General features: G+C 71.0%; 47 protein-coding genes (1 of these 47 running past the window's edge). 17 read left to right on the top strand and 30 right to left on the bottom strand.

The window, feature by feature from the left end; all coding sequences use genetic code 11:
• Window positions 1-491: 491 nt before the first annotated feature.
• On the bottom strand, window positions 492-1,670 hold the full coding sequence (locus tag AB0B55_RS10345) for an alcohol dehydrogenase catalytic domain-containing protein (RefSeq protein WP_357171509.1): 1,179 nt from the start codon (window positions 1,668-1,670) through the stop codon (window positions 492-494).
• A gap of 157 nt (window positions 1,671-1,827) precedes the next feature.
• Here AB0B55_RS10345 and AB0B55_RS10340 point away from each other — a divergent pair, with 157 nt between their 5' ends.
• Both AB0B55_RS10340 and AB0B55_RS10335 read left to right on the top strand, forming a co-directional pair.
• Window positions 1,828-3,507 carry an ATP-binding cassette domain-containing protein gene (locus AB0B55_RS10340; RefSeq protein ID WP_357171508.1) on the top strand — a complete coding sequence of 560 codons (1,680 nt, stop codon included), beginning with the start codon at window positions 1,828-1,830 and terminating at the stop codon, window positions 3,505-3,507.
• Window positions 3,497-4,945: an aminotransferase class V-fold PLP-dependent enzyme gene (locus AB0B55_RS10335; protein ID WP_357171507.1), complete on the top strand. Its 1,449-nt coding sequence runs from the start codon at window positions 3,497-3,499 to the stop codon at window positions 4,943-4,945. The genes AB0B55_RS10340 and AB0B55_RS10335 overlap by 11 nt, the downstream gene beginning before the upstream one ends.
• 14 nt (window positions 4,946-4,959) lie before the next feature.
• On the opposite strand, the gene AB0B55_RS10330 is transcribed toward AB0B55_RS10335, so the two are convergent.
• Window positions 4,960-5,358, bottom strand: coding sequence for a hypothetical protein (locus AB0B55_RS10330; protein ID WP_357120335.1), 399 nt, complete (start codon window positions 5,356-5,358; stop codon window positions 4,960-4,962).
• A 291-nt stretch (window positions 5,359-5,649) separates the two neighbouring features.
• Here AB0B55_RS10330 and AB0B55_RS10325 point away from each other — a divergent pair, with 291 nt between their 5' ends.
• From AB0B55_RS10325 to AB0B55_RS10310, 4 genes are all read left to right on the top strand, one after another.
• Window positions 5,650-6,906: a family 16 glycosylhydrolase gene (locus AB0B55_RS10325; RefSeq protein WP_357171506.1), complete on the top strand. Its 1,257-nt coding sequence runs from the start codon at window positions 5,650-5,652 to the stop codon at window positions 6,904-6,906.
• Window positions 6,907-7,059: 153 nt separating this feature from the next.
• Entirely contained in the window at window positions 7,060-8,082 is a 1,023-nt protein-coding gene (locus AB0B55_RS10320) for a DUF4331 family protein (protein WP_357120341.1), read from the top strand.
• Between the two features lie 121 nt (window positions 8,083-8,203).
• The gene (locus AB0B55_RS10315; RefSeq protein WP_357120344.1) at window positions 8,204-8,749 is read left to right on the top strand and encodes a hypothetical protein; all 546 of its coding nucleotides are present in this window, start codon (window positions 8,204-8,206) and stop codon (window positions 8,747-8,749) included.
• A gap of 16 nt (window positions 8,750-8,765) precedes the next feature.
• The gene (locus AB0B55_RS10310; protein WP_357120347.1) at window positions 8,766-9,749 is read left to right on the top strand and encodes a hypothetical protein; all 984 of its coding nucleotides are present in this window, start codon (window positions 8,766-8,768) and stop codon (window positions 9,747-9,749) included.
• A gap of 345 nt (window positions 9,750-10,094) precedes the next feature.
• Here AB0B55_RS10310 and AB0B55_RS10305 read toward each other — a convergent pair whose 3' ends face one another.
• The 3 genes from AB0B55_RS10305 to AB0B55_RS10295 form a co-directional block, all read right to left on the bottom strand.
• Window positions 10,095-13,058 (bottom strand): fibronectin type III domain-containing protein, encoded by a 2,964-nt coding sequence (locus tag AB0B55_RS10305; protein ID WP_357171505.1) that lies wholly within the window; start codon window positions 13,056-13,058, stop codon window positions 10,095-10,097.
• Window positions 13,059-13,258: 200 nt separating this feature from the next.
• Window positions 13,259-13,489: a DUF2188 domain-containing protein gene (locus AB0B55_RS10300; RefSeq protein WP_355050424.1), complete on the bottom strand. Its 231-nt coding sequence runs from the start codon at window positions 13,487-13,489 to the stop codon at window positions 13,259-13,261.
• Between the two features lie 73 nt (window positions 13,490-13,562).
• On the bottom strand, window positions 13,563-14,222 hold the full coding sequence (locus tag AB0B55_RS10295; RefSeq protein ID WP_357171589.1) for a M23 family metallopeptidase: 660 nt from the start codon (window positions 14,220-14,222) through the stop codon (window positions 13,563-13,565).
• Window positions 14,223-14,305: 83 nt separating this feature from the next.
• On the opposite strand from AB0B55_RS10295, the gene AB0B55_RS10290 reads away from it, so the two are divergent.
• The 3 genes from AB0B55_RS10290 to AB0B55_RS10280 are packed head-to-tail and all read left to right on the top strand — an operon-like array spanning window position 14,306 to window position 18,040.
• Window positions 14,306-16,720 (top strand): PEP/pyruvate-binding domain-containing protein, encoded by a 2,415-nt coding sequence (locus tag AB0B55_RS10290; protein WP_357120356.1) that lies wholly within the window; start codon window positions 14,306-14,308, stop codon window positions 16,718-16,720.
• Window positions 16,721-16,746: 26 nt separating this feature from the next.
• Window positions 16,747-17,439 carry a hypothetical protein gene (locus AB0B55_RS10285; protein ID WP_357120359.1) on the top strand — a complete coding sequence of 231 codons (693 nt, stop codon included), beginning with the start codon at window positions 16,747-16,749 and terminating at the stop codon, window positions 17,437-17,439.
• A 13-nt stretch (window positions 17,440-17,452) separates the two neighbouring features.
• Window positions 17,453-18,040 (top strand): TetR family transcriptional regulator, encoded by a 588-nt coding sequence (locus AB0B55_RS10280; RefSeq protein ID WP_357120362.1) that lies wholly within the window; start codon window positions 17,453-17,455, stop codon window positions 18,038-18,040.
• Window positions 18,041-18,077: 37 nt separating this feature from the next.
• Here AB0B55_RS10280 and AB0B55_RS10275 read toward each other — a convergent pair whose 3' ends face one another.
• The 4 genes from AB0B55_RS10275 to AB0B55_RS10260 all read right to left on the bottom strand — a co-directional run bounded on the left by AB0B55_RS10275 (window position 18,078) and on the right by AB0B55_RS10260 (window position 23,305).
• Entirely contained in the window at window positions 18,078-19,394 is a 1,317-nt protein-coding gene (locus AB0B55_RS10275) for a hypothetical protein (RefSeq protein ID WP_357120365.1), read from the bottom strand.
• Between the two features lie 13 nt (window positions 19,395-19,407).
• A complete protein-coding gene (locus tag AB0B55_RS10270) occupies window positions 19,408-20,934 on the bottom strand; it encodes an alkaline phosphatase D family protein (protein WP_357171504.1) in 1,527 nt (508 codons plus the stop codon).
• Between the two features lie 113 nt (window positions 20,935-21,047).
• Window positions 21,048-22,025 carry a hypothetical protein gene (locus AB0B55_RS10265; protein ID WP_357120809.1) on the bottom strand — a complete coding sequence of 326 codons (978 nt, stop codon included), beginning with the start codon at window positions 22,023-22,025 and terminating at the stop codon, window positions 21,048-21,050.
• A gap of 5 nt (window positions 22,026-22,030) precedes the next feature.
• Window positions 22,031-23,305 carry an MFS transporter gene (locus AB0B55_RS10260; protein WP_357120371.1) on the bottom strand — a complete coding sequence of 425 codons (1,275 nt, stop codon included), beginning with the start codon at window positions 23,303-23,305 and terminating at the stop codon, window positions 22,031-22,033.
• A gap of 224 nt (window positions 23,306-23,529) precedes the next feature.
• On the opposite strand from AB0B55_RS10260, the gene AB0B55_RS10255 reads away from it, so the two are divergent.
• Window positions 23,530-24,906 (top strand): DNRLRE domain-containing protein, encoded by a 1,377-nt coding sequence (locus tag AB0B55_RS10255; protein WP_357120374.1) that lies wholly within the window; start codon window positions 23,530-23,532, stop codon window positions 24,904-24,906.
• Window positions 24,907-25,102: 196 nt separating this feature from the next.
• Entirely contained in the window at window positions 25,103-26,146 is a 1,044-nt protein-coding gene (locus AB0B55_RS10250) for a hypothetical protein (protein WP_357120377.1), read from the top strand.
• 108 nt (window positions 26,147-26,254) lie between these two features.
• Here the strand turns inward: AB0B55_RS10250 and mmsB are convergent, their stop codons facing one another.
• The 18 genes from mmsB to AB0B55_RS10160 all read right to left on the bottom strand — a co-directional run bounded on the left by mmsB (window position 26,255) and on the right by AB0B55_RS10160 (window position 49,267).
• Entirely contained in the window at window positions 26,255-27,505 is a 1,251-nt protein-coding gene (gene mmsB, locus AB0B55_RS10245; protein ID WP_357120380.1) for a multiple monosaccharide ABC transporter permease, read from the bottom strand.
• The gene (gene mmsA, locus AB0B55_RS10240; protein ID WP_357120383.1) at window positions 27,502-29,040 is read right to left on the bottom strand and encodes a multiple monosaccharide ABC transporter ATP-binding protein; all 1,539 of its coding nucleotides are present in this window, start codon (window positions 29,038-29,040) and stop codon (window positions 27,502-27,504) included. Before mmsA ends, mmsB begins: the two co-directional genes overlap by 4 nt.
• 82 nt (window positions 29,041-29,122) lie before the next feature.
• Window positions 29,123-30,268, bottom strand: a complete 1,146-nt coding sequence (gene chvE / locus AB0B55_RS10235; protein ID WP_357120386.1) for a multiple monosaccharide ABC transporter substrate-binding protein — start codon at window positions 30,266-30,268, stop codon at window positions 29,123-29,125.
• Window positions 30,269-30,477: 209 nt separating this feature from the next.
• On the bottom strand, window positions 30,478-31,473 hold the full coding sequence (locus AB0B55_RS10230; RefSeq protein WP_357120389.1) for a LacI family DNA-binding transcriptional regulator: 996 nt from the start codon (window positions 31,471-31,473) through the stop codon (window positions 30,478-30,480).
• 400 nt (window positions 31,474-31,873) lie between these two features.
• On the bottom strand, window positions 31,874-34,009 hold the full coding sequence (locus AB0B55_RS10225; RefSeq protein ID WP_357120392.1) for an RICIN domain-containing protein: 2,136 nt from the start codon (window positions 34,007-34,009) through the stop codon (window positions 31,874-31,876).
• A gap of 354 nt (window positions 34,010-34,363) precedes the next feature.
• The gene (gene araA, locus AB0B55_RS10220; RefSeq protein WP_357171503.1) at window positions 34,364-35,866 is read right to left on the bottom strand and encodes an L-arabinose isomerase; all 1,503 of its coding nucleotides are present in this window, start codon (window positions 35,864-35,866) and stop codon (window positions 34,364-34,366) included.
• A gap of 26 nt (window positions 35,867-35,892) precedes the next feature.
• Complete coding sequence (gene yjfF, locus AB0B55_RS10215) at window positions 35,893-36,885, bottom strand: galactofuranose ABC transporter, permease protein YjfF (RefSeq protein ID WP_357120398.1); 993 nt, start codon at window positions 36,883-36,885, stop codon at window positions 35,893-35,895.
• The gene (locus tag AB0B55_RS10210) at window positions 36,882-37,952 is read right to left on the bottom strand and encodes an ABC transporter permease (RefSeq protein WP_357120401.1); all 1,071 of its coding nucleotides are present in this window, start codon (window positions 37,950-37,952) and stop codon (window positions 36,882-36,884) included. Before AB0B55_RS10210 ends, yjfF begins: the two co-directional genes overlap by 4 nt.
• Entirely contained in the window at window positions 37,949-39,490 is a 1,542-nt protein-coding gene (locus AB0B55_RS10205; RefSeq protein ID WP_355050441.1) for a sugar ABC transporter ATP-binding protein, read from the bottom strand. Before AB0B55_RS10205 ends, AB0B55_RS10210 begins: the two co-directional genes overlap by 4 nt.
• Before the next feature lie 188 nt (window positions 39,491-39,678).
• Window positions 39,679-40,671, bottom strand: coding sequence for an ABC transporter substrate-binding protein (locus AB0B55_RS10200; protein ID WP_357120405.1), 993 nt, complete (start codon window positions 40,669-40,671; stop codon window positions 39,679-39,681).
• A 120-nt stretch (window positions 40,672-40,791) separates the two neighbouring features.
• Complete coding sequence (locus AB0B55_RS10195) at window positions 40,792-41,484, bottom strand: L-ribulose-5-phosphate 4-epimerase (protein ID WP_357120408.1); 693 nt, start codon at window positions 41,482-41,484, stop codon at window positions 40,792-40,794.
• The gene (gene araB / locus AB0B55_RS10190) at window positions 41,481-43,163 is read right to left on the bottom strand and encodes a ribulokinase (protein WP_357120411.1); all 1,683 of its coding nucleotides are present in this window, start codon (window positions 43,161-43,163) and stop codon (window positions 41,481-41,483) included. Before araB ends, AB0B55_RS10195 begins: the two co-directional genes overlap by 4 nt.
• Window positions 43,164-43,707: 544 nt before the next feature.
• Window positions 43,708-44,496 carry an ABC transporter permease gene (locus AB0B55_RS10185; protein ID WP_357120414.1) on the bottom strand — a complete coding sequence of 263 codons (789 nt, stop codon included), beginning with the start codon at window positions 44,494-44,496 and terminating at the stop codon, window positions 43,708-43,710.
• Complete coding sequence (locus AB0B55_RS10180) at window positions 44,493-45,461, bottom strand: ATP-binding cassette domain-containing protein (protein WP_357171502.1); 969 nt, start codon at window positions 45,459-45,461, stop codon at window positions 44,493-44,495. Before AB0B55_RS10180 ends, AB0B55_RS10185 begins: the two co-directional genes overlap by 4 nt.
• Before the next feature lie 32 nt (window positions 45,462-45,493).
• Entirely contained in the window at window positions 45,494-46,336 is an 843-nt protein-coding gene (locus AB0B55_RS10175; protein WP_357120420.1) for a DUF4097 family beta strand repeat-containing protein, read from the bottom strand.
• A 61-nt stretch (window positions 46,337-46,397) separates the two neighbouring features.
• Window positions 46,398-46,925, bottom strand: coding sequence for a hypothetical protein (locus tag AB0B55_RS10170; protein ID WP_357120423.1), 528 nt, complete (start codon window positions 46,923-46,925; stop codon window positions 46,398-46,400).
• A gap of 66 nt (window positions 46,926-46,991) precedes the next feature.
• Window positions 46,992-48,203, bottom strand: coding sequence for an FUSC family protein (locus tag AB0B55_RS10165; RefSeq protein ID WP_357120426.1), 1,212 nt, complete (start codon window positions 48,201-48,203; stop codon window positions 46,992-46,994).
• Between the two features lie 95 nt (window positions 48,204-48,298).
• A complete protein-coding gene (locus AB0B55_RS10160; RefSeq protein ID WP_357120429.1) occupies window positions 48,299-49,267 on the bottom strand; it encodes an SDR family NAD(P)-dependent oxidoreductase in 969 nt (322 codons plus the stop codon).
• A gap of 83 nt (window positions 49,268-49,350) precedes the next feature.
• On the opposite strand from AB0B55_RS10160, the gene AB0B55_RS10155 reads away from it, so the two are divergent.
• A complete protein-coding gene (locus tag AB0B55_RS10155; RefSeq protein ID WP_357120432.1) occupies window positions 49,351-50,277 on the top strand; it encodes an AraC family transcriptional regulator in 927 nt (308 codons plus the stop codon).
• 162 nt (window positions 50,278-50,439) lie between these two features.
• Window positions 50,440-52,635 carry a hypothetical protein gene (locus AB0B55_RS10150; protein ID WP_357171501.1) on the top strand — a complete coding sequence of 732 codons (2,196 nt, stop codon included), beginning with the start codon at window positions 50,440-50,442 and terminating at the stop codon, window positions 52,633-52,635.
• An 8-nt stretch (window positions 52,636-52,643) separates the two neighbouring features.
• Here AB0B55_RS10150 and AB0B55_RS10145 read toward each other — a convergent pair whose 3' ends face one another.
• The gene (locus AB0B55_RS10145) at window positions 52,644-53,393 is read right to left on the bottom strand and encodes an SDR family oxidoreductase (protein ID WP_357171500.1); all 750 of its coding nucleotides are present in this window, start codon (window positions 53,391-53,393) and stop codon (window positions 52,644-52,646) included.
• A gap of 85 nt (window positions 53,394-53,478) precedes the next feature.
• On the opposite strand from AB0B55_RS10145, the gene AB0B55_RS10140 reads away from it, so the two are divergent.
• Window positions 53,479-54,168: a class I SAM-dependent methyltransferase gene (locus tag AB0B55_RS10140; RefSeq protein ID WP_357171499.1), complete on the top strand. Its 690-nt coding sequence runs from the start codon at window positions 53,479-53,481 to the stop codon at window positions 54,166-54,168.
• 6 nt (window positions 54,169-54,174) lie between these two features.
• On the opposite strand, the gene AB0B55_RS10135 is transcribed toward AB0B55_RS10140, so the two are convergent.
• A complete protein-coding gene (locus AB0B55_RS10135; RefSeq protein WP_357120444.1) occupies window positions 54,175-54,705 on the bottom strand; it encodes an adenylate kinase in 531 nt (176 codons plus the stop codon).
• Window positions 54,706-54,805: 100 nt separating this feature from the next.
• Here AB0B55_RS10135 and AB0B55_RS10130 point away from each other — a divergent pair, with 100 nt between their 5' ends.
• Genes AB0B55_RS10130 through AB0B55_RS10120 form a run of 3 tightly spaced genes read left to right on the top strand, consistent with a single transcriptional unit; the run spans window position 54,806 to window position 57,364 of the window.
• The gene (locus tag AB0B55_RS10130; RefSeq protein ID WP_357120447.1) at window positions 54,806-56,149 is read left to right on the top strand and encodes a hypothetical protein; all 1,344 of its coding nucleotides are present in this window, start codon (window positions 54,806-54,808) and stop codon (window positions 56,147-56,149) included.
• A complete protein-coding gene (locus tag AB0B55_RS10125) occupies window positions 56,146-56,754 on the top strand; it encodes a hypothetical protein (protein WP_355050456.1) in 609 nt (202 codons plus the stop codon). The genes AB0B55_RS10130 and AB0B55_RS10125 overlap by 4 nt, the downstream gene beginning before the upstream one ends.
• A gap of 4 nt (window positions 56,755-56,758) precedes the next feature.
• On the top strand, window positions 56,759-57,364 hold the full coding sequence (locus AB0B55_RS10120; RefSeq protein ID WP_357120450.1) for a hypothetical protein: 606 nt from the start codon (window positions 56,759-56,761) through the stop codon (window positions 57,362-57,364).
• 47 nt (window positions 57,365-57,411) lie between these two features.
• On the opposite strand, the gene AB0B55_RS10115 is transcribed toward AB0B55_RS10120, so the two are convergent.
• On the bottom strand, window positions 57,412-57,671 hold the end of the coding sequence (locus AB0B55_RS10115) for a LuxR C-terminal-related transcriptional regulator (RefSeq protein WP_357171498.1). Its footprint extends 2,341 nt past the window's final position; only the last 260 of its 2,601 coding nucleotides appear in the window; its start codon lies beyond the right edge, outside the window; it ends in the stop codon at window positions 57,412-57,414.

Below are 57,671 nucleotides of genomic sequence, written 5' to 3'. Positions count from 1 at the left end.
GCCCCAGCAGGCGCGGACACCCGTGCGCCGCGGCCGAACTGCCATCGAACGGTGGTGATCGAGCCATGAGGCCGGCGACCCGTCCAGCATGCCTCGGCCGACCGCGGCCTGCGATGTGACCCACGCCTCCCCCGAGCGAAGGGATCGACGGCCGCCACCCCCGCACGCCCCGCCCCCGCCCCGCCCCGCCCCGCCCCGCCCCGTCGATCATGGAGTTGTGGTGGGTGACAAAGCGCGCGTCAATCTCCAAACCCGGCACCACAACTCCATGATCGACGGGGCGGGCGGTGATCACGCGCGATCTTGCACTCGCTGTGGCGGCATAGCGGGCATTCCGCTCATGTCGACGACCGAAAGTGCAAGATCGGCGGGGCGAGGCGAGGCGAGGCGAGGCGGGGCGGGGCGAGGCGGGGCGGGGCGAGGCGGGGCGGGGCGAGGCGGGGCGGGGCGGGGCGGGGCGGGGGCGGGGGCGGGCGGTGGAGGTCGACCGGTCAGCTGGGGTGCAGCACCGCCTTGATCACCGCGTCCTCGCGGCGGTCGAAGCTGCGGTACAGCCCCGGCGCGTCGTCGAGAACGCCGTGGTGGGTAACGATCACACCGGGCCGGGCCCGGCCGGCGACGACCATGTCCCGCAGCAGCACCGTGTAGCGACGATCGTGCGTGCGTCCGAACCGCACGGCGACGCCCTTGGTGAACAGCGTCCCCCAGGGCGCGACGAGATCCTCGCGGGCGCTCGCGCCCGGCCGCGGGTGTAGGTCCTTCTCGGGGTAGACGCCCGCCACGGCGATCGAACCCGCGGGATTGACCAGCCGGGCGGCGTCGGCGATCACCTGGTCCGGGCGCTCCTGGTCGGGGTGCTCCCGGTCGCGCGCCTGGAAACCGACCGCGTCGATGACCCGGTCGATCCCGCCCAACTTCTCCTCGCCCAGCGGCAGACCGGCCCGCGCGCGGTCGGCGCGGATCTGCTCCACCGGGTCACCGAGGCGGAAGTCGACCGGAACCGCGCCGAGCTCACCGGCCTTGTCGAGCCGGGCGTCCACCCCGTCGACGCAGTAGACGACCCGGGCGCCCCGCAGCAGCGCCGAGTACGCGCCGAGCAGACCGATGGTGCCGGCGCCGAACACGGCCACGGTGTCGCCGGCCTGCACCTCGGCGAGGGTCGCCGCGGCGTGCCACCCGGTCACGAACGCGTCGGCGAGCAGCACGAAGTCGTCCTCGTACGCGTCGCCCGGCTCTCCCGGCACGGGCACGCAGTTCGCGTCGGCCCACGGCACCCGCAGCAGGTCGGCCTGGGCACCCCGGTACGGACCCATCCCGGCGTAGCCGTAGGCGGCGCCCGGCCCCTCGGCCCGTGCCCGCAGGCAGGCCGCCGAGAGCCCGCGCGAGCACATCACGCAGGTGCCGCAGAACAGGTGCGTGGGGATCACCACCCGGGTGCCGGGTCGCACGGTCTGCACCGCCGAGCCGACCTCCTGCACCACACCCAGCGGCTCGTGGCCGAACACCAACCCCGGTTCGGCGCTGGTGCGCCCGTCGTACATGTGCAGGTCCGTGCCGCACAGGGCGGTGGACGTGATCCGCACGAGCGCGTCCGTCGACGCCTCGATCCTCGCGTCGGGCACCTCCCGTACCGCGACGTCCCGAACGTCTACGTAGACGACGGCTCTCATACCGGCTCCCCCTCAGGTGGTGGAGCGTCGGTCTTCCCCCGGTTGGCCGATTCATGCCGGGGCGATCGACGGGCAGGACGGTCCGCCGCGCGACGTAGCATCGGCGAAGCACGATGTCAGGGGCACCACCTCGCCGACCGGATCGGGCACCTTCGACATGACGACCGAACAGACCACGTCCCCACCGCGCACCGGCGTCGGCATCGTGGCCCGTGACCTGGGGGCGACCGTCCGAGGTGGACGTCGCGTCCTCGACGACATCTCGCTGACCGTCGCGCCGGGCGAGCTGGTCGCGATCATCGGGGTCAGCGGCGCGGGCAAGACCACCCTGCTGGAGACGCTGGCCGGGGTCCGCCGACCGGCGGCCGGCACCGTGGGGTACGACGATGACGGTGTCCCGGGCTCGGTCGGCTTCGTCCCGCAGGACGACATCATCCACCGCGAGCTACCGCTGGCCCGCACCCTGCGGTACGCGGCCCAGCTGCGCCTGCCACCGGGGACCGGCCCCGCCGAGGTGTCGCGCCGGGTGGCCGAGGTGCTCGCCGAGCTGCGGCTCACCGAGCGGGCCGACGTGCCGGTGGGTCGCCTCAGCGGCGGTGAACGCAAGCGCGCCAGCATCGCCGTCGAGCTGCTGACCCGACCCGGCGTGTTCTTCCTCGACGAGCCCACCTCCGGGTTGGATCCGGCGATCGCCGTGGACCTCCTGCGGGCGCTGCGGACGCTCGCCGACGCCGGTGCGACCGTCGTGCTCACCACCCACCAGGTCACTGACGTGGACCGTTGCGACCGGGTGGTCGTGCTGACCCGCGAGGGGCGGTTGGCGTACGCCGGCACGCCCGACGCCGCCCGGGAGTTCTTCGGCCTGCGGTCCCTCGCGGAGGTCCACCTGCTGCTCGATGAGGAGTCCGACCAGACCGTCTGGCCCGAGCGCTTCGCCGCGTCGCGCGCCGTTGGACCGACCGCCACCACGGGCGACCCAGGCGGCAGGGGTCCGGGACGGCCGGTCGGCCGGCTGCGCCAGTGGTGGGTCCTCGCGGCGCGCAACGCGGAGATCGTCGCCCGCAACCGACTGACGCTGGCGATCCTGCTCGGCTCACCACTGATGGTGCTGGGGATGTTCGCGCTGCTGTTCCGCCCCGGCGCGTTCGACCCGGCGAGCCCGAGCCCGACCGTCACCGTGATGATCCTCTTTTGGATCGCGTTCGGCGGCTTCTTCTTCGGCCTGACCTACGGTCTGCTCCAGATCTGCACGGAGCTGCCGATCCTGCGCCGGGAGCGCCTGGCGGGTGTCCGGCTGCTGCCGTACCTGATGGCGAAGGTCGCGGTGTTGCTGCCGCTGCTCGCCCTGGTGGACCTGGCCCCGCTCGGGGTGCTGCGCGGCATGGACCGACTGCCGCCGGTCGGCGGCGGCGACTTCGCGGCCCTGTACGCGACCCTGCTGCTCTCCTCGGCGGCCGCGCTCGCGCTCGGCCTGCTCTGCTCCGCGGCCGTCTCGGACGCGGCCCAGGCGACCCTCATGCTGCCGATGCTGTGCTTCCCGCAGGTGCTGTTCGTCGGGGCGATCCTGCCGGTGCCGGCCATGGCGGACGGCGGCCGGTGGCTCAGCTACGCGATGTCGAACCGCTGGGCGTTCGAGGGGTTGGGGCACACCGCCGGGGTGGAACGGCTGTGGCGCGACGGCGGCTCACCGCTCGGCCCGCCGCTGTCGCAGACGTACGGCGACACCTTCGCGCGAGCGGTCTGGGTCGACTGGCTGGTACTCGGCGGGTTTGTGCTGCTCTCGCTCGCGGCGACCTGGGCGGTGCTGGTACGGCGGGAGGCCCGCCGTGCGGCCTGAGCGCGCCCCTGCCCTCTCGCCGACAGACCTGCCCGGGTACGCCGACACCGCGCGGATCGACGAGTTACGCGCCACCGAGTACCCGCACCTCGACCGGCACGGCCAGGTCTACCTCGACTACGCCGGGGCCGGGGTGACCGCACGGGCCCAGGTGCGGGCGCACCACGACCGGCTGCTAACGGGGCCGTACGGCAACCCGCACTCGGAGAGCCCGACCAGCGCGGCGGCCGGCTCGCTGGTGGAGTCGGCCCGGCGGGCGGTGCTCGACTTCTTCTCCGCCGACCCCGCCGAGTACGCGGTGGTCTTCACCCCCAACGCCAGCGGCGCCTGCCGTCTGGTCGGCGAGGCGTACCCCTTCGGACCGACCGCACCCTTCGCGCTGACCTGGGACAACCACAACTCGGTCAACGGCATCCGCGAGTACGCCCGGGCGGCCGGCGCGGCGGTGCGGTACGTGCCGTTGAGCGGCCCGGAGCTGCGGGTCGCCGAGGCCGACCTGGTCTCGGTGCTCGACGCCGGCAGCGGGGTTCGGTCCGGCCGCCGTGGGCTGTTCGGGTACCCGGCGCAGAGCAACTTCTCCGGCGTGCAGCATCCCCTTGGCTGGGTCGAGCTGGCCCACCGGCACGGCTACGACGTGCTGTTGGACGCCGCCGCGTTCACCGCCACGAACCGCTTGGACCTGCGCGCCGTCCGACCCGACTTCGTCTGCCTGAGCTGGTACAAGCTGTTCGGTTATCCGACTGGCGTCGGCGCGCTGCTGGCGCGTCGTGACGCGCTGGCCCGGCTGCGCCGTCCGTGGTTCGCCGGGGGCACCATCAGGGCGGTCAGCGTGCAGGGTGACTGGCACCGCTCGATGGACGACGAGTCGGCGTTCGAGGACGGCACGCTCAACTTCCTGAGCATTCCGGACGTGGAGTTCGGGCTGCGGTGGCTCGACTCGATCGGCGTGGATCTCGTGCACAGCCGGGTCGGCCTGCTCACCGCCTGGTTGCTGGACCGCCTGACCGCGCTGCGGCACCGCACCGGCCAACCGCTGGTGCGGGTGTACGGGCCGGCCACGGGCGAGGGCCGGGGCGCGACCGTGACGTTCAACGTGCTGCGGCCGGACGGCACGCCGGTCGACGAGCGACTCGTCGCCCGGGAGGCCGCCGCGGCGGGCTTCTCCCTGCGGACCGGATGCTTCTGCAATCCGGGTGCGGGCGAGGGGGCGTTCGGGATCACCCGGCAGACGCTGCGGCGACGCCTGCTCGCCCAGATCGGCACGATCGACGAGTACCTGGACGCGCTGGCGCTACCGACCGGCGGCGCGGTCCGGGTGTCGTTCGGGCTGGCGTCCACCGCGGCCGACGCCGAACGCTTCGTCGCCTTCGTGGAGTCGTCCTACCTGGACCGGGACGGTGAGGCCGGGCCGCCGTTGCCGCCCCGGCTCCGGTGCTGACGTGCCCTCCGGGGCTAGCCGACCTGGGCCACCGGCGCCGGGCGGTGCGTGATCTCCTCCATGAACGCGAACCGGGCGGCCAGCTCGGCGAGGGTCGCCCCCTCCCGCCAGGCCGAGGCAACCTGGGCGACCTGGACCAGGTCCATGCAGTCGCCGCGGGCCAGCACCTCGCCCGCGGAGCGGACGTCGATCATGAAGTACCGGGCCTGCGAGCCCAGCCCGACACAGACCACGCCCTGGTCGGAGTGCAGCTCGGCGCAGGTGAACCGGGCCCGCCCCTGCTCGGGTGCGGTCACCCGGCCGATGTCGAGCCGGTGGCGGTCGGCGGTCTCGATGAGCGCGGGGGCCAGGCCACCCCGCTCGACCAGATCCGGGTAGAGGCGCACACCCAGCGCCGTCGACGCGTCGCTCATGACTGACTCCCACTTCCTTGTGACAGAGACCAGCAGCACGCAGGTTACGGGGAGGTTTCCTGCGGACCTCGTCATCCTGTCCCGGGTGGACGCTCCACGGCAATAGGAAGTGTCGATTCGACCGCTATCGAGGGGTGCGATCGGGCGGTAACGGACCGTCGCGGCATTGGAAACACTCTTGACAGAAAGGTCACCATATCGACATGCTTCGCTTGGAGAGCGCTCTCCAAGATTCTCTGCCGCGCCGTCTCCGACGCGCCGCCTCCCCTTCACCTCGCTGAGGAGCCTCCCGTGTTCACAGCCCGCCCCACCTCCCGCAGCCGCCCCCTCGTCCTCGCGGCGGTCGCCCTCGTCACCACCCTCGCCACCCTCACCCTCCCGGGTCAGTCCGACCGCGCCGAGGCCGCCATCGGCGGACTCACCTGGCAGGACGAGTTCAACGCCCCGGCCGGTACGCCCGTCGACGCGAACAAGTGGCGCTTCGACATCGGCGGCGGGGGCTGGGGCAACAACGAGCGGCAGTACTACACCAACAGCACCAGCAACGCCGTACACGACGGCCAGGGCAACCTCGTCATCACCGCCCGTCGGGAGAACCCCGCCAACTACCAGTGCCACTACGGCCGTTGTGAGTACACCTCGGCCCGGCTGCTGACGGCGGCGACCTTCACCCAGACGTACGGTCGCTTCGAAGCCCGCATCAAGATCCCGCGCGGTCAGGGCATCTGGCCGGCGTTCTGGATGCTCGGCACCGGCGGCGGGTGGCCCGACGCCGGCGAGATCGACGTCATGGAGAACATCGGCCGGGAGCCCAACACCGTCTACGGCACCGTGCACGGCCCCGGCTACTCCGGCAGTGGCGGCATCACCGGCAGCCGTACCATCGGCGGCCCGCTCGCCGACGGTTTCCACGACTACCGGGTGGACTGGGAGCCGGGCGCGATCACCTGGTACCTGGACGGGGTGCAGTACCACCGGGTCGACCCGGCCCGCCTCGGCGGCAACCGCTGGGTGTTCGACCACCCGTTCTTCATGATTCTCAACGTGGCGGTCGGGGGAAACTGGCCCGGCTACCCGGACGGCTCCACCCAGTTCCCGCAGCAGATGCTCGTCGACTACGTCCGGGTGTCGAGCTACACCTCCGACGGCGGCAACCCGCCGTCCGGCACCACGCGGCTCCGGGGAGCGCAGAGCGGGCGCTGCATCGACATCCCGAGCGCCAACCCCGTCGAGGGCGCCAAGCTGCAGATCTGGGACTGCAACACGACCGCGGCGCAGGCGTGGACCTTCGCCTCCGACGGGACCGTCCGGGCGATGGGCAAGTGCATGGACCCGGCCTGGGCCGGCACGGCCAACGGCACCGAGGTCAACCTGGTCAACTGCAACGGCAACCCGGCCCAGCGCTTCACGCTCAACAGCGCGGGCGACCTGGTCAACCTCAGCGCCAACAAGTGCGTCGACGTACGGGAGGCCAACCCCAACAACGGCGGCAAGCTGCACCTGTGGGACTGCCTCGGCGCGTCCAACCAGAAGTGGTCCCGCTTCTGAGCAGACCGGCATGAGCGAACGGGCCGTCCGAGCGCAGCCTCGGACGGCCCGTTCGCGTGCGCGACAGTGCCCCGAACCCGATTCGGTCGGGCGACCACCCAGCGACCGCTATGTTCGGTTTAGTCCGTATATAGCCATCACGGGAGTGAGCCCATGTCGCACCACCTCGACACCCCCCTCGCGGCCCAGGGAGGTCAGCTCTACATCGACGACCTCTACGTCTTCGACGGCGACCACGCCACGGTGTTCGTCATGGACGTCAACAGCTCGGTGACCAGGGCCGACATCAAGCGTGGCTTCCACGCCGAGGCCCGCTACGAGTTCAAGATTCACTTCAACGGGGCGGACACCGAGGAGCTGACCTACCGGTTCGCGTTCGGCGAGCCGGACGGCAACGCCACGCAGACCCTCCAACTGTACGAACTCACCGGCGCCGACGCCCGGGACGACGCCGCCATGGGCACTCCGATCGCCGAGGGCCGGACCGGCGAGGTGACGACCGGGCAGCGTGTCCGGGTCTGGGCGGGCCGGATCACCGACCCGTTCTACATCGATCTCGGCGAACTCGCCACCATCAACGGCGCGGTCAAGAACGGGGCGAAGGTGGACCGCTCGACGTGGCGGGCCGATCAGGCGACGAACAGCTTCGCCGGCACCACGGTCGAGTCGATCGTCCTGGAGGTCTCCCACGACGAGCCGCTGCTGCGCGAGGGCACCGAGATCGGCGTCTGGTGCCGGACCCTGCTCGCCACCGACGCGGGCGGATGGCGGCAGATCAACCGCGCCGGCCACCCCATGATGTGGCCCGTGTTCTGGCCGCACGACACCGACTTCTCGGATCCGGCGAACTTCCGGCACCCCAAGCAGGACCTGCCCGAGGACGGAGAGGAGATCGCCAAGGCGGTCGCCGGGGTCGTCGCGGCGAACGGCACCGCGCCGGACCCCCAGGCGTACGGCTGGAGCGTCGCCCGCGCGCTCTACCCCGACGTGCTGTCGTACACGGTGGGCACGGCCGCGAACTACGGCTTCGCGGTCCGCAACGGTCGCACCATGGCCGACAACGCGCCCGAGGTGATGTTCTCCCTGGTCCTGAACACCGGCACCACCTCCGGACTCACCCCCGACGTCACGAAGGCCGCCCGCGCCGACGCGTTCCCGTACGTGGTGCCGGCCTGACCGCCGCACGGGCCTGGCGGCGACCCAGCCGGATGACGGTGGTGTCGTTTGACCGTTTTGGGAGACTCTGCGTGGTTAATCTCTGAATCACATCCGTTGGGCGATTCAGATAGGAGATTTGATGCGCAGGAAACTTCTCGCGGGCGTGGCCGGCCTCGCCGCCGCCCTCGCTCTCGCCGGGCCGGCAGCCGCCGACACGACGGGCGACACCATCGTGACCCTGACCGTCGATGCCGCCGGTGGTCTCTCGATCACCGTACCGGCGACGGCGAACATCGGGCACGGCGTCGAGGGCTCGTCCGTCACCGGCCTGCTCGGCCCGGTCACCGTGCTCGACCAGCGCGGCTCGCTCACCCCGAACTGGACCGCCAACGTCATCTCCACCGACTTCACCACCGGCGGCGGCAGCTCCGGGGAGACGATCCCGAACATCAACGTCCTGTACTGGTCCGGTCCCGCCACGGCGACCGCCGGTGGGGGCACCTTCACTCCGGGGCAGCCCACCTCGGCCCAGCAGGTGATCATCAACGTGCCCCGCACCGCGATGAGCCACACCGGCGGTACGGGCAACAACTTCGCCACCTGGAACCCGACGCTGGTGGTGGACATTCCGGTCGGCACCGTCCAGGGTGTCTACACCGGGACGGTGACACATTCGGTGTTCTGAACCGCTCGGCCGGCTGGTGTTGCTGGCCTCGGTCGCCCTCGTGGCGCTCGGGGTGTCGGCGGCACCAGCCGTTGCCGCGCGGGAGCAGCGACAGGAACCCGCCGACGATGCCGCGATCAGCATCCGCATGCTGGACATTCCCGCGAGTCGGGTGCAGGACCCCCGCGCGCAGGTCTACATCGTGGACCACCTGAAGCCGGGCACGACGATCCACCGTCGGGTCGAGGTGCAGAACACCTCGGACGAGACGCAGAAGATCGACTTTTACTCCGGGGCGGCGTCGGTGGAGAAGAACGCCTTCGCCGTGCCCGAGGGGCGTACGGGCAACGAGCTCAGCGGATGGATCCGGCTCAAGACCGCCAGGCTGGAGTTGGACCCGGGCGAGCGGCGACCGGTCGAGGTCGAGATCGCCGTCCCGAGCAAGGCGTCCAAGGGTGAGCGGTACGCCGCGATCTGGGCACAGGTCACCAGCTCGAAGGAGCGCGGCGGCAACGTCACGCAGATCCACCGGGTCGGCATCCGGGTCTACCTGGACGTCGGCCCCGGCGGTGAGCCACCGACGGACTTCCGCATCGACGGACTGACCGCGGAGCCCGGAACCGGCGAGTTTCCCGTGGTGTCCGCCAAAATCACGAACACCGGCCAGCGCGCCCTGGACATGACCGGCACGCTGTCGCTGCGCAAGGCGGCGGTGCAGGCCGGACCGTTCAAGGTGACGAACGGCGTGACGATCCTGCCCGGCCAGAGCGGCCAGGTCCGCGTCGAGGTCAACCAGTCGTTGCCCGCGGGCACCTGGGAGGTGCACGCGACATTCGCCAGCGGCACCGTCGAGCGCACCGCGACGGGCACGATCGTCCTGCCCGTCGCCGCGCCGATGGCGGTCACGACGGCCACCGGGCCAGGCTGGCTGGTCTACGCCGTCGGCGGGCTCGCCGCGCTGGTCCTGGTCAGCCTCGGTGGCTGGCACCTCGTCCGCCGGCAACGGACCCGGCTGGCCTGACCGCCAACGCTCGACGTCGCCCGGCCGTTCCCGTACTGGAACGGCCGGGCGACGTCCTCTCGGAGCAGCCTCAGACCGGCCACCGGCCGGCACGCGGCAGGTCACCGGCCGGCACGCGGCAGGCCACCGGCCGGCACGCGGCAGGTCACGGCCGACGATCTCACGCCGCTATCTGACGAGGCGTCACCCGGAGGCACGTGTGGCGCGTCGTGCCGACCCGCGCGTGTCCCAGCGCTTCTCGGCGAACGCGTCGGACAGGTCGGTCACCCGACCCGGCATGGTGTCGTGAGAACGTCTCGTCGGCGCCGTCGACCGCCGCGTCCCCAACCTCTCTGGACAGAACACCTAGATGACCGAGTGCGTCACGACCGCCACATAGTCTCCGACCACCAGCCCGTTCGAAAGCCGCACCACAAGCGTCGGATTCCAGGTGGCGGAGTTCGCGCCGCCGGTCTGGCCGGACCAGCCGGCGGCCGTGCGCGGCGTGTCCAGTACGGCGCCGGGCTGCGGGAGGAACGTCCCGTCACCGGTGGTGGCGAGGGCTGGCCCGGAGGCGTACGTGATGTTGCTGTTCGGAATGGTCTCGTCCGACGTGCCGGAACCGGTGGTGAAGTTCGTGGTCGAGACGACGCTGACCCACCGTCCGGAGAAGGGGCCACGGTCGTCGGTGACGGTGACCGGGCCGAGTTGACCCGAGACACCTGTCGCATCCGAGGTGACGGTGCCGAGTGGGGAGATCGTCGGGACGCTGATGGAGAGCCCGCCGAGCGGACTGATGACCAGTTGCGCAGCCCTCGTGTCGGACTGGTTGAACGAGTCGGTCACCCGCACGGTGGACGGGAACGTGCCGGACGCCGTCGGTGTGCCGGCGAGCAGGCCGGTGGCCGGGTCGAGGCTCAGGCCGGGGGGCAGGCTTCCGGAGCTGACCGACCAGACGAAGGGACTCGTGCCGCCGGTCACCGTGAGCTGGTACTGGTACGGCACGTACGCCTTGCCCGGCGGCGGCGGCGCGAAGTTCAGGGTCGGCGGCGGGTTGACCGCCACCGGCGCGGAGGGGGCCGACTGGGGGCCGGTACCGGCCGCGTTGATCGCGGCCACCCGGAAGGTGTAGGTGGCGCCGCCGGTCAGTCCGGTGACGACCTGGATCGTGGCGGTCCCGCTGAAGGTCTGGGGGGCCTGCGCCACTCCGTTGAGGTAGGGCGTCACCGTGTAACCGGTGATGGGCGAACTGCCGTTGGCCGGGGTCGTCCAGCTCAGCCTGGCGGCGGTCGTCCCCCCGGTGACCGAAGTGATCGCCGGTGCGCCCGGCAGGGTGTACGGCACCACCGCCGCCGACACCGGGCTGGCCGCGCTGGTGCCGTACGCGTTCACCGCGGCGACCCGGAAGGCGTACGAGGAGCCGGCGGTCAGCCCGGTCAGTGTGCGGCTTGTGGTGGAGGCGTCGAAGGAGAGGGTCGGTTGCGTGACGCCGTCCCGGATCGGGGTGACGAGGTACGCCGTGATCGGGCTGCCGTTGCTCGCCGGCGCGGTCCAGCTCACGGTGGCGCTGGTGACACCCGCGACGGCGGTCGGCGTGGCCGGCGTGGCGGGCGCCGAGGCGTAGACGTAGTTCGCCGACCCGGCGGCGCCTCGGGTGACGACGCTGACCGTGACCGTCGCCGCGCTGGAGCGGGCGGGCATCGAGGAGATGCCGAGGGTGCCGTCGGGGTTGACGGTGAAGCAGCCGGCCGCCGGGCCGGAGGTGCAGGGCAGCAGCAGCACCGACGTGCCGGCCTGCGGTTCGGCGGGCGTACCGATGGTGATCGCGGTCGCACCGGTGAGGTTGCTGCCGCCGACGGTGACGGCGATGCCCCCGGCGATCGAGCTCTGCGCGGGGGTGACGGTCACACCGCTCGGTGCGGTGGCTGGCGCGACGCCGGTGGCGATGCCGGAGTAGCCCGGGTTCGCGTCGACCGACGACGAGGTCGCCACCGTGGCGGTCTGGATCAGTGCCGGTGTCACCCCGGTTCCGGTCACGGTGGCGACGACGGTGATGGGCGGCAGGAAGGTGCCGCCGGGGAACGGACCGTTGCTGTTGGTGCAGGTGATGGTCTGGCCTGAGGGTGGGCCGCAGACCCAGCCGGTGCCGACCGCGCCGCGCGGCGTGACGCCGGTCGGCACGGTCTGGGTGACCGAGATGGGCGACGTCTCCGTGGCGCCGGCGTCGACCCCCGCGATGATCGAGTAGGTGACCGGGTCACCGGGCTGCGGGGTGGGGCCGACCGCGCTGGTCTGCGCGACGTTGAGGTCCGGCACCTGGTTGAAGCTGACCGCCCGAGCCTCGTCGACCTCGTGGAAGTCGGTGACCGATCCGGTCGAGCCCACCCAGCCGAAGGCGAGTTGCCGGGGGTAGCCGTCGGCGTTCAGCCAGGTCGGCGACGGGTACAGGGTCGGCGACACGACCGGCAGCGCGCCCTGAAGGGTCTGCGCGGAACCGCCGACCGGGGTGAAGCGGATCCGGTACTGACCGGCGGGAGTGGTGATCCCGCTGTCGGTCATGTACGGCGAGCCGGTGGTGTTGATGACGACCTCGACCGGCACCACGGACGCGGCCCGGGTGCTGGCCCGCAACGCCAGGGCGGGGGCCGAGGTGCTGCCGGCGCTGCTGTTGATCGCGCAGTAGCCGACGCCGTTGCGGCCCGGACCACGGACGACGACCTGCCCGGGTACGCGCCCCCCGGTGGTGTTGATGTACGGCGGGTTCGTGCAGCCGGTGCCCTGGTAGGTGCTGCTGCTGAAGTTGCCGAAGACGTCCAGCCCGATGCCCAGGTAGCCGTTGGACAGACCCGCCGACACGCCGTTGAACGCCGCCGAGTAGCCCAGCGAACCGCCCGTCTGACCGAGGGTCGCCGGGGACCTCGGGTTGGCGGGGTCGACAGCGGCCAGCGCGAAGGCGAGGCCGTCCGCGCCCGGGTTGGAGCCGCCGTACTGGTAGGTGTTGAAGGTGAGGTGCAGACCCTGCGAGGTGGGAACGCTGACCGCGCCGAACACCCCGCCCTGGCGGTTGATCGTGGCGGGGGTGAGGCGCAGTTTGCCCGCGCCCTGCGGGTCGGTGGAGGTGGTGCAGCTCAGTAGCGGGCCGGTGGTCGTGTTGCCGGCCGCGCTGAGGCAGGCGGCATTGGTCCCGCCGGCGGTGGGCACGCCCGGCACCGTCACCGGGCCGATGCCGTTCGCGGTGTTGTTGTGAAAGGGCTGGTCGAACAGGACGGACCCGACGGCCGACGCCGGTAGCGGTGTGAGCGTCAGCGCCCCCGCGGTCACGGCGGCCACGAGAGCCAGGGTGCCCATCGGACGACACAGTCCTGGAAACGCCACGTCCATCCTCCGCTGGTCACTCCAATCCCAAAAGGGACTCTATACCCCAAAAGCCCCCAATACTCTGGGTACGCGGAAGCCGGCGAAGCCCATACGGAAGCGGACCGGCCCCACTCGGTCACACCGAGGGGGCCGGTCCGCAGGCGGTGGGGTGATCAGCCCGCAATGTCGCGGGGGTCGCGGCTGCGCGGGTAGGTGTTCTTCTCCCCGATCGTGCCGTCCTGCTTCTTGATCACGTGCTCGACGCCCCGGTCGGCGGCCATCTCGCGGCCCTGTTCCTGCGCGTCGGCCTTGGTGTCATGCGTGCTGCTGGCCCGGTCGTTGCCCTCCGGGCGGTTCTTCCACTGGCCGTTCTCCTGGTACGTGTCGACATCGCCCTTGGTCATCGCCAGCTCCTCCCCTGCGTCTGCGCGGTCGTCCTCTTCAGTGCCCTGAGCGGGGGCGGGCAAACCGCCGTCCTCAGGAGACGGCCGGACAGTTGTTGCTCACCCGGCGGAGAATCTGCTCCTCCTCGTCGGTCGTGATGCCCGACGGCGTGCCGTCGAAGTGGGTCTCCACCTTGTCCCAACCTCGGCGCTGCTCGTAGTGCAGGTGCGGAGCGCCCGAGTTGCCGGTGCTGCCGAGTCGACCGATCTGCTCGCCCTGGGTGACCTTCTGACCGACCGTGACCAGCGGCGGTTCGAGGAGGTGCAGGTACTGCGTCTCCCAGGTGCCGCCGTGGTCGATCTTCACCCAGTAGCCACCGCCACGTCCGCGCGGCCCTTCCGGGTTCTCCGGCGTACGCCCACCCAGCGAGCCGTTGATGCCGGCCACCGTGACGGTGCCGCCGTAGGAGGCGAGGACGGGACGCCCCCACGACTCGCCCTCGATGGGGAAGAAGTCGACGTCGTAGTCGTCGTGGCCGGGGTAGGTGCTGAGCTGCCAGGTCTCCCCGCAGGTGACGGGCATCTGGAAGAGCGGGCGGGGACCGGCCGGTCGCAGCATCGGCACGACGACCACGGCGACGCCGGCGACGGCCGCCGCCGCGACGAGCGCGAGCAGGATGACGAGGGTTCGCCGGCGGGGACGGCGATGGGTGCGGACTCTGGTGGGGCGGCCGGTCGTCACCGGCCCGAGCATGGCAGACGTCGGCCATCCTCGACCAGCGGCGATGCGTTGCAGTTGCATCGTCAACGCGCTACGGTGGATGCAATGCAGTCGTATTGCAACTGGGGGTCGGCGTGTACGTGCTCGCGTTGTCCGAGGTGACCGCCGAGATGAGTGACCTGGTCGGCGGGAAGGCAGCCGGGCTGGGCGCGCTGATCCGGCACGGCGAACGCGTACCCGAGGGGTTCTGCGTCACCACCGAGGCCCACCGACACGGCGTCGTACCGGTGGCGGAGATCATCGCGGCGTACGAGCGGCTCGGGGCCGGCCCGGTGGCCGTACGCTCCAGCGCCACCGCCGAGGATCTGCCGGACGCCAGCTTCGCCGGGCAGCAGGACACCGTCCTGGGCGTCACCGGCGCGGCGGAACTCGTCGCCGCGGTCGAGAAGTGCTGGGACTCCCTGCACAGTGACCGCGCGACCGCGTACCGCGAGGCCCACGAGATCGACCAGCATGAGCTGGCGATGGCCGTCGTCGTGCAACGCATGGTCACGCCCACGGTGGCGGGGGTGCTCTACACCGCCAACCCGCTGACCGGTCGGCGTGACGAGATGGTGGTCGACGCCGCGCCGGGACTCGGCACCACCGTCGTGGACGGCGGCACGGCCGTGGACCACTACGTCCTCGACGGCGTCGCGCGGGACGACACCGGGTGCCTGACGTCCGCGCAGTTGGAGAGGCTGCGGGCGGCCGGCGAGCGGCTGGCCGGGCACTTCGGCTGCCCGCAGGACGTGGAGTGGGCGATCGACGCGGACGACGTGCTGTGGTTGCTGCAGTCACGCCCGATCACCAGCCTGTTTCCCCTGCCGCCGGCCACCGGCAAGCCCCTCCCCCGCGTCTTCCTGGAGTTCGGCCACGTCCAGGGCATGCTGCGACCGGTCACCCCGATGGGCATGGCGACCCTGCGGGCGCAGATCACCGCGACGCTCGCGGCGCTCGGCGTCCGGGTGGAGATCGTCGACATCGGCGGCCGCCTCTACGGCGACCTGACCGACCTGGCCCGGAGCAGGTCGTCCCGGCGACGACTGGTCAAGCTCATGGCGGTCGACTTCGGCCCCCGGGCGCAGGCCGTGATGCGGCACGTCCTGGCCGATCCGCGATTCGCCCCGACCAGCGGCGGGCGCGGCACGGCACAGCGGGCGGCGTCACTACGGACCGCCGGCCGGGCGGCGGTGGGAATCGGGCGTGCCCTGGCCCGCCCGGACACGGCACGCATTCGGCTGTTCGAGGCGATCGATCAGCTCCGAGCCCGCTCGGTGGCCCCCGACGACCTGCGGACCACCGCCGAGCGGCTGCGCTTCGTCGAGGCGCGCGACGACACCGACCACAGCGACGCCATCATGTGGCCGATCGTCGCCGGCATGCTCGCCACGGCGCTGCCGTCCCCGCTGCTCAAGGGCATCGCCGGTCCGGACGAGATCCACGCCGTGCTCGGCGGGATGCCACACAACGTCACCATCGAGATGGACCTGGCGCTGTGGCGACTCGCCCAGGGCGTGGGTGAGCACCGGCGACTGCTGCTCGACACACCACCGGACGAGTTGGCCGCCCGTCACCTGCGCGGAGCGCTGCCCGACATCGGCATGGCCGACTTCCTGGACGCGTACGGGCACCGCGGTGCGGCCGAGGTCGACCTCGGGGTGCCGCGCTGGGCCGAGGACCCCACACCGGTCTTCGCCGCGCTCGCCAACTATCTCCGGGTCACCGACCCGGAGCAGGGCCCCGACCAGCGCTTCCGCCGTGCCGCCGCGACGGCCGAGACGGCGCTGAGAGACCTCGTCGCGCGGGCCCGCCGACAGCGGCCGGTACGCGGCCGGATCGCCGGTTTCCTGCTGGGTCGCGCCCGCTCGCTGGCGGGCCTGCGCGAGGCCGGCAAGTTCGCCGGGCTGTACCCACTGCGGGAGACCCGCCGACAGTTGCTGTTGATCGGAGCCGACCTGACCGACGCCGGGCTGCTGGACCAGCGCGACGACATCATGTTCCTGACCCTCGACGAGGTGTGTGTCGCCGTACACCAGGGTGTCGACCAGCGCGACGTCGTCGCGTCCCGGCGGTCCGCGCACCGCCGCGAGCTGCGTCGCCGGTCGGTGCCGGTGGCCCTGCTGTCCGACGGCACCGACGTCGAGACTGTCCTGGCACGGGTACCCGGCGGTGACGGGACGCTCGTCGGCGTGGGAGCGTCCGCAGGTCGGGTCACCGGCCCGGCCCGCGTCGTGCACGACCCGGCCACCGCCCACGTCGAGCCCGGCGACGTCCTGGTCACCGCGACCACGGACCCCGGCTGGACCCCGCTGTTCCTCACCGCCGCCGCCCTGGTCAGCGAGACGGGCGCGATCATGGCGCACGGCCCCACGGTGGCGCGGGAGTACGGCATCCCCGCCGTCATCTGCGTGCCCGACGCCACCCGAACGATCACCACGGGTCAACTCGTCACCGTCGACGGTGGCGCGGGCGCCGTGACCGTCCACTGACCACCCACCTGACCCCGAGGACGACGATGACCGAGACGAGGACGCCGAGCAGGGCGGCCGTCGGGCCGCTGCTGCGCCGGGCGGTCGTGACCGAGGCGGCGATGTGGCGCAGCCTCTACCTGTGGGCGCGTCGCCGTCCCCTGCCGCTCGGGCCGGGCGACGAGCCGTTCGGCTACCTCGGCGTGGTCAAGCCGATCCTCGGGATCTTCATCGCCCTGTCGGCCGTCGAGATCCCGATCTTCGACCTGATCGTCAGCCACGTGGTCCCCTGGCGGCCGGCCCGCTGGATCGTGCTCGGCCTCGGCATCTGGGGTCTGCTCTGGATGGTCGGTCTCTGGGCGAGCATGACCATCCACCCACACATCGTCGCCGACACCGGGCTGCGGGTACGCAACAGCTCCGGCATCGACATCTGGATCCCGTGGTCGGACGTCGCCGCGCTGCGCAAACGGCACCGCTCCCTGCCGTCGAGCAGGTCCATCCAGGTCGAGCGGGAGGGTGCGCGCCAGATTTTGCACATCTCGGTCGGCAGCCAGACGAGCATCGACGTCGTGCTGCGCCGGCCGACGACCTTCGACCTGCCCCGAGGCCGGTCCGCGCCGGTGGACGAGCTGCGACTGTACGCCGACGACCCCGACGGCCTGCTGCGCAGCGCCCGGGGCACGCCCGCGCCGGAGACTGACCGCCGCGCGACGGCGGCTCCCGGCCACCCGCTGTGAAACGATCGAGGCCATGCCCAAGAAGGTCGATCACCAGCAGCGCCGCACCCTCATCGCGGACGCGTTGATGCGGGTCGCCGCGGATCAGGGCCTGGAAGCCGTCAGCCTCCGTCACGTCGCCACCGAGGCGGGCGTGTCCGCCGGAATGGTCCAGCACTACTTCCGCACCAAGGACGAGATGATGGCGTTCGCGTTGAGCGTGGTCCGCGAACGCAGCCAGATCCGGGTCACCGAGGCGGTGGCGCGACTCGGCGAGGCCCCCGCGCCCCGGCTGCTGCTGCGTACGATCATCGCCGCGCTCCTGCCGCTCGACGCGCACACCCGCGACGACGGTCGGGTGGCGCTCGCGTTCCTCGCCTACACGGCGGTGCGCCCGACGGCCGCGACCGGTCTGCGCGAGGGCACCGCGCAGCTCACCGCCTTCGTCGCCAGCGTCCTGCCCACCAACGACGTGGCCGCCGCGGCCGGCCTGCTGGCGCTGATGGAAGGGCTCGGCGTCTACCTGCTGGGTGGGCAGTACACCGCCGAGCAGGCCCTCGCCGCCCTGGACGCCCAACTGGACCTGCTCTTCGGCGGAACCCGCACGACCGACGGGCCGTGACCCGACGTCGAGTCACGGCCCGTCCCTCGCACTCCGCTCAGCCCACCCGAGCGGCAGCCCGCGCCTTGCGCTGGCGCAACTCCTCGGCGGTCATCAGCCAGGTCGAGTTCGTCGCCCCGAGACCGAGGAGCACCTGGTCGAAGCCGTTGCCGTCGTTGTCGTCGGTGTAGCAGAGGCTCACCTCGCCCCACGGGGACGCGGCGATGGCCAGGTCTTCCTGGCGGCCGGTCGTGGTCTGGCTCAACGCCTGCGCCGCCAGCCGACCCGTGGTGCTGCCGTCCGGGTTGAGGCCACGCGCCCAGACGTCCGGGTTGGCGCCGGACACCGTCCAGCCCACCACGACGTTGTCCTCGTCGTCGACGCCGACGCCGGGGGCGACGGCCCCGGTCCCGGTGGACACCTGGACCTCGTCGTGGCGGGCCGCGCCGGCCGCGGTGAACGAACGGGCCCAGACGCCCTTCGTGCCGGTGTGGTCCGACTCCCAACCGACGGCGAAGTCACCGGAGTAGGTCGACGCGACCGATGCCCGCCGCTGCTGCCCGCCGCTCTGCGCGTTGGCCGTACGCCGGGACAGCACCACCGCGCCGTTCGCGCGCGCCAACCGGGTCAGACCGATGTTGTACGACCCGTTCGCGTCGGCGTCCTCGTCCCAGACCACCAGCGCCTCGCCGGAGGCGGACACCGCCACGTCGGGGCGGTGGTGGCTGCCGGTCGTCTGGGAGGCCGTCACCTCGTACCCCTTGGTGGTGGGGCCGGTGAAGCCGGCGGCCTTGACGGTGGCCGGCGCGGTTCCCTGCACGTCCTCCCAGACGACGGCGAAGCCGACGGCCGCGCTGGTGGGCGCGCCGTCCGGGTCGACGGCCACCTTCGGCCAGATCTGCTGGCCGGCGTCGCTGGCGTTGGCCTGCCCGGAACCGAGGATCGCGCCGGCCGGCGACACCACCCGGTACTGGATGTTGTAGACGCCGTTGCCGTCACCGTCGGCGGCCCAGACGACCACGGCGTTGCCCCGGTCGTCGAGCCCCACGTCGGGGCTGATGTGTCGCCAGGCGGCCCCGCTGGTGCCGCCGGTCGAGAGCTTCAGCTCGTAGCCGGGCGTGCCGTCGCGGAACAGGCGCAGGTAGATCTCGCTGTGGGTGTCGTCCTCGGGCGCGGTGCTGTCCCGGTCGTCCTCCCAGGCCACCGCGACCTGCCCGGCGCGGTTCATGGCGATGGCGGGCAGGTCCTGGTCGCCGGTCGCCACGCTGTTGGCGGTGGTCCAGGTGATCGCGTCGGCGGTCATGGCCTTCGGAGCGGGCGCCACGGCGGTCGGCAGCAGCAGGGACGCGGCGAGCAGTGTCGTGAGTGCGGTCATCAGGGTGCTCCTTCTACCCGGCCTGCAGGCCGGGCTGGCCGTCGAGGATGACGAACGAGCGCACCGTCGACGCGGCCGCGCCGTGCTCGGTCACCGTGTTCACCGCGCGGAAGTCCGCGCGGACCTGGCTGCGGCTGATCGTCGTACGGACGTAGCCGCGCCGGTCGGAGTAGAACTTCAGGTGCGGGTTGGTCGCCGCGTTCGGGATGGTGGTGCTGCCGGTCCCGTTGCCCGTCGAGGTGATCGAGGTGCAGACCAGCTCGGTGCCGATGGTGGCCGACGACGGGTTGGCGTAGTCGGCCTTCAGCTCGTTGGCCCAGGACTTGTGCACGTCGCCGGTGAGGACGAGCGGGTTGCGCACGCCGCGCTGCTGCCAGCCGCTCTGGATGCGGCTGCGCGAGGCCCGGTAGCCGTCCCAGGCGTCCATGTTCGCCGCCCCGCTCGCCTCGAACTGACGGGCGAAGAACACCTGCTGGCCGAGGATGTCCCAGGTGCCGTAGTGCTGGGCCAGCCCGTCGAGCAGCCACGCCTCCTGGGTCGCGCCGGTCAGCGACCGGGAGGTTAGGTCGGCGTCCGCGCAGACCTTCCAGCCGTCGCCGCACGCCTGGTCGTCGCGGAACTGCCGGGTGTCGAGCATGTGGAAGGTGGCGAGCTGCCCCCACCGCACGCGGCGGTAGAGTCCGATGCTGTTGCCACTCGGCGCGGAGGCCGGTCGCAGCGGCATGTTCTCGTAGTAGGCGCGGTACGCGGCGGTACGCCGGGCGGTCCACTGGGCGGCGGTCAGCGTCGGGCTGCTGTCGGCCCGGACCATGTCCGCGTAGTTGTTCTCCACCTCGTGGTCGTCCGGCACCACCAGCCAGGGCGCCGCCGCGTGCGCCGCCTGCAGGTCCGGGTCGGACTTGTAGAGGGCGTACCGGCGGCGGTAGTCGGCCAGCGACACGATCTCCGCGCCCACGTGCTGGCGCACCGCCGAGGTGTTGACGCCGCCCTCGTAGATGTAGTCGCCCAGGTGCAGGATCAGCCCCGGGTTCTCCTCGGCCATCCGCCGGTACGCCGTGTAGTAGCCGGCCTCGTAGTGCGCGCAGGAGGCGAACGCCATGACCAGGTCGCGGCCGAACGTGCCCGCCGCCGGTGCGGTCCGGGTACGCCCCACCGGGGAGATCTGCCCCTGGGCCCGGAATCGGTAGTAGTAGTCGGAGTCGGCCGCCAGGCCGCCCGCGACGACGTGCACCGAGTGGGCGTCGGCGTACCGGGCGACCACCGAGCCGGACGCGACCAGCGACGAGAAGCGGTCCGTGGTGGACACCTGCCACTCGACCGTCACGTCAGCGTCGGCCATGCCGCCCTGCCCGTCCGCGTTGAGCGGTGACGGCGCCAGTCGGGTCCACAGGACCACGCTGTCGGCGGCCGGATCACCCGACGCCACACCGAGTTTGAAGGGGTACGGCGCCGCGGCGCGAGCAGTCTGCCCGGGGGTTACCGCGGCGCCGGCGGCGGCGAGTCCACCGAGGACGAAGATGCGACGACTGAGCCTTGTCATGGTCAATACCTTCGAGGCCGTCGATGAACAGCGAAGGCTGTGGCGCGGAAGCCGACATGACGGGACGTTGGCCGCGTCAAGGCCGTCAGGTGTCGTGCCCCGCGACCGGGTCGTCAGGTCAGCGGCGACGGCGACTCGGCGTTGGGGATCAGCAGTTTCGGCGTGCCGGAGCCGTCGGCGGGGACGCCGAACACGTCCGGCCGGCCGTCACTCTGGCGCAGCGTGTAGGCCAACGTCGCGTCGTCGAGCCAGGCCGCCTGGTCGTCCACGCTGGCGGTCTCCGCCGTCGCGGTGATCCGCCCGGACGCCAGGTCGAGCACGGACAGCCGCCAGCCCTTCCTGGGGTCCGCGTCGATCGCCTGTTTGAAGGCGATCCGGGTGCCGTCGGGCGACAGCGACGGGCACTCGACGTTCTCCCGCAGCGTCGCCACGGTCCGGGCGGCCACGTCGCCGCGTACCAGGTAGCGCTTGCCGCCGGTCGACATGGTCGCGTAGAACCGGTTGTCGTCGGCGGTGAAGGTCACGCCCCAGTAGTTGACGTCCGGGCTGCGGTAGGCGCGGCCGTCCCGCGTGACGGCGAACCCCTCCAACGACGGGACGGTCGCCCCGGTGACGGTGTCGAGGATGCCGGTGCGGGTGGAGAAGCCGCTCGCCGTGTAGGAGTCGCCCCCGACGAACGTCGTCCAGGAGACCATCCGGCCCGACGCCGAGACCCGGGCCCGGTTGGGCAGGCCCGGCACGCTCAGCGTCCGCCTCTGGTTCAGCGCCGCGTCGAGCACCACCACCTGGTACGACCAGGCGGTATCCGGCTTCAGGCAGACGCCGGTGCCGGCCGCCGCGTACACCCGCAGGCATTCCAGACCCGAGACGGTACGCGGCCCGGCGGGGTCGGCGGTGGCGACGCTGGAGACGTGCCGGTCGGTGACGGCCAGCAGGCGCGGGCCCGGCGTCAGCGCGACCGCCTGGTCCCCGGCGGCGGCCGCTGGCGGGGTCCGGGGCGGCTCGGCGGCGAGGGCCGCGTAGCCCACCGCCCCGCTGGCCAACAGCACCGCCGAGGCGGCCACCACACCGAGCTTGGCCCGGGTCGACATCGCGGTCACGAGGACACCCTCCGAGGGATCAGACGGGACGGGGAAGCCAGCAGGAGCACGGTGACCACCAGGACACCGGCGACGGCCACGGCCGCCGCGAGGACCGCCGTCCGCGGCCCCCAGGCCTGCCAGGCCAGACCGAACACGACCGAGGAGACGAGGTACGCGAGCGCCTGCCCGGTCTGCACCAGCGCGATCCCGGTGGTCCGCAGCCGCGGTGGCAGCACCGGTCCGGCGAGCGCGATGAGCACGCCGTCGGTGGCCGCGTAGAACCCGCCGTAGAGCGCCAGCGTGAGCACGAGCGCCGGCCAGCCGTGCAACGGCCCGGCCAGCAGCAGGTAGGTCGCGCCGAGGGCGACGTAGCCGCCCACCACGACCGGCAGCCTCCCGACCCGGTCGGCCAGGACACCGAGCGGGGCGGCGAGCAGCAGGTACGCGAGGCTGGTGCCCACCGCCAGCAGGGGGAACCACCGCAGGCCCAGGTCCTCGCGGCGTTGCAGCACCAGGTAGACGAAGCCGTCGCCGATGGTGGCCAGGCCGAGCATCGTCGCGGCCAGCAGCAGCCGACGGGCCGGCCGGCTGCGCAGCAGGCCCCACGCCTCGCCGACGGAGACCCGGGGCTCGTCCGGCGCGTCGGCGGGCTCGCCGCTCGGGCGCTCCCGGACGAACAGCACGAGCACGACGACCGCCAGCGCGGCGACGCAGAAGCTGGTGACGAAGACCGCGTCGTACGACTGGCCGACGGCCAGCAGGACGGCGAACGCGGCGAGCGGCCCGAGGAACGCGCCGACGCTGTCCATGGCCCGGTGCACCCCGAACGCCCGACCCAGCGCCTCGGGCGGGGTGGAGAGCGTGATCAGCGCGTCCCGGGGCGCGCTGCGCACGCCCTTGCCGAGCCGGTCGACGGCGATGACCGCGCCGATGGCGGGGACCGACCGGCCGGCGAGCAACAGCCCGAGCTTGGCGACCGCCGAGAGCGCGTAACCGACACCGGCGACGAGCTTGCGCCTCCGGAACCGGTCGGCCGCGAAGCCGCCGACGACCCGCAGCAGCGCGGTCGCGCCGGTGTGGACGCCGTCGAGCACACCGAAGGCCACCGGGCTGAGTTGCAGGCCCAGCACCAGGTAGAGCGGCAGGACGGCGGCCACCATCTCGGCCGAGACGTCGGTGATCAGGCTGACCGTGCCGAGCGCGACCACGTTGCCGCTGACCAGGGCGAGCCGGCGGCGGCGCGGCCCGGGTGGGTCGGCGACCGGACGGGAGACGGTCGACAGGTACACGCGCATCTCCTGGACATCGGTGGGCGACGGTCAGCCATCGTGACGATCCGGCGCGAAGGGCCACAAGGGAGCACAGGCTGCGGGCAGGCGTGCGGTGGGTGAACATCCAGCAAACATCGAGATGTTTCACTGTCTGAGCGTACTGTTCACCTGGCGGCAGTGCGCCGGTTCATCGACCTTCCTACGTTCCTTGCGCTCTACACCCGCAAACGAAGGGGTCCTGGATGGACATTCGAATCGCCCGCCCACCGGTGACGGTCGGTACGGTCGCGGTGCTCGTCGCCGCCACCGCCGCCGTCGTCCTGACCGGCTCGGGCACGGCCGCCGCGGCGAGCGTGACGTTCACGCCGGTCGCCGACACCTACGTCCAGAGCGACACGGCATCCACCAACTACGGCACGTCCACGCAGGTCGTGGTCGACAACTCGCCCGCCCGGCGGATGTTCCTGCGCTTCACGGTGAGCGGCGTCAGCGGCACAGTGACCAGCGCCAAGCTGCGGTTGCGCACGATCAGCGGCAACAGCGGCAGCGACGCCGGCGGCACGTTCCGGAGGATGTCCAGCACCACCTGGTCGGAGACCGGCACCACCTGGAACAACCAGCCGGCCATCGACGGGGCCACCCTCTCCTCGCTCGGCGCGGTCGCCGGCAACACCTGGTACGAGGTCGACGTCACCGCCGCGGTCACCGGCAACGGCACGTACAGCTTCGGCGCCACCTCGACCAGCGGCGACGGCGCGTACTACGACACCCGCGAGAGTGGCGGCGACGCACCGCAGTTGGTGGTCACGACCGGCACCACGACGCCGCCGTCCGGTGACCCCGTCCTCGTCGGGGCCGGCGACATCGCCACCTCCGGCTCCGGCGACACGGCCACCGCCGCGCTGCTCGACAACATCTCCGGCACCGTCTTCACGACCGGCGACAACGTCTACGACAGCGGCACCGCGACGCAGTTCGCCAGCTACTACGAGCCCACCTGGGGCCGGCACAAGAGCCGCACCCGCCCGTCGCCGGGCAACCACGACTACAACACGTCCGGCGCCACCGGCTACTACAACTACTTCGGTACGACCGCCGGCCCGAGCGGCCGGGGCTACTACTCCTACGACCTCGGCAACTGGCACGTCGTGTCGCTGAACTCGAACATCAGCATGTCGGCCGGCTCCGCCCAGGAGCAGTGGCTGCGCGCCGACCTCGCGGCCAGCAGCAAGCCGTGCACGATCGCGTACTGGCACCACCCGCTCTTCACGTCCAGCTCCGACCACGCGCCGTCCACGTCGACGCGCCCGCTGTACCAGGCGCTCTACGACTACAACGCCGACGTCGTGGTGTGGGGCCACAACCACGTGTACGAGCGGTTCGGCCCGATGAACCCGTCCGGTAGCTACGACGCCAGCCGGGGCATGCGCAGCTTCGTCGCCGGCATGGGCGGCGCGGACCACTACGGCTTCGGCACCATCCAGCCCAACAGCGAGGCGCGCAACAGCTCCGCCTGGGGGGTTCTGAAGTTCACCCTGCACTCCGGCAGCTACGACTGGCAGTTCGTGCCGGTCGCCGGCCAGACCTACGCCGACAGCGGCACCGGCAACTGCCACTGACGGCCCGATCCCGCTGCGCCGTTCGCGGCGCAGCGGGATTCTCCGTACCTCAGCACCGCCGTGACCAGCGTCTGCCCGACAATGCCGTGATCTGCGGCAAACAGGCCCAAAGTTGTCCAAGAGCCGGTTGAACCGTCGCCGGGCCACCCCGTAGTACCTCGGTACCGATCAGGACACCTACCCGGGAGGTCTACCAGTGGCGGCACCATGGGAAGAGTACAACCAGAGCTGGTTCCAGTACGACGGGCAGGGAAGTGTCGTCGACACCCGGAATCGCAATCCCGACGTCAGCCCACGAGACACAATGGTCGCTCTCTGGGAGAACATTGACGTGACCCGGCAGCTGGCCATGGCCGTAAACCTCAGCCAGCAGGCCATTGCCGAGTTCAACAACGTCAGACACCTTCCGGAAGACGCCACGCAAATCCTGGAGCGTCCCGACCTCAGCAACGATCTATTGAACGACGCCGCGGCAAGGTTGGCGGAGAGCGTCGCAGGAATCGAGCGGGCGGCCTCTGCGATGGAGACGTCCGTCCGCTTACTCAACATGGCTGGGGAGCGGTGGAACTCTCACCAAGGCGACTCACCGTACAACGAGAATATCGTGACCCTTCAAGCGGCGCAGTCGAGGGATGCGATCAACTCTATCAATACTTTTCTGAACATAAACCGGATCGCCACCGGGGCGATCGATGAGGCGAGAACGCGTGGTGTGCAGCACCCGGATTTCGGCCAGGCGCGCCAAGCGGCGACCCGGAGCCTCGATGATGTCCACCTAATGTCATCTGATGTCAATGTCCTCCTGTACACGAACGAGCGCGATGTGCGCGGGGTGTCCGACCTGGGCTGGCAGACGACGCCCACCCGGAACGATCTACCTGACCAAACAGTCGACAGGCTGGCGAACACACTCAGCGGCGGGGTCTACACCGACTCCAACCCGCACGGCGCACAACACTTCTCCACCACCGCGAGGAATGCGCAGGTAGCACAGGAGGCCATGAACATCCTGAGTGATGCGGGATTTGGCGAGCACGCGATGGCGTGGCAGGCGTATCACGCCCGGCAGCAGCACACGGCCGACACATTTCCGAGCGTCCAGTTCTACCCCGAGGGCCAATGGTCGGGGCAGGCGAACAGCCGCTCGGTCGGCGGCCCGGCGGGCGAGTCCATCGCCGACGAAACTACGACCAGCCAGCAGCATGGTGCCAGACGGCGGGGTGCACGGCGCCGGCGATGACCTGACCGCGTGGGCTCACAGCCCAGTCTGCGACGGGGTTCGGCGACCGAGCGACGTGTGCCCCCGCCCTCGAGATGGGCGGGGGCACACGTGCGTGCGGTCAGGGCATCAGCGGGTGCCGGCCGCCCGGCGCTTGTTGTAGACGTCGAACGCGACGGCGACGAGCAGGACGAGCCCCTTCACCACCGACTGCGTCGACTGGTCGACGCCCATCAGCTGCATGCCGTTGCTCATCACCGCCATGATCAGACCACCGACCATCGCGCCGACCACGGTGCCCACGCCGCCGGTGACCGCCGCGCCGCCGATGAAGGCCGCCGCGATCGCGTCCAGCTCGAACATGTTGCCGGCCGCGGGCTGCGCGCCGTTGGACCGCGACGAGTAGATGACGCCCGCCACGGCCGCGAGGAAGCCCATGTTGACGAACATCCAGAAGTTGACGGTGCGGACCTTCACGCCCGACAGCGCCGCCGCCGAGAGGTTGCCGCCGATCGCGTAGACCTGACGGCCGAAGACCGTCCGCCGGGTGAGCAGACCGTAGACCAGCACCAGCGCCGCCAGGATGATCAGCACGATCGGCAGGCCCCGGGCGTGGGCCAGCTGCCAGGCGAAGTACATGATGACCGCGCCCACCAGGACGACCCGGGCCACGAACAGCGGGAACGACTCGACCGGCTGCTGGTAGCGGATGCGCGCCAGACGGGTGCGGAAGCCGCTCACGGCGTACCCGGCCACGGCGATCGCGCCGATCAACAACGTGAAGGCGTCGAAGCCGTTACCGCCGAGCAGGCCGTTGAGGAAGCCCGCCGCCACCTTCTGGTACTCGGACGGGAACGGCGACAGCGAGATGTTGTCGAGCACCCGCAGGGTGAGACCCCGGAACAGCAGCATGCCGGCCAGGGTCACGATGAACGCCGGGATGCCGGCGTACGCCACCCAGAAGCCGTGCCACGCGCCGACCGCGATGCCGACGGCCAGCGCCGCGAGGACACCCAGCCACCACGGGTGCCCCTGCTGGATCACGAGGACGGCGGACACCGCGCCGGTCAGCGCGACCACCGAACCCACCGACAGGTCGATGTGCCCGCCGATGATCAGGATGACCATGCCGATCGCGAGGACCAGGATGTACGAGTACTGCAGGACGATGTTGGTGATGTTGCCGGGGCTCAGTGACACCCCGTCGGTCAGTACCGCGAAGAGCGCCAGGATGACGACCAGGGCGACGTAGATCCCGCTCTGCCGGAGGTTGTTCAGCACCAGGGCCCGCAGGTCGCTCGTCCCCGTGTGCAGAGCGGCGGCCGGGGCGGTGTCCGACGGTGTCGGGCGCTCCGTCGAAGGGGTTTTGATGCTGGTCATCCGACGAGCTCCTTGTCCTTTGTCATCAGCTCCATGAGGCTCTCCTGGGTTGCCTCGCTCACCGGCTTCTCACCGGTGATCCGGCCCGCGGCGAGGGTGTAGATGCGGTCACACATTCCGAGCAGCTCCGGCAGCTCGCTGGAGATGACGATCACCGCTTTGCCGGCGGCCACCAGCCGGTTGATGATCGTGTAGATCTCGAACTTGGCCCCGACGTCGATCCCGCGCGTCGGCTCGTCCAGGATCAGCACGTCCGGGTCGGTGAAGAGCCACTTCGACAGCACGACCTTCTGCTGGTTGCCGCCGGAGAGCTTGCCGACCACCGCCATCACGCTCGTCGTCTTGATGTTCATGTCCCGCCGGCTCGACTCGGCGACCTTGATCTCCTCGTTGCCGTTCACCCAGCCGTACTTGGCCAGCCGGTCCAGGGCGGCGGCGGAGACGTTGCGCCGGACGTCGTCGATGAGGTTCAGGCCGTACCGCTTGCGGTCCTCGGTGACGTACGCGATGCGGTTGTCGATGGCCTCCGCGACGTTGCGGGCGTTGACCTCGCGACCGTGCATGAAGAGCTTGCCCTTGATGTCGCGGCCGTAGGAGCGGCCGAAGACGCTCATCGCCAACTCGGTCCGGCCGGCGCCCATCAGCCCTGCGATGCCGACCACCTCGCCGGCGCGCACCGACAGGTTGACGTCCTCGACGACCATCCGCTCCTGGGTCGGGTGCCGCACCGACCAGTCCTCGATCCGCAGCACCTCCTCGCCGGGCGACGATTCGCGGTCGGGGTAGAAGCTCTCGATGTCGCGGCCGACCATGCCCCGGATGATGCGCTGCTGGTTGACGTCGTCGGCGCGCATGTCCAGGGTCTCCACCGTACGACCGTCCCGGATGACGGTGGTCGAGTCGGCGATCGCGGTGATCTCGTTGAGCTTGTGCGAGATCATGATGCAGGTGATGCCCCGCTCCTTGAGCTGCCGGAGCAGGCCGAGCAGGTGCGCCGAGTCGACGTCGTTGAGGGCGGCCGTCGGCTCGTCCAGGATGAGCAGGCGCACCTTCTTGGACAGCGCCTTGGCGATCTCCACGAGTTGCTGCTTGCCGACGCCGAGCTGGATCACCGGGGTCACGGGGTTCTCGTGCAGCCCGACGGACGCCAGCAGCTCCGCCGCCTCGGCGTTGGCCTTGTTCCAGTCGATCAGGCCGCTGCGGCCCCGGCGCTCGTTACCCAGGAAGAGGTTCTCGGCGATCGACAGGTAGGGCACCAGGGCGAGTTCCTGGTGGATGATGACGATGCCATTGGCCTCGCTGTCCCGGATGCCCCGGAACTGCATCGGCTTGCCGTCGAAGAGGATCTCGCCGTCGTACGAGCCGGATGGGTGGACGCCGGAGAGCACCTTCATGAGGGTGGACTTGCCGGCGCCGTTCTCGCCGCAGATGGCGTGGATCTCTCCCCGACGTACCGCGAGGTTGACATCCTCCAGCGCGGTCACTCCGGGGAAGGTCTTCGTGATACGACGCATCTCGAGGATGGTGTCGTCCATGGTCACTGTCCTCTGTCGGTCTGGACGTTGCTCGATCACGGCGTCGGGCCCGGCGGTCGCCCGCCGAGCCCGACGAGGTGACCTACTTCTTGGCCTGACCGGCGGCGACCTCTTCCGCCGTCCAGTAGCCGGAGTCGATCAGCGTCGCCTTGATGTCGTCCTTGTAGACGGTCGCGATCGGCAGCAGGTACGACGGAACGACCTTGACGCCGTTGTTGTACGTCTCGCTGTCGTTGGCCTGCGGCGTCTTGTCCTGCAGGAACGCCTCGGCGGCGTTCGCGGCCTGGTCGGCCAGCAGGCGGGTGTCCTTGAAGACGGTCGAGTTCTGCACACCGTCGTTGATCAGCTTGATCGAGGCGATCTCGGCGTCCTGGCCGGTCACCACGGGCAGCTTCTTCTTGCCGGTAGCGCTGTAGCCCGCGTTCTGCAGGGCGGTGATGATGCCCCGGGAGATGCCGTCGTACGGCGACAGGACCCCGTTGACGACCGAGCCGTCGTTGTAGCTGGAGGTGAGCAGGTCCTCCATGCGCTTCTGCGCGGTCTCCTGCTGCCAACGCAGGGTGGCCACCTGCTCCTTGGTGGTCTGCTTCGACTTCACCTTCAGCGTGCCCGCGTCCATGAACGGCTTGAGGGTGTCCATCGCGCCGCCGAAGAAGTACTGCGTGTTGTTGTCGTCCAGCGAGCCGGCGAACAGCTCGATGTTGAACGGACCCTTGGCCGTGCCCTTCGAGCCGTCCTTGTTCTGCAGGCCGAGCCCGACCAGGAGCGCGGTGGCCTGCGCCACGCCGACCTTGTAGTTGTCGAAGCTGACGTAGAAGTCGACGTTCTTGCTGCCGCGGATGAGCCGGTCGTACGAGATGACCGGGATCTTCGCGTCGGCGGCGGCCTGCAGCTGACCGCTGAGCGCCGTGCCGTCGATGGCCGCGATGATCAGGACGTCCGCGCCCTGGGTGATCATCTGGTCGACCTGCTGCGACTGGGTCGGGATGTCGTCGCCCGCGTACTGCAGGTCGACCTTGTAACCCTTGGACTCCAGCTTCGACTTCACCGCGTTGCCGTCGGCGATCCACCGCTCCGAGGTCTGCGTCGGCATCGCGACGCCGATCGTCAGGTCCCCCGGCTTCTTGTCGCTGGTGTTGTCGCCGCTGCCGGCGCCTCCACCACTGCACGCCGCCAGGCTCAACGCCAACGCCGCGCTACCGAGAGCAACCAGGAATTTCCTGCTCACGGGCCGTCTCCTCTCCCGATTCCCCCCGCCGACCGCCGGGGCCACCTGTCATCTTTCGGGTAGTGTTAGCGCTCACATAGGGCACGTCAACACCTGATCCGAAATACCGGTGTCACGGTCTCGTAACGGAGACTTCCTCACCCGCACGACCTCGCGCAACCCCTCCCGACAGTTGAGCGGCTGGCGCAGGTCACGAGGCATCGACGCGCTTAGCGGCGCGGCGGAGCGACACTGTCGCGGGCGACAAGTGTCGGCGCGATGGTCTGGCGCAGGGCGCCGCCGCCATTGCCGTTGCCCGACTCGATCTGGGTCAGCAACATCTGCAGACTCGCCCGCGCCACCGCGTCGAAATCCGGTCGGACGGTGGTCAGCGGCGGAATGAAGTACGCCGCTTCCGGCACGTCGTCGAAACCCACGACGCTGATCTCGGCCGGCACCTTGCGCCCGAACTCGTGCAGCGCCCGCAGCACCCCCAGGGCGAGGTGGTCGTTGGCCGTGAAGATGGCGGTCACCTCCGGCATCCGGGCGAGCATCTGCCCGCACCGGTAGCCCGACGCCGCCGACCAGTCCCCGTGCATGAGGGGCGGTGGCTCCACCCCCGCGGCGAGCAGCGCCGCACGCCAGCCCTCGATACGACCGGCGCTGTCGAACCAGTCGGACGGCCCCGACACGTGCCACACCGTGCGGTGCCCGGCGTCGAGGAGATGCTCGGTCACCGCCCGCGCGCCCGCCACCTGGTCGACCGTCACCAACGGCACCGGACGGTGCGGGTCACCGTCGACCGTCACCAGTGGAACGTCCTTGGGTAGCCGCTCCAACGCCTCGCCGGCCGACTCCACCGGCGCGATGACCACGATGCCGGCGACCCGGTGCGCCAGGTGCCGCTCGACCGCGGCCGAGATGGAACGGTGGTCCAGGTCGCGCACGCTGCCGACGCTGACGGCGAAGCCCTCCGCCGCGGCGGTCTGCTCCAGGGCGGCCAGCAGCGACGCCGGACCGTAGAGGGTCGTGTTCTGTGCCACCACGCCGATGACCTGGGACCGGCCGGTCACCAGGGCGCGCGCCGCGCCGTTCGGGCGGTAGCCGAGTTCGGCGATCGCCGCCCGCACCCGTAACCGGGTCTGCTCGCGCACGTTGGGGTGCCCGTTGAGCACCCGCGACACCGTCTGGTGGGAGACACCGGCCAGACGAGCGACGTCTGTCATCGCGGGACCGTGGACGGCCATTTCACTCCCCCCGCCTTCAACCCGACCCGCGGCCCGTCGACGTTGACTGGAGCGGCCCGGCCCGATCCCCCTCGCTCAGCCACCACGCCGGTGCTGAATCGCAGGTGACCAGCGCTGGATCGCCGACAGTCTACGCCAGCGATCGCCCCGGACACGGCACGGCTGAACGCGAAGACACGGCGTGTGCCAGGTCGCGCCGGAGTTCCGCGCGCACCTCGCGCCGTCGCCCTCGGTCGGAAGTGGCCGCAACGGGCCGCCGCCCCGCTCCAAGCTCCTGGACAGAGCGTGGAACAGGGCGGCGACTGGTCTGCTGCGACGACACGAACCCTCCCCCTGCGGGGTGGGCGATGCCGTCACCTCACTCGTTGTGTGACCGGCGTCACGGTGTGGTCAGGTCGAAGCGGCGGACCGCGACCGAGCCGCCGAGCGCCTGGGTGGCGTGGTTGAAGATGGCGAACCGGTAGCCCATGAAGAACTGCCAGTTGTTCGCCAGCGTCAGGGCGTTGCCGAAGGACGTGAAGTTCACGCCGTCGGTGCTGTACGAGAAGCGCGCCTGCCGGCCCGAGCCCGGTCTGATGTCGGCGTTGGCGCGCAACCAGATCCGTCCGCCGGAGATGGCGGTGCTCGCCGCCTCGCTGCCGGTGCTGGTGGTGTTCCAGTTACCGTCCATCGTGAGACCGTTCTGCATCACCAGACGCGTCGATCCGTTGTCCCGCTTGATGCCGATCCAGGCGGACGAGTTGCGCAGCACCGCCAGGCCGGTGCGGTCACCGTCGCGCATCGTGGAGTAGTCCAGCTCGATGGTGGCGGTGGAGGTGGGGCCCTGGATCCGGTGCGTCAACGTGTTACGCGCCGCGTACAGGTCGCCGGTCACGGTGGCGGTCTGCAGGTTCAGCCCGTTGTTGACCGACCAGCGGCTGTTGTCCGGGTTGTGGTTCCACTCCCACTGCGGGCCGAGGGTGGTGCCGGCGAACGTGTCGGTGCCCGTCAGCGGCTTCACCGCACGCGGCGGAGCGGGCAGGTTCGGCTTCGGGTAGGAGCTGCCCCACGCGCCGTTGACGGTCTGCAGCACCGGCCAGCCGTCGCTGGTCCAGGTGATCGGCGCCAGGGCCGGCATCCGACCACCGGGGTACGCGTCGACGAACGACATGTAGTACCAGTCGCCGTTCTGGGTCTGCACGAGACCGCCCTGGTGGGGCACGCCGCCGCCCGAGATGGGACCGGGCAGGTTGAGCAGCACCTGACGCTGCTCGTACGGGCCGAACGGGCCGTTGGTCGACTTCAGCACGTACTGGCCGTTGGCGGGCCGGGTGAGCCAGATGTAGTAGGCCCCGTTGCGCTTGTAGAACCGGGCGCCCTCCAGCGTGCCGATGCTCGACGGGGTCTGGTACACCTGCTGGGCGCGTACCTGGGACTTCCCGTCGGCGGAGAGCTGGGCGACGCTGATCGTGGTGTTGCCGTACGCCACGTACATGGTGTCGTTGTCGTCGATCAGCATGCCCGCGTCGTAGTAGCAGTTGGGGATGGTGGTGTGCTTGCTCCAGGTGCCGTCGACGGCCGACGCGGTGTAGATGTGCGTCTGCGCGAAGTCGATGCACCCGGCCCAGTAGTACGTGCGGTTGCTCGGCCGGTAGTTCAACGTCGAGGCCCAGATCCCGTCGACGTACGCGTTGCCGCCGCTCATGTCGTACTTCGAGCCGAAGTCGAGCCGGGGCACGGCGTGCCCGGCGTACTCCCAGTTCACCAGGTCATACGAGCGCAGGACCGGTGCGCCGGGCGAGTAGTGCATGGTGGACGACGTCAGGTAGTAGACGTTGTCCACCCGGATGATGTCGACGTCGGCGAAGTCCTGCCAGATGGCCGGGTTCGAGAACGTGCCGTTCGACGGTGGCGGCGTGGTGGGGGGCGGCGTGGTGGGCGGCGGCGTAGTGGGGTTGCCCCCGCCGTCGACGCGGACGAGCTGCCACTGCTGGTTGGTGCCGTTCCAGTCGTCGTACTGCACGATGTTGCCACCATCGGCCGTCGAGGCGCCCTGCACCTCCATGACCTTGTTGCTGTTGCGGTTGACCAGGCGGACGTAGCCGCCGTCCGAGTCGGCAAGCCGGAACTGCTGGTTGGTCCCGTTGTTGTCCGACCACTGCACGATCGCCCCGCCGTTGGCCGTCGACCGGCCGGAAACATCCAGCACCTTGCCGGACAACCGCGACTTGACCCGGTAGTAACCACTACCGGAATCCACGAACTGCCACTGCTGCTGGTTGCCGTTGTTACGCGTCCACTGCGTGATCCGCGCACCGTCGTTCGTGGCCAGGTTGTAGACGTCCAACGCCTTGCCACTGTTGCGGTTCACCAGGACGTACCACGCGCTCGTGTCGACGGTGGCCGCCGACGCGGGCGCCGCGGCCACCGCCACGGCCGCGCCACCGACCACCAGTGCCGTCGCGGCGACGGCCAATCTCGACAGCCAGTTGCGCCGGCGTGGCGCACCCCGGGGAACCCGACCGATGGAAAGCATGATCCTCCTCTGCTGACGCGAACCGTGCGGTCTGGGCCGGCGTCCGCGGCACCGGGCGGGGCACCGAGCTGACCACGCCCGGCCATGTGATCGCTAACAGCACGCCCCGGGCGTCACGGCACACGATGCCGACGACGGGGGGTTAGGACGCGCGCACGGCCGGACCAGGCAACGACATCGACCACCTTGGCTATAGACTGTGAGCGATAACATGCTCTTAGTCAAGGCGTAACACAACCGGCCCGCCGGCCTGCTAATGCACGCGGCAGAGCCCGGACGCAAACCCGAACGGGTGGTCCACCCCGGCCCGCAGGCAGGGGTGGACCACCCGGTTCAGCAGAGGTTCGGCGCAGGTCAGAAGCCGCGCGCCAGCCGGTAGTAGGCCTGGTTCCAGCGGATCTCGTCGGCGAAGCGGCGCGTCGTGGTCTCGGCGTCGATCACGACCAGCTCGGTCCGGCTCATCTCGGCCAGATCGTGCAGCTCCTCGGCGCCCACCGCCTGCGAGAGCACCGTGTGGTGCGGGGCGCCGGCAGTGATCCAGGACTCGGCGGAGACCGGCAGGTCCGGCCGCGGTCGCCAGACGGCGCGCGCCACCGGCAGCCGGCGCAGCGGCTGGGGCGGCGGCACGACGTCGATCTCGTTCGCCACCAGCCGGAACCGCTCCCCCATGTCGGCCAACCCGAGCACCACCGCTGGGCCGGGGGCGGCGTCGAACACGAGCCGCACCGGGTCCTCCCGGCCGCCGATGCTCAGCGGGTGGATCTCGACGTTGGGCACGTCGGACGCGATGGTCGGACAGACCTCGAGCATGTGCGCGCCGAGCACCACCTCCTGGCCCGGGGTCAGGTCGTAGGTGTAGTCCTCCATGAACGACGTGCCGCCCGAGACCCCCACGGACATCGCCTTGATGGTGTGCACCAGGACGGAGGTCTTCCAGTCGCCCTCGCCGCCGAAGCCGTAGCCGTCCGCCATCAGCCGCTGGACGGCGATGCCGGGGAGCTGACGCAGGCCGCCGAGGTCCTCGAAGTTCGTGGTGAACGCCCGGAACCCACCGGCCTCCAGGAAGGCACGCATACCCAACTCGAGGCGGGCGGCGTACCGCAGCGAGTCGTGCCGCTCACCGCCGGGAAGCAGCTCGGCGCCCACGCGGTAGGTGTCGCCGTACTCCTTGACCAGCTCGTCCACGTCGGCGTCGGCGACCTCGCCGACCACCTCGACCAGGTCGTTCACGCCGTAGGTGTTGACCGACACCCCGAAGCGCAGCTCCGCCTCGACCTTGTCGCCCTCGGTGACCGCGACGTCGCGCATGTTGTCGCCGAAGCGGGCCAGGCGCAGCGACCGCATCGCCGACCAGCCGGTCGCCGCACGGGCCCAGGCGCCGACCCGGGCGGTCACCCGCGGGTCGCTGACGTGCCCGGCGACCGTCTTGCGGGCCACACCGAGGCGGGTCTGGATGTACCCGAACTCACGGTCGCCGTGCGCGGCCTGGTTCAGGTTCATGAAGTCCATGTCGATGTCGTCCCACGGCAGCAGGACGTTCGCCTGGGTGTGCAGGTGCAGCAGCGGCGTCTGCAACGCGTCCAGCCCGGCGATCCACATCTTCGCCGGCGAGAACGTGTGCATCCAGGCGATGACCCCGATCGCGCCCTGGGCGGCGGCCTCCCGGCAGACCCGCAGGATCTCGCCGCTGTTGGTCAGGACGGGCTTCCAGACCACCCGGGCGGGAATCTGCGGCGAGTCGTCGAGCGTGGCCGCGATCTGGCGGGACTGCTCGGCGACCTGCCGGAGCGTCTCCTCGCCGTACATGCCTTGGCTGCCGGTGAGGAACCAGATCTCGGGTTCGGGGTGTGGTGCCATGGGGTTGCCTTCCGCGAGAGGGGCGGTCACTTGTAACGGATTCCGATGAGTCGCTGCAGGAGGATGAACGCGAAGAGCAGGCCGCCGATCACGATCTTGGTCCACCAGGAGTTGAGGCTGCCGTCGAACGTGATGAGGGTCTGGATCACACCCAGGACCAGCACGCCGAGCACGGTGCCGAAAATGTAACCCGAGCCGCCGGTGAGCACCGTGCCACCGATGACGACGGCGGCGATGACGTCCAGCTCCATGCCGACGGCGATCAGCGGCGCCCCGGAGAGGGTGTAGAACGACAGCAGGATTCCGCCGATCGCGGAGCAGAGCCCGCTGATCGTGTAGACGGCGATCCGGGTACGCCCCAGCGGCAGGCCCATCAGCAGCGCCGACTGCGGGTTGCCGCCGATCGCGTGAACGTTCCGTCCCAACCGGGTGTACGCCAGCACGTACGCGGCGACGAGCACCACGGCGAAGGCGATCAGCACGCTGATCGAGACGAAGTTGCCCCGGGGATCGCCGATCCGCTCCTGCGACATCCTGGTCCAGAAACCGTCGGTGATCGGGATCGACGAGTCCGAGATGAACGTGCACATGCCCCGGGCGAAGAACATCCCGGCGAGCGTCACGATGAACGGCTGGATGTCGAAGAAGTGGATGACACAGCCCATCAACAGGCCGAGCGTCGGCCCGATGAGCAGCGCGATCACGAGTACGAGCGCCGCCGGCAGGCCCTTCTCCAACAGCGCCGCCGACACCATCGCCGTCATGGCGACGACGGACCCGACCGACAGGTCGATGCCGCCGGTGAGGATCACGAAGGTCATCCCCACCGCGACGACGAGCAGGAAGCCGTTGTCGATGAAGACGTTGAAGATGACCTGGACGTTCGAGAACGCCGTGTACTGGGACACGCCGATGCCGTACATCACCAGCAGCAGGGCGAGCGTGGCCAGCACCGGCACCTGCCGCCGGGGCAGCCGGAACCGGGTACGGCGGGGGGCGGTGAGCGATCCGGTGGTCATGCCGGCACCTGCTCCTTCGGCTTGTCGGCGACGGGGCGCGGCGGCGGGGTGCTCTTCCGTCGCCGGCTGAACCGGGCCCGGAAGGCCGGCGCCTGGATGAGGCACACAGCGATGACGACCACCGCCTTGAACAGCAGCGACGTCTGCGGCGAGATGTTCATGGCGTATACCGTGGTGGTCAGGGTCTGGATGATCAGCGCCCCGAGAATGGTGCCGCTGAGGTAGAACCGGCCGCCGGCGAGGGACGTGCCGCCGATGACGACCGCCAGGATGGCGTCCAGCTCCACCCAGAGGCCGACGGCGTTGCCGTCGGCGCTGGACACGTTGGCCGTCATCATGAAACCGGCGACGGCGGCGCAGGCGGCGCTGAGCACGTACACGAGGAAGATGACCCGGTTGGACCGGATGCCCGCCAGTCGGCTCGCCTCGGCGTTGCCGCCCACCGACTCGACGATCATGCCGAGCGCGGTGCGACGGGTGAACGCGGCGACGAGCAGTGCGGCGGCGAGCGCGATGAAGATGGCCAGCGGCAGGGTCAGCAGGTGACCCAGCCCGATGGCCCGGAACGGCCCCGAGTTGATGGTGATGATCTGGCCCTGGGTGATCAGCTGGGCGAGGCCGCGACCGGCCACCATCAGGATCAGCGTGGCGATGATCGGTTGAATGCCGATCACGGCCACCAGCACCCCGTTCCAGGCACCCAGCACCAGCGAGATACCGAACGCCATCGCGAGGGCGGTCAGCACCACGGCGAGGCTGCTCTGGTCGGTCTGCTTGCTGATGTACATGCAGGCGACCGCGCCGCTGATGGCGCAGATAGAGCCGACCGACAGGTCGATGCCGCCGGTCGAGATGACCAGCGTCATGCCCAGCGCCACGAGGATCAGCGGGGCGCTCAGCCGGAGGATGTCAATCGGCGTGCCGTACAGGTGCCCGTCCTTGAGCTCGATGGACAGGAACCCGGGCCGGTAGATCGTGTTCGCGGCGAGCATGACCACCAGCACGGCGACGGGCCAGAACAGCCGGTGACCGATCATCGTCCGATAGCGGCCCTTCGTGTCGTTCATCGGTCCGCCTCCTCCCGGTGGGATCCACTCGCGATCGTCTGCATGATGCGCTCCGCGTCGAGGTCCTCGTTGTTGGCGAGCTGCGCGACCATCTGCCGGTCCCGCATGACCGCCACCTTGTGGCTGAGGCGCAGCACCTCCTCCAACTCGGCCGAGATGAACAGCACCGCCATCCCACCGTCGGACAGTTGCGCCACGAGCCGCTGGATCTCGGTCTTCGCGCCGATGTCGATACCGCGGGTCGGCTCGTCCAGGATCAGCAGCCGTGGCTCGGTGATCAGCCAGCGGGCGAGGAGCACCTTCTGCTGGTTGCCGCCGGAGAGGTTGCGAACCGGCACCTCCGGGTCCGCCGGACGGATGTTGAGCGCCTTGACGTACTTGTCGACCAGTTCGTCCTGGCGGCGGCGCGGGATCGGGCGCAGCCAACCCCGGGCGGCCTGCATGGCGAGGATCATGTTCTCGCGGACCGACAGGTCGGGGACGATGCCCTCGGCCCGACGGTTCTCCGAGCAGAAGCCGACGCCCTGGTCGATCGCCTGCGCGGGGGTACGCAAACTGCTCGACGTGCCGTCGATCGCGACCTGCCCACCGTCGGCCCGGTCGGCGCCGAAGAACAACCGCGCCACCTCGGTACGCCCCGAGCCCAGCAGGCCGGCGAGGCCCACCACCTCACCGGGGTGGATGGTCAGACTGAACGGCTCGACCGCGCCCGCCCGGCCCAGCTTCGACACCGCCACCAGGGGGGTGCCCTCCTCGATCGCGGCCAGGTCGCGCCGGGAGTGCTCCTCGATTCCCTCGAGGACGTCGAGCTCCTTGCCGATCATCTTCTCGACGAGGCCGAGTTGGGGCAGCTCGGCGGTCAGGTACTCGCCGACGAGACCGCCGTTGCGCAGCACCGTGATGCGGTCGGCGATCTCGTAGACCTGGTCGAGGAAGTGCGTCACGAACAGGATCGCGATGCCCTCGTCGCGGAGCTGCCGCATGATGCGGAACAACTGCGCGACCTCACCCGCGTCGAGACTGGACGTCGGCTCGTCCAGGATCAGCACCCGGGCCTGGATGTCGATCGCGCGGGCGATCGCGACCATCTGCTGGATCGCGAGGGAGTACGAGCCCAGCGGCGCGCTGACGTCGAGGTCGAGGTCGAGACGGCTCAGGAGCGCGCGGGCGCGGCGGCGGACCTCGCCCCAGCGGACGGCGCCGAACAGCCTCGGCTCACGTCCGATGAAGATGTTCTCCGCCACCGAGAGGTTGGTGCAGAGATTGACCTCCTGGTAGACGGTGCTCACCCCGGCGGCCGTCGCCTGCATCGGCCCGCTGAAGGACACCGGCTCGCCGCCGAGGGTGATCGTGCCGTCGTCCGTGTCGTAGACGCCGGTCAGCACCTTGATGAGGGTCGACTTCCCGGCGCCGTTCTCGCCCATCAGGGCGTGCACCTCGCCGGGGAAGAGCCGGAAGTTGACGTCGTGGAGTGCACGCACCCCGGGGAAGGACTTGCTGATCCCGGTCATCGTCAGGACCGGACGGCTATCCGTCATCCCATCAGACCTCTTCTGGGGGTTGTCGACGCGGATGGGCCGTTGCGCTCCCACCGCGCCCGCCCGGCCCTTCACCTGGGCTCGGGCGGGCGTGGCGCGGGTCGTCGCGGGTCATGCCCGGTCCGTTCGTGGTTTACGGGGCGACGCGGCGGGGCCGCCACGCGAGCGTGGCGACCCCTCCTCGTCGATCAGTACTTGCGGGTGGGCAGAGCCTCCTTGGCCTGCTCCTGCGTGAAGGTGGTCTCCTCGGTCTCGATCCGAGCCGGCACCGTCTCGCCCGCCTTGACCTTCTTGGCGAGGTCCATCAGCTGAGGGCCGAGCAGCGGGCTGCACTCCGCGATGAAGTTGAACTTCCCGTCGGCGAGAGCCTGCATACCGTCCTTGACGGCATCGACCGTGATGATGGTGATGTCCTTGCCCGGCACCTTGCCGGCCGCGGTGATCGCCTCGAGAGCACCCAGACCCATGTCGTCGTTGTGCGCGAACAGCACGTCGATCTTCGGGTTGGCCTTGAGGAACTGCTCCATGACCTGCTTGCCACCCGCCCGGGTGAAGTCACCCGGCTGCGAGGCGATGATCTTCAGGTTCGGGTTGGCGGCGATCGCCTCGCCGAAGCCCTTCTTGCGGTCGTTCGCCGGAGCGGCACCCGTGTTGCCCTGCAGCTCGACGATGTTGACCGGGCCCGTGGCGCCCTTCTTCTGCTCGACCAGCCACTCGCCCGCGAGCTTGCCCTCCTTGACGAAGTCCGAGCCGAGGAAGGTCTTGTAGAGGCTCTTGTCGGCCGAGTCGACCGAGCGGTCGGTCAGGATGACCGGGATGCCGGCGTCCTTGGCCTCCTTGAGCACGGTGTCCCAACCGGACTCCACCACCGGCGAGAAGGCGATGACGTCCACCTTCTGCTGGATGTAGTTGCGGATGGCCTTGATCTGGTTCTCCTGCTTCTGCTGCGCGTCGTCGAACTTCAGCTCGATGCCCGCCGCGGCCGCCGACTCCTTGATCGAGGTGGTGTTCGCCGTACGCCACCCGCTCTCGGCGCCGACCTGGGAGAAGCCCATCGTGATCTTGCCATCGTCCTTGGACCCGCCGCCGCCGGTGTCGCTGTTGCCGCAGGCCGCCACGCCGCCGATGAGCAGCACACTGGCGAGGACCGCGATAGCGCGCTGCGTTCGCATCTTTCTCATCAGATCTCCTTGGCTGGGTGTGGTGGGGACCGCGTCAGCCGCCGACGAGCAGAGGTGGCGTACGCGGGTGGTGCGTGCTGGTGCGTCGGTGGAGCAGACCGGCGGGCCGTGTGGAGACGGTCAGGAGCTCGCCGGTGCGACTGGTTGTTGGCCGTAGACGTTCTGGTAACGGTGGTAGAGGGCGTCGATGTCGGCCTGCGCGATCGGCACGGGCTGCCCGAGGGTGCGCGCCAGGTACGAGGTACGGGCCACGTCCTCGCACATGACCGCGGCCTTGACCGCCGCGCGGGCGTTGCGGCCGATGGTGAAGACACCGTGGTTGCGCATGAGCACGGCGGGTGAACGGTGCCCGGAGAGCGTGGCGACGATGCCCTTGCCGATGTCGTCGCCGCCGATCAGCGCGAACGGGCCCAGCGGGATCTCCCCGCCGAACTCGTCGGCCTGGGCGGTGAGGTGGCAGGGGATCGCCTCGCCACAGGCCGCCCAGGCGCTGGCGTACGAGCTGTGCGTGTGCACCACGCCGCCGACCTCCGGCATGGCGCGGTAGACGTAGGCGTGGGCGGCCGTGTCGCTGGACGGCGCCAGGTCACCCTCGACGAGGACGCCGTCGAGGTCGCAGACCACCATCGTCTCGGCCGTGAGGTCGTCGTAGCCCACGCCGCTCGGCTTGATGACCATGAGGTCCTGGCCGGGCACCCGCGCCGAGACGTTGCCGGACGTCCAGGCGACCAGGTTGTACCGGGTCAGCTCGCTGTGCAGGCGGGCAACGGTCTCGCGCAGTTCACCGATCTGCCGGCTCACCTCTGCGTTCATGCGACGACCTCCAGCGTGGCCTCGTGGGTGGGCACGGCGGCCTCTACCGCCGCGTTGCGGATCGCCCGGAGGCGGAGCATGACGTCGTTGCCGCCGCGACCGAAGTGGTCGTGCAGCGCCCGGTACTCGGCGTACAGGCCGTCGTAGGCACGGGCCCGCTCCGGGTCCGGCGTGTAGACGGCCTCGTGCACCCGCCCCATCGCCTGGGACGCCTCGTGGATCGACGGGTACGCCCCGGCGGCGACGGCGGCGTGGATCGCCGAGCCGAGCGCCGGCCCCTGCGCGGACGCGATGATGTTCAGCGGGCGCTTGGTCACGTCGGCGTAGATCTGCATCAGGAGCTTGTTGTTGGTGAGGCCGCCGGCGATCACCAGGTCGTTGACGGGCACCCCGGCCTCGACGAACGCGTCGATGATCATCCTGGTGCCGAACGCCGTGGCTTCCAGCAGCGCGCGGTAGATGTCCTGCGGGCGGGTGGCCAGGGTCATCCCGACGATCATCCCGCTCAGGTCGTGGTTGACCAGCAGCGAGCGGTTGCCGTTCCACCAGTCCAGCGCGATCAGGCCGTGCGCGCCGACCGGCTGGCTGGCGGCCAGCTCGGTGAGACGTTCGTGCGAGTCGAACCCGGCCGGTGCGCCGTGCTCGACGAACCAGCCGAAGATGTCGCCGACACCGCTCTGGCCGGCCTCGTAGCCCCACGCGCCGGGGCTGATGCCGCCGTCGACCACGCCGCACATCCCGGCGACCTCGGCCGGGTGCTCGCCGTTGACCACGTGGCAGGTGGACGTGCCCATGATGGCGACCAGCCGACCGGGCTGAACGGCCTGGGCAGAGGCCGCGGTGACGTGCGCGTCGACGTTGCCGACCGCCACGGCGATCCCCTCCGGGAGGCCGGTCCAGGCGGAGGCGCGGGCGCTGAGCGTGCCGGCCCGCGCGCCGAGCGGCAGCAGCGGACCGTCGAGCTTGGCCACGAAGTCGCCGAAGTCAGGGTTGAGCGCGGTCAGGAAGCTCTCGGACGGGTACTGCCCGTCCTGCAGGATGCCCTTGTAGCCGGCCGTGCAGACGTTACGGGTCTCGGTGCCGCTGAGCTGCCAGACGATCCAGTCGGCGGCCTCGATGAACCGCTCGGCCCGGTGGTAGATCTCCGGGTCCTCCTCCAGGAGCTGCAGACCCTTGGCGTACTGCCACTCGGCGGAGATCTTTCCGCCGTACCGGCCGATCCACGGCTCCGACCGCTCATGGGCCAGCGCGTTGATCCGGTCGGCGTGCGGCTGCGCGGCGTGGTGCTTCCACAGCTTGACCCAGGAGTGCGGCCGGTCGCGCAGCTCGGGAACCTCGCACAGCGGGGTGCCGTGGGCGTCGGTCGGCAGCACGGTGCAGGCGGTGAAGTCGATGCCGATGCCCACCACCGCCGCCGGGTCCACCCCCGCCGCGGCGACCGCGGCCGGAACGGCGTGGCGCAGCACGTCGCGGTAGTCGTCCGGATTCTGCAACGCCCAGTCCGGGGGCAGCGACCGACCTCCGGGCAGCGTCTCGCTGATGACCCCGTCGCCGTACTCGTGCACCGCGGTCCCGAGCTCGGCACCATCAGAAACCCGGACCACCAGGGCCCGCCCGGAGAGGGTGCCGAAATCGACACCCACGACGTAGCTTTCGGCAGCTCCGCCCACACGCTCCATGTTCACCTCCACCGTTAACGGGGATAGTGTTAACGCTCACATCCAGCCTCGTCAAGACATCTACCTGCAACAGCTCCGTAACGGAACGCGGAGGCCGTACCGACTCGGGCGCGTCAATACCGGACCGGCGCAAGGCGCTCGATCCGGGGCAGCGGGCGGTCGTGACCCCGTCAGATGGCGATGACGATCGACGGCCGGCGCGGATGGCAGCGATAACATCGACGGCGTCGCCACCCAGGCATGATCAGACCCGTCGAACGCGCCGCCGCCGCGTCCGGACCCCTGACCCGGCGCTCCAGCACCCGACCGCCACGGCGGGTCGCTGGCCGGCGCGGCGTGTTATCGATAACATTCGATGCATGATCGCGGGGTCGACTCGTCGCCGGAGTGATCGGCTCCGGGCCGGCCGTGTCGGGGCTTTCCGGGCCCCGCCGGACGGGCGGGCCGGGCCCTCGGCTGACGCAGGGACCGCCCGGTGACACACCGACGACCCGGCCCCCATCCGGGCCGGGTCGTCGGTCGTCGGTCGTCGGAGGACGTTGGGTCAGGCCGTGCGCGGACGGTTGTAGAGCGCCTTGGCCCAGCAGAAGCAGCCGACCGTGATGACGGCGCACCAGGCGACCGCGAGGAGCCCGTTGACACCGATTCCACTGCCGAGCAGCAGGCCGCGGAGCGTCTCCATGACCGGGGTGAAGGGCTGGTAGTCGGCGAACAGGCGGACCGGCGTCGGCATCGAGTCGGTGGGGACGAACCCGCTGCCGAGGAACGGCAACAGCACCAGCGGCATGGGCAGGTTGCTGGCCGTCTCGACGCTCCTGGTGACCAGGCCCAGGGCGACCGACAGCCAGGTGACGGCGACGGTGACCATGGTCAGCACGCCGATCGCGGCGAACCACTCGACGGCATCGGCGGTGGGGCGGAACCCGACGAGCAGCGCCGCGCCGGTGACGGCCGCCAGGCTGACCATCGTCTGGAACACGCTGCCCACGACGTGGCCGGTGAGAACCGACGGTCGGAAGATCGCCATGGTACGGAACCGGGCGATGATGCCCTCGGCCATGTCCATGGCGACCGAGATCGCGGTGCCCTGCGCCGCGCTGGCCACCGTGATGAGCAGGATGCCGGGGGTGACGTAGTTGGCGTACTCGGCCCGGCCGCCGGTCGGTCCGAGGCCGGCGCCGAGCGTGCCGCCGAAGACGTACACGAAGAGCAGCAGAAGGATGACCGGGATGCCGATGAGCATGAGGGTCAGCGACGGGTAGCGGCGCATGTGCAGGAGGTTGCGCCGCAGCATGGTCGAGGAGTCGCGCAGGGCGAAGGTCAGGGTGCTCATCGCGCAGTGGCCCTTTCACGGCTGGAGGGGGCGTCGGGTTGGCCGGTGAGGGCGAGGAAGACGTCGTCGAGATCCGGGGTGTGCACGGCGAGACCGGCGACGGTGATGGAGCCCCGGTCTAGGTCGTCGAGGAGGGACCGCAGCGAACCCACCCCGCCGTCGCTCGGCACCTCGAGGGTCAGCGCGGCGTCGTCCCGGGTGGCCGTCGCGAACGTACGGGCCGCCGAGTCGAGTTGGCCCTGGTCGGCGAAGCGCAGGACCACGTGACCGCCCGGGATGAGCCGCTTGAGCTCGTGCGGGGCACCCTCGGCGATCAGCCGACCGTGGTCGAGGAAGGCGACGCGGTCGGCGAGTTGGTCGGCCTCCTCCAGGTACTGGGTCGTCAACAGGATGGTGACGCCCTCGGCGGCCAGCGCCTTGATGATGTGCCACATGGCGCGGCGGCTGCGCGGGTCGAGCCCGGTCGTCGGCTCGTCGAGGAAGATGACGCGCGGATCGCCGACGAGTGTCATCGCGAGGTCGAGTCGACGGCGCGTGCCGCCGGAGTACGTCGCGGCCGGCTTGTCCGCCGCTCCGGTCAGGTCGAACTGGTCGAGCAGGTCGGCGATCCGGCGGCGACCCGCCGCGCGGTCCAGGTGACACAGATCGGCCATGAGGTGCAGGTTCTCCCGGCCGGTGAGCAGGCTGTCCACCGCGGAGAACTGGCCGGTGACGCCGATCAGCTCGCGTACCGCGTCGGCGTCGCGGGTCACGTCGTGGCCGAGGACGCGGGCGTGGCCGCCGTCGGCCGAAAGGAGGGTGGAGAGGATCTGCACGGTGGTGGTCTTGCCGGCGCCGTTGGGGCCGAGCAGCGCGAAGATCGTTCCCTCGGTGATCATCAGGTCGATGCCGTCGAGCACGACCTTGTCGCCGTAGGACTTGCGCAGCTCGGTGGTGACGATCGCGGGTCTGCTGCTGCCGGTCATGGTTTCCTCATCTGTGGTCGGGCCGGGGCGCGTCAGGCGCGGCGGATGGTGATGTCGCCGTAGGAGGTGTTGGCGCGGATCTCGACCGTCTCGTCGGTCTCGGCCGGGCTGTCGGCGGCGTCGAGGGCGTTGTGGACGCGGCCGTGTCGGGAGCTGACGTCGAGCCAGGCGGCGGTGCCGCGCCGGACGCCCACCTCGATCGCGCCGTAGGAGGTCTGTGACTCGATCGACCCGCGCACGACCTCACCCAGCCGCACGTTGCCGTACGCGGTGCGCGCCGCCACCGAGGCGGTCGACGCGTCGACGGTGATGTCGCCGTACGCGGTGTTGATGCGGACGTCGCCTCCGCTGCGCCCGATCCAGCAGTCGCCGGAGGAGTTCTTGATTTCGGCGGTGCCGTCTACCGCGCCGAGGCGCACCTTGCCGGACGACGCCTTCACCCGGGCCGAACCGGTAACACGCTCCACCACGACCTCGCCGTGGCTGCTGTCGATCTCCAACTGCCCGGTCTCCTCCAGCCGGATCGCGCTTCCGGTCTTGATCCGGCACTCACCGAGCCGACCCTCGCCGCGGAAGGCCGCCCAGGCCGCCTCGGCGTGCAGCCGCGTGCCGCTCGGCACCTCGATCAGGACGTCGACCGACGGGCCGGAGCCGAAGCCGTACCGGCGCCAGCTCTTCGGCACCCTGATCCGCAGCTGCCCGGCGGCGAAGTCGACGGAGGTCTGCTCGGCCGCGTTCACGTCGGCCTTGCTCGACGGGTCGCGGGGCCGTACCCGTACCACGGTGTCGGTGCGGTCGGTCGCGGCGATCCAGGCGTCCCCGATGGGCAGCTCGACCTGGACGGAGATCGGTTCTGGCGTGTCGAAAACAGGCATGGTGGTCTCCCGGGAGGTGTTGGCGGAGGCGGAAAGAGCTACGGGGTGGGTGTGCGGCTGCTCAGCGCGCCCAGCCGGTGACGTGCTGGCCGGACCTCGGGGGCTCCGGCCGGCGCGGCGGCTGACGGTCGGGGCCACCGGCCCCGACCGCGCCGGCGACGGCGCGCACCAGCCACGCGTTGACGGAGAGCCCGGCGCGACTCGCGGCCTCGTCGACGCTGGCCTTGAGGTGGTCGGGAAGGCGGAGGTTGATCCGGGACGTGCCGCCCTCGTCGCCCTCGGGTGGCAGCAGAGGCGCCGGGGCCGGAGCTGGCGCGGCGGGCTCGCCCGGCCCGTCCGTGGGCGCGGCGGCGGGCGCCACCACGAAGTCGGGCTCGCGTCCGCGCAGCCGGACGTGCACCGACCCGGGGGCGAGATCGCGGGTGATCTCGTCGGCCGCGTCGGACAGCGCCTCGAGCAGCGTGAGATGGGTGGCCGCTTCGAGCTGGGTGAAGAGCCGTTCGGCCAGCGCCCGACTCTCCGGATCCACGCCCTCGGCTGCCACGGCGAACTCGTTACGCAGGTTCTCGACGTACGGCCTCAAGTCCATGGCACCATCATGGCACCACTTTGGCTCAGCATGCAACACCTGTGGCTCAGATTGCTGCCACGGTAGTCATCGGCGCTGCTCAGCGGGTGTGTCAGCGGTTGCGAACGCGCGGCGGACCACCCGGTTCGCGGCCTCCTGGCTCAGACCGGTGGCCACCAGCAGGTCGCTGGCGGTCGTCCGAACCTGCGCCACCACGACGTTCCCGGAGAAACCGACGCCTTCCCGGTAGGCGTCGCCAGCGGCGCAGACCGCGCGGAGCGCCCGCTCGCGCGCCTGAACGGGCTCCTTGCCGGCGGCGAACTGCCGCTGGAGCAGGCGTACCGCCTCGGCCAGGCCGGCGACCGCCGTGGGCAGGGGTTCCGGGACGGGCTCACCGTCCTCGAGCAGGGTCACCGCCCTACGGATCAGCGTTCCCGCATTGCGCATGGCCCGGTCGATCGGCTCCGCCGTGCGCGCGTACCGGGCCACCGGCCCCTGCCGCTGATGCCAGTGCACGGGTGAGAGGGTGCTGGCCTCCCGGGCACCCTGCGTCGCCTCGACGAGCGCACCCAACTCGTCCTTGTTCTGCCGCAACCTCGCCCGGGCGGTCAGCGCGCGGTCGATGTCCCGGTCGGCCAACGCGCCGGCGGTGGCGTCGAGTTGGGCGCTGAGCAGGTCCAGCGCCGGTCGCGCGGCCCGGTTGAGCACCCGCAACGGGCTCAACGGCAGCAGGACGGCGGTGACCAGCAGTGCCACGGCGCCCCCGACGAGAGCATCCACGAAGCGGGGGATCTCCAGGTCGCGCACGGCTGGACTCAGCGTGGCGATGAGCACGGCCGTAGCGCCCGCCTGGATCACCACGGCCGCGCTGCCGACGAGGAACAGCGCGACGACGATCGCCAACACGACGATCAGAGCGAGCTGCCACCACCCGGTGCCCATCACCCCGAGCAGCAGGTCACCGACCAGCACCCCGACGGTGACACCGATGATCAGCTCGACGGTGCGGCGCAGGCGTTGCCCGACCGACGCCGCGAGGGTGGAGACCGCGGAGATCGGCGCGAACACCGGCTGCGAGACGTGCAGCACGTCGCGCACCACCAGCCAGGACAGCGCCGCTGCCACGCCGGCCTGCAGGGCCAGCCCCCCGATACCCCGAACCCGCCGCGCTCGATCCCGCAGCGTGCCCGACAGCTGGCCCCGCAGCCGCGCGGCGGTCGACGCCGGGCCGGGCGGCGCTGCCCCGTCGGCGCGCGCCGACGCGTCCCCGTCCACACCGGGACGACCGGCAGCGACCATGGCGGGCGGCTACCCCGCCCCACCCCGATCAATCCTGAACGCCGGGCGCGGCCACGCGGGCCCGCGCCGCGCCCGGCGTCGGACGGCGGTCCCGCTCAGCGCTCGGCGAGCGCCTTCTCGGCGTACGCCCAGAGCGCGTCCGCGGCCACCGGGTCGACCGCGTGGTCCGCGACGCCGTCCGAGGCATCGGGGCCACCGGGAACCACCTCCATCTCCTGGTTGTCGACGAAGTACCGGCCCCCGATGCCCTCAAGCAGGGGCGACGCCGCGAGCAGGACCGTGGTCGACGCACCCTGGGCGGGCGTCTTGTAGTAGTCCGGCACCACGAGGTTGCCCGCCTCGTCCATCCCGCCGAGCGCGCGCATCGTGTCGTCGTCGAGGTGGCGCTGGAGATTGGTGTGGATGTAGCCGGGGTTGAGGGCGTTGGCGGTGATCCCGTCCGCCGCCCACCGCCGGGTGATGCCCACCGCCAGCAGGACGTCCGCCGTCTTCGACTGCCCGTACGCCGTCCACCGGTCGTACGGCCGCCGCTCGAAGTGGGGATCCGCGGCGTCGAACGGGGCGCTCAGGTGTGCTCCGGAGCTGACCAGCACGACCCGCGCCGCGCCCGCCGCCCGCAGGTTGTCGCGCACTCCAACGGCCAGCGCGAAGTGCCCCAGGTAGTTGGTCGCGAGCTGGAGCTCCCAGCCCTGGGCCGAGAGCTGACGGGTCGGCAGCGCCATGATGCCGGCGTTGGCGACCAGCGCGTCGAGCGGGCCGTCCCAGGCCGCGACGAACGCGTCGACCGACGACAGATCGGCGAGGTCGAGCGCGGCCGACCGGACGCTTCCCCGCGCGGCGTCGCCGGCGAACTCCTCGACGATCCCCGCGGCCCGATCCGGGTCACGGACCGCTACCGTGACCTGCGCGCCGGCGCCGGCCAGTGCGCGAACCGTCTCGACACCGATGCCCGAGGCGCCGCCGGTGACGATCATCCGACGCCCGGTCAGGTCCACGCCGTCGAGGATCTCGGCGGCGGTGGTGCGGGCGGTGAATCCGGTGGTGAGGCGTGCGTGCGCTGTCATGTCCACCACGCTATGCAAGCTCACCCTGGACTGCCTATAGTCATAAGTCCTTCATACTTTCGCGAGCGTCCAGGACGGTGCGGATGGACCCACTCGAAGACGTGCTGGCACTGCTCGGTGCCACCGCGCACCTGTCCGCCGGTCTCGTCGCGGGTGGGCGCTGGGCGGTCCGGTTCGACCCGCCGGCCGGCGCCAAGTTCAACGCCATCCGACGCGGCAGCTGCCACCTGCTCATCGAGGGCGAGGCCGAACCGATCGCCCTCACCGAGGGCGACTGCTACCTGTTGACCCGGCCGGTGTCGTACACGCTCTTCAGCGATCCCGACGTACCGACCCAGCCGGCGTACCCGATCTTCGCCGCCGCCGGCGACGGCGTGGCACACGTCGGCGAGGGTGCCGACATGTTCCTCATCGGCGGCGCGTTCTCCCTGGGCGACAGGGGTCGCAGCCTCCTGCTGGACGGCCTTCCGCCGGTCATCCACGTGCCGGCCGACGCTCCCGAGGCCGCCACCATCCGGTGGGCCCTCGACCAGATCGACATCGAGCTGCGGCGGCCTCAGCTCGGGTCGCGGCTCGTCGCGGAACACCTGGCGCTCGTCCTGCTGATCCAGGTCCTGCGGGTGCACCTCGCCCGCGACCCGCAGCACACCTCCGGTTGGCTGGCCGGGCTCGCCGACCCGGTGGTCGCCCCCGCTCTGCGGGCGATGCACGCCCGGCCCGCGCAGCAGTGGACGGTGGATGCCATCGCCCGCAGCGCCGCCGTCTCCCGCTCGACGCTCGCCGCCCGCTTCCGGAAGGTCGTCGGCGTCGGTCCGCTGGAATACCTCACCGGATGGCGGATCGAACTCGCGGCGGACCGCATCCGGCACGGCTCCGACTCCGTCGCGGCCATCGCCCGAGCCGTCGGATACGGCTCGGAGAGCGCCCTCAGCGTGGCCTTCAAACGGGTCACCGGCGTCTCACCACGCGCCTACCGCCACAAGGTGGCCGGGAGCGTTCCGGGCGGGTAGGTGACGTGGCAAGCGCCGACCGGGGGCGACCCCGGGCGATTGGGCGCGTCCCGGCCGGGTAGACCCCGGTCCGCCACGCCGGTGGCGGGCCACCCACGGGCCGATCGCCGGCACCGGGCGGTCGGGGTGTCTCGGGGGGCGGTGGCGGATGGATCAGCGCGGATGAGCGGCCCCGACACCGCCTCCGACATCGTGGAGCTGCGGGTGCACGGCGTCTCCGGCGCGAGCACCGAGCAGGTGCTGGGCCTGGCGCGGACGGTACAGGTCGCGGGCGACCAGATGGGCGGCTTCGTCCGGGTCCGGCCGAGCTGGGCGACCCCCGAGGCGCGCGGTGTGACGCTGGAGGCGTACCGCTGGGGCGACCTACCCTCCGGAACCGTCGCCCGCACCCTGGCGCTGGTGCTGCTACTGCCGTTCCTGCTGGTCAACGTGGCGATCTGGATGCGGCCGGCGAACCCCCGCTCGGAGAGCGTGGTCAAGTCCCTCTGCCGGGTGCTGGCACTCACCCTCACCGTGCTGTACGTGCTCGCCATCGCCGGCGTCGCCCTCGACCTGCTCGCGTGGCACTGCCTGAACTCGCCCCGCTGCCTGGCCGGCCGCAGCTGGTTGTCCTGGTTCAGCGGTCAGCCCGTCGGGCGGCGACTGGCGGTGTTCGCGCTGGTCCCGGCCGCCGCGATCGGCCTGGTGTGGCGGCTCAGCAACCGGCCCGGACGGTCGTTCGAGGCGTTCCGCGCGCCCGACGAGGAGGTCGCCGGGCATCGGCTCAGCACGGTCGGCACGTGGGACGCGGAACCCCTGGTGGGGCGGCTGCGATCCGTGCACGTCGCTGCGGCGTTCGGGACGTTGAGTCTCGTCCTGCTCACCGCCCGTGCCGCGCGCGGCGTCTCGGTCGCCACGATCGCGTTGGCGGTGGTCACCGGCGTGGTCCTGGCGGCCTGCGTGGCGCTGCTCTGCACGCCGGCGCTGATCGACCGGTCCCCCACCGACCGGCGGCTCGACACGATCACCACCGCCCTGCGCACGACCGCGATGGTCCTGGCCGTCGTGGTCGCCGCCCACGTGGCGACCAGCCCGGCCGGCTGGCGCGAGGACGCCGCACTGCCCGGCTACGACAGGACGCTGGTCTGGCTGTTCGCCACCCAGACGATCCTGCTGGCCGCCCTCGGCGTGTTCCTGCTCTGGCGGCGCAGGGGCAGCCCTCTGTTCGGGCTGGGAGCGCTGGTCATCGCGGCCGCGGGGATCAGCACGGCGGTGGGGTACTCGGCCGAGCTGGTCTACCGGGTGGCGGACTACCTCGACCGCGACCTGCCGACCGGGGAGGGCATCGCGTCGGGTCCGCCCCGGGCGTACACCTGGGCGATCTTCGGTTTTCTCCGCACCGCGCTGGTCACGGCGCTCGTCGCCGTGCTGGTCGTCACGGTCTCCCGCTCCGGACGTCGCCGCCGTGCGGCGGCGATCGTCACACGCGACTACCCGGACGCGCCGACGGAGGCCCGCCCGCGGCTACGACAGGTACGCGACGCGGTGGCGCGGGCCAGCTTCACCGAACGTCTGGTGCTGCTGGGCGTGATCTTCGGTTGTCTCGCCGGGGTCGGCTCCGCCAGCACCACCCTCGGCCTGTTGGGCGTGTTTCCGGGCGACGTCGTCGAGCGGTTCACCCGGTTGCCGGCGGGCGCGGTCACCTTCAGCATCGCGTTCACCAGTTGGGTGAAGGCGGTGGGCCTTCTCGGCCTGGTGCTCGCCGGTATCTTCGCCTACCGCACCACCAGCTTCCGGCGGCACATCGGTGTCATCTGGGACCTCGGCACCTTCTGGCCCCGGGCCGCCCACCCGTTCGCGCCGCCCTGCTACGCCGAACGGGCCGTGCCGGAGCTGACGCGGCGGATCACCTACCTGGTGGAGCGCGGGGACCGCGTGCTGCTCTCCGGGCACAGCCACGGCTCGGTCCTGCTCGCCGCCGCGGTGCTCCAGTTGCCATCCCGGATCGGCGGCCGGGTCGCGCTGCTCACGCACGGGTCACCGCTGCGCCGGCTCTACGCGCGACTCTTCCCCGCCTACCTCGACGACGCGGTGCTGCACGAGATCGGCAACCGGGTGGGCTGGCGGTGGGTCAACCTCTGGCGGGACACCGACCCGATCGGCGGGCGCGTCTTTCCCGACCGGGGACCCGAGGCGTCCGCCGGTGACCCGGCCGCCGCGGTGGACCGCCGGGAGGTCGACCCCAGCGATGTGGTGACCCCGCCCGGCGACAGCGTTCCGCCGCCGATCCTCGGGCACTGGCCGGCCGAGTCCGACGAGCGGTTCGCGGCGGCGGTGCGGGAGTTGGCGCACCGCCTGCGGCGCACGCCACCGGAGTGAGGCGGTGGCTACCCCGCCGCTCGGGCACGCCACCCGTCGAGGCGGGTGGCGGCGATGCGGGCGCCGTCGTCCGGAACGAGCGAGCGCTCGGTCAGCGTGGCGCCGAAGTAGCGCGCCCCGGGGTCGGACACGACCGAACGGGAGTCGTGCCGGGTGGCGAGGACGGACCGTCCCAGCTCGTCGAGACGGAACTGTTCCGGGCCGGCGATCTCGACGACGCCGTTCGTCGGCGCGTCGAGCGCGACAGCGGTCACCTCGGACGCGACGTCGTCCGCCGCCATGGGTTGGATGAGCACCGGCGCCAGCCGCGCCGTGTCGCCGTCCGTGGCGACGTCGACGATGCCCGGGAGGAACTCGAAGAACTGGGTGGCGTGGACCAGCGTGTACGGCAGACCGGACGCGGCGACGAGTTTCTCCTGTGCGACCTTCGCCCGCATGTACCCGCTCTCCGGGAGCCGGTCGGAGCCCACGATCGAGAGCACGACGTAGTGCCGCACCCCGGCGGTGGCGGCGGCGGCGAGGAGGTTCCGGGTCGACGTCTCGAAGAACTCCCGGACGGCGGTGTCCTCGAACGACGGGGAGTTCGACGTGTCGACGACGACAGCGGCGCCGTCGAGCGCCTCGGCCACCCCCTCGCCGGTCAGGGTGTTCACACCGGTCTTCGGGGATGCCGCCACCGCCTCGTGGCCCTGCCCGCCGAGGTTCTGGACGACCTTAAAGCCGATGAGACCGCTCCCGCCGATGACGACGATCTTCATGATCGGACCACTTCCGGTGTGCCGAATCGCCTGACGAACCCAGCCTACGGAGCGCGCCGGACCGGCGCGGTTGACATCGCGACCCATGATTGTGGTCGCCGCCCCGCGAATCCTGGAGGTCGACGTGGCCGCTGTGTCCCATCCGGTGTTCGCGCGGGTCTACGAGCGACTCAGCGTCGCCATGGACCGTGCCGGCACCGCCGAGTTCCGCCGTGACCTGGCCGCTGGCCTGAGTGGCCGGGTGATCGAGGTCGGCGCCGGCAACGGACGCATGTTCCCCCACTACCCCCGCGCCGTGACCGAGGTCGTCGCGGTCGAACCGGAACGTCGCCTGCGTGCCGCCGCCGTCCGCGCGGCCGCGGGCGCACCGGTGCCGGTCACGGTCGTCGACGGCCTGGCCGAGGCGCTTCCCGCCGCCGACGGCGAGTTCGACGCGGCAGTGGTCGCGCTGGTGCTGTGCACCGTGCCCGACCAGGCGGCAGCGCTCGCTGAGATCCACCGCGTGCTGCGCCCCGGCGGGCAGCTGCGCTTCTTCGAGCACGTCGCGGCCGAGGAAACCAACCGCCTGCGCCGGGTCCAGCGGCTGTCCGACGCCACGCTGTGGCCGAAGCTGTTCGCCGGCTGCCACACCGGCCGCGACACCACGGCCGCCATCGCGGCGGCGGGGTTCGCCGTCGAGGAGCTGCGACGCTTCCGGTTCCCGACCGGCAGCTCCAGCCCCTCCTCGCCGTGCGTCGTGGGCCGGGCGACCCGGGTCGACAAGCGGGCGGGCTGAGCGCGTTCACCGGGGCGGCAGCCTCGACAGCCAGTCGTCCAGGGCCGCGGGGTGCGTGAACAGGAGAACCGGCGGGCGGGCCGGATCGGCCTGCCAGGCGCGCATCCGCCGCCGTGCGCGCCCGAACGCGGCGACGTGCCAGAGCAGGATTGAGTCCCGGGACAGCACGCTGCCGACTGATTCGCGGTTGCCGTTGCAGATCACCTCGCCCGTGCCCAGGCGGCGCAGCGTACGACGCAGCAGACGCCCGAACGAACGCCACCGCGGGTAGTCCAGGGCCACCACCAGGTCGGCGCGCGCCAGCGGTACGTCCCGCCACCCGTGGTACGCGCCGTCGAGGATCCAGGCGTCCCGGCGGCAGATCTCCTCGATCCGGCTGCGCTGCTGGGCGACCGGCACCTCGACCCAGCCCGGCAGCCACAGCAGGTCGTCCACCGGATACCACGGCACGTCGAGGCGCTGCGCCAACCGGGCGGCCAGAGTGGACTTGCCCGCGCCGTACACCCCGTAGACCAGGATGCGACGCGGTGCGGCCATCGCGGCAGCGTACGCCGGCCGACGACTACGTAGTCGGGTGGGCAAATCTACGTAGCGGCTGCGGACGTCCAACCACCCGACTCGCGGCTGCAATGGACACATGACCAGCAACGAGGCCGCGAAGGCCAGCAACCCGGACAGCGCCGAGGCGATCGCCCGGCCCACCACCGCACCGACCACACCGCCGCAACGAACCACCCCGGACGAGGCTCCGGCCCGAGCGGACGTCGCCCCACCGGCCCCGCCGCCGGTCCGGGCCCCCGCGCCGGCCCGCGAGGCCGAGCAGGCGCAGCGCGCCGACGGTCCGCCCGCCACGGCGACGCCGCCGGCCAAGGGTGACGCCCAGGCGGCACCGGCCACGCCGACGGCGACACCGCCGACGACCATCACCGCCGACACCGTCGCCGCCCGGGCCGTCGTGCTCGACGGCGCCGACAACGCTCTCGTCCTCACCAACTTCACGACCCGCGCGTACACGATCGGGATGAACGGCGGCACCAGCACCATCAGCCTGGCGAACGACAAGCGCGCCTACACGACAGTTCTGGACGGGCAGAACGGCAACCTGTGGGCCGCCAACAACGTCAACAGCCGGAGCCTGAGCGCCAACCAGGTCGACCTGGACGGGCCGGGCAACCACGTGAAGTTCTGTCACAGCAAGACCCGCACGTACACCATCGGCATCGACGGCGAGCACAGCTCGATGTCCTTCGCCCACCCGGACACCCGGCAGTACCGGCTGCTGCTCAACGGCACCACGGGCGACGTGTGGGCCGCCAACAACGTGAACAGCCCCAGTGTCACGGCGACCAACGTGTCCGCGACCAACGCGGTCAACTCCAAGGTCGTCGCGGCGAACGAGGTCGACCTCGACGGCGCCAACAACCACATCAAGTTCTGCCACAGCAAGACGCGCACCTACACGGTCGCGATCAGCGGTGACCAGAGTTCGATGTCCTTCGCCAACCCGGACACCCGGGCGTACACGGTGGTCATCGACGGGGTGCACGGCGACATCTCGCTCAGCAACGCCGACCTGGCCGAGGAGTTCGACGTCGCGGCCGGTCACCTGCCGTCGGCGATCCCGGGGGCGGTGCTCGTGATCGGCGAGACCGGCGCGTTGGAACTGGCCGACAAGCCGTACGACACGGCGGTGGCCGGCGTGGTCTCCGGCGCCGGCAGCTTCGCGCCGGCGATGGTGCTGGACCGGCGACCGGACAGCGAGCAGCGTCGCCCGCTGGCCCTGGCCGGCAAGGTCTACTGCCTGGTCGACGCGGCGCACGGCGCGGTGCGCCCCGGCGACCTGCTGACCACCTCCCCCACCCGGGGACACGCCATGCGGGTGGCCGACCCGCTCAAGGCGGTCGGGGCGATCCTGGGCAAGGCGCTCGGGCCGCTGCCGACCGGTCGGGCACTGGTGCCGATCATGGTGACCACGTCATGAACAGCCTGCGTCAGAAGGCCGGGAAGTACCTACGGTTCGAGGCGCCTCTGACGGTGCGGGAGGTCGGCACGGAACTCGGCCACCCCACCGGCTCCACCCGCCGGCTGCTCGTACAGCTCGAACAGACGTCGAGCGAGTGGTTCTCCGGGAGCCTGCTGCCCTCCAGCGTCAAGGGTTCGGCGTGGCTGCGGCTGTTCAGCGACGGCGGCTACATGTTCGACGGGCACGTGCACGAGAACGGCGCCGTCACGCACAACTGGTCGCTGGTCGCCACGCCGGGCTTCGTGGACGATGACGGCAACGCCTTCGTCTTCTCCGCGAGCGGCAAGGTGTCCGACAACCACAGCAGCGACGACTTCGCCGAGCACGGGCAGGACCCGCGGATCGCGCAGTACTGGGATCAGCTCAGCACGGCCAGCGTGAACTTCCGGCTGAGCGTGTCGATGAATGTGGCAGAGCTGATCGGCAACATCCTGAAGTGGATTCCGGTGGTGATCTTCGGCGCGGTGGTCGCCGGGTGGGTCGCGTTCTTCGGCCAGCCGGGCAAGGTCCACGCGTACAAGGACGAGAACGGGACCACCCACTTCTGGAAGTCGAGGGAGTGAGGTCATGGCCAGCGTCCGTACCGCCGCCGGCCGGTACCTCGACATCCGTGCGCCGCTGACGCTGCGTCAGGTGGGCGCGCAGGTCGGGCATCCGGCCGGGTCGACAAGGGTGGCAATGGACCGGCTGGAACAGGAGTGGACCGAGACGTTCTCCGGCAGCCTGCTGCCGTCGAGCGTGAAGGGCACGGCCTGGCTGCGGATGGCCAGCGACGGCCACTACTGGTTCCAGGGGCACGTACACGAGAACGGCTTCCTCAGCCACAGCTGGAGTTTCGCCGCCGGCCCGAACGTCGTGGACCAGCACAAGCAGGTGTTCGTGGCCGTCGCCACCGGCCGGGTGACCGACGATCACAGCAGCGACGACTTCAGCATCACCGGCCAGGACCCGCGCATCGCCGAGTTGTGGGAGCAGATCCGGTACGCGCCGGTCAGCTTCCGGCTCGACGTCACGGCCAACTTCGCCGAGGTCGCCAAGAAGGTCGGCATCGGCATCCTGACCGGATTGGGCTTCACGTTCCTGGTCGGCAGCATCAACGTCCTCGGCGCCAAGGGCGCGGACTGCCGTGAGGACTCCAACGGCCGGGTCACCTGCTACACGAAGAACTCCTAGGGGCGGTGGCCGGGGCGCACGTCGCGCCTCGGCCACCGCCGGTGGCCTCAGCCCGCCGGTCGTAAGGCGTCCGACAGGTCCCGCCGGGAGGTCACCGCCAGCTTGCGGTAGGCCCGTCCCAGATGTGTCTGCACGGTACGCACCGACAGCACCAACGCCTCGGCGATCTCCCGGTCGGACAGGCCCCGGGCGGCGAGCCCGGCGATCTGCCGCTCGCGCGCGGTCAGCCCCGCCACCCTCGCGGGGTCGTCCCGCACCGCCGATCGCAGCCGGGCACGCAGGTCGACGGCGAGCCGGACGGTGTCGG

Source organism: Micromonospora sp. NPDC049107, from assembly GCF_040648595.1.
In the GTDB taxonomy this organism is placed as follows: domain Bacteria; phylum Actinomycetota; class Actinomycetes; order Mycobacteriales; family Micromonosporaceae; genus Micromonospora.
The sequence above is the reverse complement of the archived record's forward strand: the minus strand, read 5'-3'. Positions and strand labels throughout refer to the sequence as shown.

Coding starts and splice junctions, on each gene's coding strand:
- mmsA (WP_357120383.1), bottom strand. CDS start 29,040: ATGGACGACACCATCCTCGAGATGCGTCGTATCACGAAGACCTTCCCC.
- AB0B55_RS10280 (WP_357120362.1), top strand. CDS start 17,453: ATGCCCAAGAAGGTCGATCACCAGCAGCGCCGCACCCTCATCGCGGAC.
- AB0B55_RS10225 (WP_357120392.1), bottom strand. CDS start 34,009: ATGCTTTCCATCGGTCGGGTTCCCCGGGGTGCGCCACGCCGGCGCAAC.
- mmsB (WP_357120380.1), bottom strand. CDS start 27,505: ATGACCAGCATCAAAACCCCTTCGACGGAGCGCCCGACACCGTCGGAC.
- AB0B55_RS10275 (WP_357120365.1), bottom strand. CDS start 19,394: ATGACCGCACTCACGACACTGCTCGCCGCGTCCCTGCTGCTGCCGACC.
- AB0B55_RS10230 (WP_357120389.1), bottom strand. CDS start 31,473: ATGACAGACGTCGCTCGTCTGGCCGGTGTCTCCCACCAGACGGTGTCG.
- AB0B55_RS10340 (WP_357171508.1), top strand. CDS start 1,828: ATGACGACCGAACAGACCACGTCCCCACCGCGCACCGGCGTCGGCATC.
- AB0B55_RS10315 (WP_357120344.1), top strand. CDS start 8,204: ATGCGCAGGAAACTTCTCGCGGGCGTGGCCGGCCTCGCCGCCGCCCTC.
- AB0B55_RS10170 (WP_357120423.1), bottom strand. CDS start 46,925: ATGGACTTGAGGCCGTACGTCGAGAACCTGCGTAACGAGTTCGCCGTG.
- AB0B55_RS10145 (WP_357171500.1), bottom strand. CDS start 53,393: ATGAAGATCGTCGTCATCGGCGGGAGCGGTCTCATCGGCTTTAAGGTC.
- AB0B55_RS10160 (WP_357120429.1), bottom strand. CDS start 49,267: ATGACAGCGCACGCACGCCTCACCACCGGATTCACCGCCCGCACCACC.
- AB0B55_RS10185 (WP_357120414.1), bottom strand. CDS start 44,496: ATGAGCACCCTGACCTTCGCCCTGCGCGACTCCTCGACCATGCTGCGG.
- AB0B55_RS10255 (WP_357120374.1), top strand. CDS start 23,530: ATGGACATTCGAATCGCCCGCCCACCGGTGACGGTCGGTACGGTCGCG.
- araB (WP_357120411.1), bottom strand. CDS start 43,163: ATGGAGCGTGTGGGCGGAGCTGCCGAAAGCTACGTCGTGGGTGTCGAT.
- yjfF (WP_357120398.1), bottom strand. CDS start 36,885: ATGACCACCGGATCGCTCACCGCCCCCCGCCGTACCCGGTTCCGGCTG.
- AB0B55_RS10200 (WP_357120405.1), bottom strand. CDS start 40,671: ATGAGAAAGATGCGAACGCAGCGCGCTATCGCGGTCCTCGCCAGTGTG.
- AB0B55_RS10295 (WP_357171589.1), bottom strand. CDS start 14,222: ATGCTCGGGCCGGTGACGACCGGCCGCCCCACCAGAGTCCGCACCCAT.
- AB0B55_RS10300 (WP_355050424.1), bottom strand. CDS start 13,489: ATGACCAAGGGCGATGTCGACACGTACCAGGAGAACGGCCAGTGGAAG.
- AB0B55_RS10195 (WP_357120408.1), bottom strand. CDS start 41,484: ATGAACGCAGAGGTGAGCCGGCAGATCGGTGAACTGCGCGAGACCGTT.
- AB0B55_RS10345 (WP_357171509.1), bottom strand. CDS start 1,670: ATGAGAGCCGTCGTCTACGTAGACGTTCGGGACGTCGCGGTACGGGAG.
- AB0B55_RS10265 (WP_357120809.1), bottom strand. CDS start 22,025: ATGTCGACCCGGGCCAAGCTCGGTGTGGTGGCCGCCTCGGCGGTGCTG.
- AB0B55_RS10135 (WP_357120444.1), bottom strand. CDS start 54,705: ATGGCCGCACCGCGTCGCATCCTGGTCTACGGGGTGTACGGCGCGGGC.
- AB0B55_RS10285 (WP_357120359.1), top strand. CDS start 16,747: ATGACCGAGACGAGGACGCCGAGCAGGGCGGCCGTCGGGCCGCTGCTG.
- AB0B55_RS10130 (WP_357120447.1), top strand. CDS start 54,806: ATGACCAGCAACGAGGCCGCGAAGGCCAGCAACCCGGACAGCGCCGAG.
- AB0B55_RS10140 (WP_357171499.1), top strand. CDS start 53,479: ATGATTGTGGTCGCCGCCCCGCGAATCCTGGAGGTCGACGTGGCCGCT.
- AB0B55_RS10150 (WP_357171501.1), top strand. CDS start 50,440: ATGAGCGGCCCCGACACCGCCTCCGACATCGTGGAGCTGCGGGTGCAC.
- AB0B55_RS10320 (WP_357120341.1), top strand. CDS start 7,060: ATGTCGCACCACCTCGACACCCCCCTCGCGGCCCAGGGAGGTCAGCTC.
- AB0B55_RS10180 (WP_357171502.1), bottom strand. CDS start 45,461: ATGACCGGCAGCAGCAGACCCGCGATCGTCACCACCGAGCTGCGCAAG.
- AB0B55_RS10175 (WP_357120420.1), bottom strand. CDS start 46,336: ATGCCTGTTTTCGACACGCCAGAACCGATCTCCGTCCAGGTCGAGCTG.
- AB0B55_RS10155 (WP_357120432.1), top strand. CDS start 49,351: ATGGACCCACTCGAAGACGTGCTGGCACTGCTCGGTGCCACCGCGCAC.
- AB0B55_RS10330 (WP_357120335.1), bottom strand. CDS start 5,358: ATGAGCGACGCGTCGACGGCGCTGGGTGTGCGCCTCTACCCGGATCTG.
- AB0B55_RS10270 (WP_357171504.1), bottom strand. CDS start 20,934: ATGACAAGGCTCAGTCGTCGCATCTTCGTCCTCGGTGGACTCGCCGCC.
- AB0B55_RS10205 (WP_355050441.1), bottom strand. CDS start 39,490: ATGACGGATAGCCGTCCGGTCCTGACGATGACCGGGATCAGCAAGTCC.
- araA (WP_357171503.1), bottom strand. CDS start 35,866: ATGGCACCACACCCCGAACCCGAGATCTGGTTCCTCACCGGCAGCCAA.
- AB0B55_RS10120 (WP_357120450.1), top strand. CDS start 56,759: ATGGCCAGCGTCCGTACCGCCGCCGGCCGGTACCTCGACATCCGTGCG.
- AB0B55_RS10210 (WP_357120401.1), bottom strand. CDS start 37,952: ATGAACGACACGAAGGGCCGCTATCGGACGATGATCGGTCACCGGCTG.
- AB0B55_RS10165 (WP_357120426.1), bottom strand. CDS start 48,203: ATGGTCGCTGCCGGTCGTCCCGGTGTGGACGGGGACGCGTCGGCGCGC.
- AB0B55_RS10125 (WP_355050456.1), top strand. CDS start 56,146: ATGAACAGCCTGCGTCAGAAGGCCGGGAAGTACCTACGGTTCGAGGCG.